General features: G+C 38.7%; 61 protein-coding genes, 1 tRNA gene and 1 pseudogene (1 of these 63 running past the window's edge). 42 read left to right on the top strand and 21 right to left on the bottom strand.

Going from position 1 to position 56,919, the window contains the following annotated elements; genetic code table 11:
- The 5 genes in view from MTF67_RS08005 to MTF67_RS08025 are tightly spaced (at most 9 nt apart) and all read left to right on the top strand, a layout consistent with a single transcriptional unit that may run on beyond the window.
- Positions 1-1,695, top strand: partial view of a heme lyase CcmF/NrfE family subunit gene (locus tag MTF67_RS08005; protein WP_008127604.1) — the 3' portion only. Its footprint begins 276 nt before the window's first position; 1,695 of the gene's 1,971 nt are visible here — the last part of the coding sequence; its start codon lies off the left edge, out of view; the stop codon is at positions 1,693-1,695.
- Positions 1,692-2,261: a DsbE family thiol:disulfide interchange protein gene (locus MTF67_RS08010; protein WP_248519233.1), complete on the top strand. Its 570-nt coding sequence runs from the start codon at positions 1,692-1,694 to the stop codon at positions 2,259-2,261. The genes MTF67_RS08005 and MTF67_RS08010 overlap by 4 nt, the downstream gene beginning before the upstream one ends.
- On the top strand, positions 2,261-2,722 hold the full coding sequence (locus MTF67_RS08015; RefSeq protein WP_008127607.1) for a cytochrome c-type biogenesis protein: 462 nt from the start codon (positions 2,261-2,263) through the stop codon (positions 2,720-2,722). The genes MTF67_RS08010 and MTF67_RS08015 overlap by 1 nt, the downstream gene beginning before the upstream one ends.
- Positions 2,723-3,973, top strand: coding sequence for a c-type cytochrome biogenesis protein CcmI (gene ccmI / locus MTF67_RS08020; RefSeq protein ID WP_010557078.1), 1,251 nt, complete (start codon positions 2,723-2,725; stop codon positions 3,971-3,973).
- Positions 3,974-3,982: 9 nt separating this feature from the next.
- Positions 3,983-4,714, top strand: a complete 732-nt coding sequence (locus MTF67_RS08025) for a VacJ family lipoprotein (RefSeq protein ID WP_008127611.1) — start codon at positions 3,983-3,985, stop codon at positions 4,712-4,714.
- A gap of 63 nt (positions 4,715-4,777) precedes the next feature.
- Here the strand turns inward: MTF67_RS08025 and MTF67_RS08030 are convergent, their stop codons facing one another.
- Positions 4,778-6,001: an HDOD domain-containing protein gene (locus MTF67_RS08030; RefSeq protein ID WP_138740465.1), complete on the bottom strand. Its 1,224-nt coding sequence runs from the start codon at positions 5,999-6,001 to the stop codon at positions 4,778-4,780.
- Between the two features lie 332 nt (positions 6,002-6,333).
- Between MTF67_RS08030 and putP the strand changes: the two genes are divergently transcribed.
- On the top strand, positions 6,334-7,812 hold the full coding sequence (gene putP / locus MTF67_RS08035; protein ID WP_010557080.1) for a sodium/proline symporter PutP: 1,479 nt from the start codon (positions 6,334-6,336) through the stop codon (positions 7,810-7,812).
- 71 nt (positions 7,813-7,883) lie between these two features.
- Here putP and MTF67_RS08040 read toward each other — a convergent pair whose 3' ends face one another.
- A complete protein-coding gene (locus tag MTF67_RS08040; protein ID WP_008127619.1) occupies positions 7,884-8,198 on the bottom strand; it encodes a YebG family protein in 315 nt (104 codons plus the stop codon).
- Positions 8,199-8,515: 317 nt separating this feature from the next.
- Between MTF67_RS08040 and MTF67_RS08045 the strand changes: the two genes are divergently transcribed.
- Positions 8,516-8,812: a ComEA family DNA-binding protein gene (locus tag MTF67_RS08045; protein ID WP_243531267.1), complete on the top strand. Its 297-nt coding sequence runs from the start codon at positions 8,516-8,518 to the stop codon at positions 8,810-8,812.
- A gap of 10 nt (positions 8,813-8,822) precedes the next feature.
- Here the strand turns inward: MTF67_RS08045 and MTF67_RS08050 are convergent, their stop codons facing one another.
- The 3 genes and pseudogenes from MTF67_RS08050 to MTF67_RS08060 all read right to left on the bottom strand — a co-directional run bounded on the left by MTF67_RS08050 (position 8,823) and on the right by MTF67_RS08060 (position 10,861).
- Positions 8,823-9,125 carry a DUF6170 family protein gene (locus tag MTF67_RS08050; RefSeq protein WP_248519234.1) on the bottom strand — a complete coding sequence of 101 codons (303 nt, stop codon included), beginning with the start codon at positions 9,123-9,125 and terminating at the stop codon, positions 8,823-8,825.
- A 5-nt stretch (positions 9,126-9,130) separates the two neighbouring features.
- Positions 9,131-9,649: a disulfide bond formation protein DsbB gene (gene dsbB / locus MTF67_RS08055; RefSeq protein ID WP_039037803.1), complete on the bottom strand. Its 519-nt coding sequence runs from the start codon at positions 9,647-9,649 to the stop codon at positions 9,131-9,133.
- A gap of 240 nt (positions 9,650-9,889) precedes the next feature.
- A pseudogene (locus MTF67_RS08060) lies at positions 9,890-10,861 on the bottom strand (integron integrase).
- A 278-nt stretch (positions 10,862-11,139) separates the two neighbouring features.
- Here MTF67_RS08060 and MTF67_RS08065 point away from each other — a divergent pair.
- From MTF67_RS08065 to MTF67_RS08130, 14 genes are all read left to right on the top strand, one after another.
- Positions 11,140-12,210: a hypothetical protein gene (locus tag MTF67_RS08065; RefSeq protein ID WP_248519235.1), complete on the top strand. Its 1,071-nt coding sequence runs from the start codon at positions 11,140-11,142 to the stop codon at positions 12,208-12,210.
- A gap of 132 nt (positions 12,211-12,342) precedes the next feature.
- Positions 12,343-12,669 carry a hypothetical protein gene (locus MTF67_RS08070; protein WP_138585493.1) on the top strand — a complete coding sequence of 109 codons (327 nt, stop codon included), beginning with the start codon at positions 12,343-12,345 and terminating at the stop codon, positions 12,667-12,669.
- A gap of 107 nt (positions 12,670-12,776) precedes the next feature.
- Positions 12,777-12,944 (top strand): hypothetical protein, encoded by a 168-nt coding sequence (locus MTF67_RS08075; protein WP_248519236.1) that lies wholly within the window; start codon positions 12,777-12,779, stop codon positions 12,942-12,944.
- A 9-nt stretch (positions 12,945-12,953) separates the two neighbouring features.
- Entirely contained in the window at positions 12,954-13,124 is a 171-nt protein-coding gene (locus MTF67_RS08080; protein WP_248519237.1) for a hypothetical protein, read from the top strand.
- An 84-nt stretch (positions 13,125-13,208) separates the two neighbouring features.
- The gene (locus tag MTF67_RS08085) at positions 13,209-13,628 is read left to right on the top strand and encodes a hypothetical protein (protein ID WP_248519238.1); all 420 of its coding nucleotides are present in this window, start codon (positions 13,209-13,211) and stop codon (positions 13,626-13,628) included.
- A 533-nt stretch (positions 13,629-14,161) separates the two neighbouring features.
- The gene (lepB, locus tag MTF67_RS08090) at positions 14,162-15,100 is read left to right on the top strand and encodes a signal peptidase I (protein ID WP_248519239.1); all 939 of its coding nucleotides are present in this window, start codon (positions 14,162-14,164) and stop codon (positions 15,098-15,100) included.
- An 81-nt stretch (positions 15,101-15,181) separates the two neighbouring features.
- Positions 15,182-15,565 carry a DUF6678 family protein gene (locus tag MTF67_RS08095; RefSeq protein ID WP_248519240.1) on the top strand — a complete coding sequence of 128 codons (384 nt, stop codon included), beginning with the start codon at positions 15,182-15,184 and terminating at the stop codon, positions 15,563-15,565.
- Positions 15,566-15,692: 127 nt separating this feature from the next.
- Positions 15,693-16,115, top strand: a complete 423-nt coding sequence (locus MTF67_RS08100; RefSeq protein WP_248519241.1) for a hypothetical protein — start codon at positions 15,693-15,695, stop codon at positions 16,113-16,115.
- 120 nt (positions 16,116-16,235) lie between these two features.
- On the top strand, positions 16,236-16,550 hold the full coding sequence (locus tag MTF67_RS08105) for a hypothetical protein (protein ID WP_248519242.1): 315 nt from the start codon (positions 16,236-16,238) through the stop codon (positions 16,548-16,550).
- 125 nt (positions 16,551-16,675) lie between these two features.
- On the top strand, positions 16,676-17,137 hold the full coding sequence (locus MTF67_RS08110) for a hypothetical protein (protein WP_248519243.1): 462 nt from the start codon (positions 16,676-16,678) through the stop codon (positions 17,135-17,137).
- Positions 17,138-17,249: 112 nt separating this feature from the next.
- A complete protein-coding gene (locus MTF67_RS08115; RefSeq protein ID WP_248519244.1) occupies positions 17,250-17,564 on the top strand; it encodes a hypothetical protein in 315 nt (104 codons plus the stop codon).
- A gap of 113 nt (positions 17,565-17,677) precedes the next feature.
- A complete protein-coding gene (locus MTF67_RS08120) occupies positions 17,678-18,166 on the top strand; it encodes a hypothetical protein (protein WP_248519245.1) in 489 nt (162 codons plus the stop codon).
- 489 nt (positions 18,167-18,655) lie between these two features.
- Complete coding sequence (gene fadR / locus MTF67_RS08125; protein WP_006793939.1) at positions 18,656-19,369, top strand: fatty acid metabolism transcriptional regulator FadR; 714 nt, start codon at positions 18,656-18,658, stop codon at positions 19,367-19,369.
- 235 nt (positions 19,370-19,604) lie between these two features.
- Positions 19,605-20,210, top strand: coding sequence for a peroxiredoxin C (locus tag MTF67_RS08130; protein ID WP_006793938.1), 606 nt, complete (start codon positions 19,605-19,607; stop codon positions 20,208-20,210).
- A gap of 61 nt (positions 20,211-20,271) precedes the next feature.
- On the opposite strand, the gene MTF67_RS08135 is transcribed toward MTF67_RS08130, so the two are convergent.
- Together MTF67_RS08135 and smpB are read right to left on the bottom strand one after the other, a co-directional pair.
- On the bottom strand, positions 20,272-22,863 hold the full coding sequence (locus MTF67_RS08135) for a TonB-dependent receptor (protein ID WP_039038522.1): 2,592 nt from the start codon (positions 22,861-22,863) through the stop codon (positions 20,272-20,274).
- A gap of 421 nt (positions 22,864-23,284) precedes the next feature.
- Positions 23,285-23,764: an SsrA-binding protein SmpB gene (gene smpB, locus MTF67_RS08140; protein WP_006793936.1), complete on the bottom strand. Its 480-nt coding sequence runs from the start codon at positions 23,762-23,764 to the stop codon at positions 23,285-23,287.
- A 145-nt stretch (positions 23,765-23,909) separates the two neighbouring features.
- Between smpB and MTF67_RS08145 the strand changes: the two genes are divergently transcribed.
- Together MTF67_RS08145 and MTF67_RS08150 are read left to right on the top strand one after the other, a co-directional pair.
- Positions 23,910-24,350, top strand: a complete 441-nt coding sequence (locus MTF67_RS08145; RefSeq protein ID WP_006793935.1) for a ubiquinone-binding protein — start codon at positions 23,910-23,912, stop codon at positions 24,348-24,350.
- Positions 24,347-24,670 carry an RnfH family protein gene (locus MTF67_RS08150; protein ID WP_008130063.1) on the top strand — a complete coding sequence of 108 codons (324 nt, stop codon included), beginning with the start codon at positions 24,347-24,349 and terminating at the stop codon, positions 24,668-24,670. The genes MTF67_RS08145 and MTF67_RS08150 overlap by 4 nt, the downstream gene beginning before the upstream one ends.
- 53 nt (positions 24,671-24,723) lie before the next feature.
- Here the strand turns inward: MTF67_RS08150 and bamE are convergent, their stop codons facing one another.
- On the bottom strand, positions 24,724-25,083 hold the full coding sequence (bamE, locus tag MTF67_RS08155; RefSeq protein ID WP_006793933.1) for an outer membrane protein assembly factor BamE: 360 nt from the start codon (positions 25,081-25,083) through the stop codon (positions 24,724-24,726).
- A gap of 107 nt (positions 25,084-25,190) precedes the next feature.
- Between bamE and MTF67_RS08160 the strand changes: the two genes are divergently transcribed.
- Positions 25,191-25,505, top strand: a complete 315-nt coding sequence (locus MTF67_RS08160; RefSeq protein WP_006793932.1) for a GIY-YIG nuclease family protein — start codon at positions 25,191-25,193, stop codon at positions 25,503-25,505.
- On the opposite strand, the gene MTF67_RS08165 is transcribed toward MTF67_RS08160, so the two are convergent.
- From MTF67_RS08165 to ilvC, 4 genes are all read right to left on the bottom strand, one after another.
- Positions 25,478-26,395 (bottom strand): M28 family peptidase, encoded by a 918-nt coding sequence (locus MTF67_RS08165; RefSeq protein WP_248519246.1) that lies wholly within the window; start codon positions 26,393-26,395, stop codon positions 25,478-25,480. The two genes, MTF67_RS08160 and MTF67_RS08165, sit on opposite strands and share 28 nt — an antisense overlap.
- Positions 26,392-27,567 (bottom strand): tetratricopeptide repeat protein, encoded by a 1,176-nt coding sequence (locus MTF67_RS08170; RefSeq protein WP_248519247.1) that lies wholly within the window; start codon positions 27,565-27,567, stop codon positions 26,392-26,394. The genes MTF67_RS08165 and MTF67_RS08170 overlap by 4 nt, the downstream gene beginning before the upstream one ends.
- 119 nt (positions 27,568-27,686) lie before the next feature.
- Positions 27,687-29,600, bottom strand: a complete 1,914-nt coding sequence (locus MTF67_RS08175; protein WP_248519248.1) for a methyl-accepting chemotaxis protein — start codon at positions 29,598-29,600, stop codon at positions 27,687-27,689.
- A 178-nt stretch (positions 29,601-29,778) separates the two neighbouring features.
- Entirely contained in the window at positions 29,779-31,251 is a 1,473-nt protein-coding gene (ilvC, locus tag MTF67_RS08180; RefSeq protein WP_248519249.1) for a ketol-acid reductoisomerase, read from the bottom strand.
- A 134-nt stretch (positions 31,252-31,385) separates the two neighbouring features.
- On the opposite strand from ilvC, the gene ilvY reads away from it, so the two are divergent.
- The 6 genes from ilvY to MTF67_RS08210 all read left to right on the top strand — a co-directional run bounded on the left by ilvY (position 31,386) and on the right by MTF67_RS08210 (position 36,812).
- On the top strand, positions 31,386-32,291 hold the full coding sequence (gene ilvY, locus MTF67_RS08185; RefSeq protein WP_008130052.1) for an HTH-type transcriptional activator IlvY: 906 nt from the start codon (positions 31,386-31,388) through the stop codon (positions 32,289-32,291).
- 112 nt (positions 32,292-32,403) lie between these two features.
- A complete protein-coding gene (locus tag MTF67_RS08190; protein WP_010557221.1) occupies positions 32,404-33,450 on the top strand; it encodes a GGDEF domain-containing protein in 1,047 nt (348 codons plus the stop codon).
- Between the two features lie 287 nt (positions 33,451-33,737).
- Complete coding sequence (locus MTF67_RS08195; protein WP_248519250.1) at positions 33,738-34,457, top strand: MipA/OmpV family protein; 720 nt, start codon at positions 33,738-33,740, stop codon at positions 34,455-34,457.
- Between the two features lie 13 nt (positions 34,458-34,470).
- Positions 34,471-34,839, top strand: a complete 369-nt coding sequence (locus tag MTF67_RS08200) for a DUF3019 domain-containing protein (RefSeq protein ID WP_033019701.1) — start codon at positions 34,471-34,473, stop codon at positions 34,837-34,839.
- 14 nt (positions 34,840-34,853) lie between these two features.
- Positions 34,854-35,546: a response regulator gene (locus MTF67_RS08205; RefSeq protein ID WP_006793922.1), complete on the top strand. Its 693-nt coding sequence runs from the start codon at positions 34,854-34,856 to the stop codon at positions 35,544-35,546.
- Between the two features lie 21 nt (positions 35,547-35,567).
- On the top strand, positions 35,568-36,812 hold the full coding sequence (locus MTF67_RS08210) for an ATP-binding protein (RefSeq protein WP_248519251.1): 1,245 nt from the start codon (positions 35,568-35,570) through the stop codon (positions 36,810-36,812).
- Between the two features lie 103 nt (positions 36,813-36,915).
- On the opposite strand, the gene MTF67_RS08215 is transcribed toward MTF67_RS08210, so the two are convergent.
- Positions 36,916-37,131: a DUF3820 family protein gene (locus MTF67_RS08215; protein WP_006793920.1), complete on the bottom strand. Its 216-nt coding sequence runs from the start codon at positions 37,129-37,131 to the stop codon at positions 36,916-36,918.
- Positions 37,132-37,460: 329 nt separating this feature from the next.
- Entirely contained in the window at positions 37,461-39,038 is a 1,578-nt protein-coding gene (locus MTF67_RS08220; RefSeq protein WP_010557217.1) for a cation:proton antiporter family protein, read from the bottom strand.
- 266 nt (positions 39,039-39,304) lie between these two features.
- On the opposite strand from MTF67_RS08220, the gene MTF67_RS08225 reads away from it, so the two are divergent.
- Both MTF67_RS08225 and MTF67_RS08230 read left to right on the top strand, forming a co-directional pair.
- A complete protein-coding gene (locus MTF67_RS08225; RefSeq protein WP_006793918.1) occupies positions 39,305-40,048 on the top strand; it encodes a sporulation protein in 744 nt (247 codons plus the stop codon).
- A 100-nt stretch (positions 40,049-40,148) separates the two neighbouring features.
- Complete coding sequence (locus MTF67_RS08230) at positions 40,149-40,601, top strand: GNAT family N-acetyltransferase (protein ID WP_248519252.1); 453 nt, start codon at positions 40,149-40,151, stop codon at positions 40,599-40,601.
- Between the two features lie 55 nt (positions 40,602-40,656).
- On the opposite strand, the gene MTF67_RS08235 is transcribed toward MTF67_RS08230, so the two are convergent.
- The 6 genes from MTF67_RS08235 to MTF67_RS08260 form a co-directional block, all read right to left on the bottom strand.
- Positions 40,657-42,009, bottom strand: coding sequence for a sodium-dependent transporter (locus MTF67_RS08235; protein WP_006793916.1), 1,353 nt, complete (start codon positions 42,007-42,009; stop codon positions 40,657-40,659).
- Positions 42,010-42,213: 204 nt separating this feature from the next.
- Positions 42,214-43,506: an ATP-binding protein gene (locus MTF67_RS08240; RefSeq protein WP_248519253.1), complete on the bottom strand. Its 1,293-nt coding sequence runs from the start codon at positions 43,504-43,506 to the stop codon at positions 42,214-42,216.
- Positions 43,507-43,525: 19 nt separating this feature from the next.
- On the bottom strand, positions 43,526-44,230 hold the full coding sequence (locus tag MTF67_RS08245) for a response regulator transcription factor (protein WP_248519254.1): 705 nt from the start codon (positions 44,228-44,230) through the stop codon (positions 43,526-43,528).
- Between the two features lie 21 nt (positions 44,231-44,251).
- Positions 44,252-44,635 carry a DUF3019 domain-containing protein gene (locus tag MTF67_RS08250; RefSeq protein WP_006793913.1) on the bottom strand — a complete coding sequence of 128 codons (384 nt, stop codon included), beginning with the start codon at positions 44,633-44,635 and terminating at the stop codon, positions 44,252-44,254.
- Positions 44,625-45,482 (bottom strand): MipA/OmpV family protein, encoded by an 858-nt coding sequence (locus tag MTF67_RS08255; protein ID WP_248519255.1) that lies wholly within the window; start codon positions 45,480-45,482, stop codon positions 44,625-44,627. Before MTF67_RS08255 ends, MTF67_RS08250 begins: the two co-directional genes overlap by 11 nt.
- A gap of 91 nt (positions 45,483-45,573) precedes the next feature.
- A complete protein-coding gene (locus MTF67_RS08260; RefSeq protein WP_248519256.1) occupies positions 45,574-46,377 on the bottom strand; it encodes a hypothetical protein in 804 nt (267 codons plus the stop codon).
- Between the two features lie 112 nt (positions 46,378-46,489).
- On the opposite strand from MTF67_RS08260, the gene MTF67_RS08265 reads away from it, so the two are divergent.
- Both MTF67_RS08265 and MTF67_RS08270 read left to right on the top strand, forming a co-directional pair.
- Positions 46,490-47,644: a serine hydrolase domain-containing protein gene (locus MTF67_RS08265; RefSeq protein ID WP_248519257.1), complete on the top strand. Its 1,155-nt coding sequence runs from the start codon at positions 46,490-46,492 to the stop codon at positions 47,642-47,644.
- Positions 47,641-48,150, top strand: a complete 510-nt coding sequence (locus MTF67_RS08270; protein ID WP_248519258.1) for a histidine phosphatase family protein — start codon at positions 47,641-47,643, stop codon at positions 48,148-48,150. The genes MTF67_RS08265 and MTF67_RS08270 overlap by 4 nt, the downstream gene beginning before the upstream one ends.
- Before the next feature lie 80 nt (positions 48,151-48,230).
- Here MTF67_RS08270 and yhbY read toward each other — a convergent pair whose 3' ends face one another.
- On the bottom strand, positions 48,231-48,527 hold the full coding sequence (yhbY, locus tag MTF67_RS08275) for a ribosome assembly RNA-binding protein YhbY (protein WP_006793908.1): 297 nt from the start codon (positions 48,525-48,527) through the stop codon (positions 48,231-48,233).
- 87 nt (positions 48,528-48,614) lie between these two features.
- Between yhbY and rlmE the strand changes: the two genes are divergently transcribed.
- From rlmE to MTF67_RS08315, 8 genes are all read left to right on the top strand, one after another.
- On the top strand, positions 48,615-49,244 hold the full coding sequence (gene rlmE, locus MTF67_RS08280; protein ID WP_006793907.1) for a 23S rRNA (uridine(2552)-2'-O)-methyltransferase RlmE: 630 nt from the start codon (positions 48,615-48,617) through the stop codon (positions 49,242-49,244).
- A 66-nt stretch (positions 49,245-49,310) separates the two neighbouring features.
- Positions 49,311-51,254 carry an ATP-dependent zinc metalloprotease FtsH gene (ftsH, locus tag MTF67_RS08285; protein ID WP_033019700.1) on the top strand — a complete coding sequence of 648 codons (1,944 nt, stop codon included), beginning with the start codon at positions 49,311-49,313 and terminating at the stop codon, positions 51,252-51,254.
- A gap of 113 nt (positions 51,255-51,367) precedes the next feature.
- The gene (gene folP / locus MTF67_RS08290) at positions 51,368-52,216 is read left to right on the top strand and encodes a dihydropteroate synthase (RefSeq protein ID WP_006793905.1); all 849 of its coding nucleotides are present in this window, start codon (positions 51,368-51,370) and stop codon (positions 52,214-52,216) included.
- Positions 52,213-53,562, top strand: a complete 1,350-nt coding sequence (glmM, locus tag MTF67_RS08295) for a phosphoglucosamine mutase (RefSeq protein WP_006793904.1) — start codon at positions 52,213-52,215, stop codon at positions 53,560-53,562. The genes folP and glmM overlap by 4 nt, the downstream gene beginning before the upstream one ends.
- 71 nt (positions 53,563-53,633) lie before the next feature.
- Positions 53,634-54,383, top strand: a complete 750-nt coding sequence (gene tpiA, locus MTF67_RS08300) for a triose-phosphate isomerase (RefSeq protein ID WP_138740190.1) — start codon at positions 53,634-53,636, stop codon at positions 54,381-54,383.
- 1 nt (position 54,384) lies between these two features.
- Positions 54,385-54,738: a preprotein translocase subunit SecG gene (gene secG / locus MTF67_RS08305; protein WP_006793902.1), complete on the top strand. Its 354-nt coding sequence runs from the start codon at positions 54,385-54,387 to the stop codon at positions 54,736-54,738.
- Between the two features lie 66 nt (positions 54,739-54,804).
- A tRNA-Leu gene (locus MTF67_RS08310) sits at positions 54,805-54,889 on the top strand.
- Between the two features lie 290 nt (positions 54,890-55,179).
- Positions 55,180-56,805: a HAMP domain-containing methyl-accepting chemotaxis protein gene (locus MTF67_RS08315; RefSeq protein ID WP_006793901.1), complete on the top strand. Its 1,626-nt coding sequence runs from the start codon at positions 55,180-55,182 to the stop codon at positions 56,803-56,805.
- Positions 56,806-56,919: the final 114 nt, after the last annotated feature.

The raw sequence follows: 56,919 nt of genomic DNA on the forward strand, positions 1-56,919 counted from the left end.
GAAGGAGCAATATTGCTTTGGTTAGTGATGCAAGCAGGTTGGACTGCTGTTGTTGCTGCTCGCTCAAAGTCATTACCTTGGGTTCTACGTGCCCGTGTTTTAGGCGTGCTTGGTTTTTTAGGTGTTGGTTTCATGATGTATACCTTACTATTATCAAGCCCATTTGAACGTTTACTTCCTTATTTTCCGGTAGAAGGGCGAGATTTGAATCCGCTTTTACAAGACCCCGGTATGATCATTCACCCGCCATTACTTTACATGGGTTATGTTGGGCTATCGGTTGCTTTTTCGTTTGCTATTGCAGCACTTTTAACAGGTAAGCTTGATAACACGTGGGCTAAATGGTCACGTCCGTGGACAATGACCGCGTGGGGCTTTTTAAGTTTAGGTATTACTATTGGCAGTTGGTGGGCTTATGCAGAGCTTGGCTGGGGTGGCTGGTGGTTTTGGGATCCAGTAGAAAACGCGTCGCTTATGCCTTGGCTTGTTGCAACCGCTTTACTTCATTCGCTAAGCGTGACAGAAAAGCGCGGCATTTTTAAATCGTGGACCGTATTACTGGCAATTGCAGCATTTTCGTTAAGCTTGCTGGGAACGTTTATTGTGCGTTCAGGTATTATTGTATCAGTTCATGCGTTTGCAACTGACCCCGACAGAGGCCTGTTTATACTCGCCTTTTTAGGAATAGTTGTTGGCGGTGGTTTAGCGCTTTATGCATTACGCGTATCGCAAGTTCATAGCGAAGGACGCTACAAGTTTGTATCGCGCGAAGTGGCATTATGGCTAAACAATATCTTTTTAGTTGTGGCGACCTTAATTGTACTATTGGGTACTTTATTGCCTATGGTGCACAAAGAAATGGGCTTAGGCAGTATTTCTATAGGTGAACCGTTCTTTAATAAAATGTTTGCAATACTACTTGTGCCATTTGCTATTTTAATGGGCATTGGTCCTTTTTTACGCTGGAAGCAAAACAAATGGGCGTTTTTACAAAATAAAATTGTTGTGGGTATTTTGGCCAGTGTGGCGATTACTTGTGTATGGTTGTTCTCAGCTTACGACGAAGTGACACCACTTACGCTATTAGCAACAACGCTGGGTGTGTGGGTTGCCGTTTCAACCTTGATTGACATTTACACTAAAGCTGCAGTGCATGGCACATTAAAAGAAGGGTTAAAACGCTTAGGTGTTAGTTATTGGGCAATGGTGCTAGGCCACATTGGTATGGCATTTGTTATTGCAGGCGTTGCGTTAACCTCTGCGTACTCTGTTGAGCGTGATGTATCGATGAAGCAGGGCGATATAGTGCAGCTTAATCAATACAACTACCGCTTTGAAGGTGTTAAAACAATTCGTGGACCTAATTATAGTGGCCATGCTGGTGTTGTTACGGTGCTAAAAAACGATGATGTAGTCACTCGTTTGTACGCTGAAAAACGTAAATACGATATTGGCATGCAATTTATGACAGAAGCCGCCATTGATGCTGGCTTTACACGTGATTTATACCTTGCTCTCGGTGAGCAATTAAGCCAAGGGGCTTGGTCTCTGCGCATATACCACAAGCCGTTTGTGCGTTGGTTATGGATTGGTGGTGTATTAATTTCACTTGCAGGGTTCATGATTTTGTTTGATAAACGTTACCGTACATCCGCAAAAACAGCTCGAAAAGCAGCAGCGGAGAGTGTGTTATGAACCGTAAATTGTTAGCCATAGCGCCTCTTTTAGTATTTGCTTTTGTATGTGTGTTTTTATACCAAGGTTTATTTGCAAACCCACGCGAAATACAAACTGGGCGAATAGGCCATGAAATGCCTGCTTTTACGCTTCCTGATTTAATGCAAGACAACAAGCAATGGACCAACGAAGCGTTAAAAGGCGAGGTATATTTACTAAATGTATGGGGCACTTGGTGCCCAACCTGTTTAGCTGAGCTGGGCTACTTAACAAAGCTGCGAGAGCAAGGCGTTAAAATTATCGGCTTGTATTATGTGCAAGGTTACGACGCCGACTTTGATGGTCCGTTTGACATGCAAGCACTACGTACTGAAGTACAAGATATGCTTAAGCGTGCGGGTAACCCTTATCAGTTTAATATTTTGGATTTACATCGAACGCTGTCGTTAGATTTGGGTGTGTCGGGCGCGCCAGAAACATTTTTAATCGATAAAAACGGCACTATTTTGCTACACCATACTGGTGATATTAATCCGCGAGTATGGCGTTCTAAATTTGCACCTATGATGCAGGAGCTAAAATAATGAAGTGGCTATTGTTTTCACTCAGCCTTTTACTGACTACGAGTGCATTAGCGCAAACTGATCGCTACGTATTTGATACCGACGAGCAAGCGGTTCGTTTTGAAGAGCTTACAAAAGAACTTCGTTGCCCTAAGTGTCAAAATCAAAACATTGCTGATTCAGACGCTATTGTTGCCAAAGACCTACGCGAAAGAGTGGTAGAGCTAGTTAAAGAAGGCAACACAAAAGATGAAGTTATTGACTACATGATTGACCGCTATGGTTACTTTGTTCATTACGACCCACCTGTGACCCCTGCAACACTAGTACTTTGGGTATTGCCGGTATTAATTGTTATTGTTGGGTTTGGTTTTATTGTAATTCGTCAGCGTAAAGCGTCTGTAAAGCAGACTTGGAGCAACCAAGATGAAGTACTTTTAAATAAGCTAATTGAACAAAATAAACGTCAGGAGCAAAGTTAAATGATTTTAATGTGGGCGTGTTTTGCTTTACTCACACTGATTGCACTGGCGTTTGTTATGCTGCCTTTTTTACAAAAAGAGCGTGTTAAAACAATTACTCACAACGCAAATGCCGAGCTTATAAGTATTTACGAACAACGTTTGGTTGATTTAAAAACCGATTTAGATAATCAACGTATAGATGATGCTAACTATTCTGAATCGATAGTTGAACTAAAACGCCGTTTGCTTAATGAGCTTTCTCCAGAAAAGTCATTAATTAGCAAAGGTAACAACCGTATTTTTGCCCTGACAGGGGGCGCATTTGTTATTGCACTAAGCGGTATTTTTTATAGTTTAACGGGTAGTCAACAGCAAATTTCAGCATGGCACGATGCCATGGATAACCTGACCGAATACGGTGAGCGCGCTGTGATGCAAAAAGGCGAGCAGCTTACTCAAAACGAGCTACAAGCATTTGCACTGGCGTTACGCACCAAGTTAAGCCGTTCAGGCGATGATGAAATGGCATGGATGTTACTTGGTCGTGTTGCCATGTCACTGAATGAATTTGATATGGCTCAGCAATCATTTGATAAAGCACTGCGCATGAACCCTGATAATAAACAGGTGTTAATAAGTTACAGCCAAATTTTGCTACTTGAAGGCAGCGAAGCGAATATGACGCGTGCAGCGGGTATGTTGTCTAAAGTGTTAAACGCAGAACCGACAAACTTAGATGCTATTTCGTTATTAGCGCTCATTGCTTACGAGCGAAAAGACTGGCCTCAAGCTAAAGCCGCCTTTGAAGTATTGCTAGCCAGTATGGAAAAAAATGATTCTCGCTATGGTTTAATATCTCAGCGTATTGCAGATATTGAACTGCAAATGCAAAGCGAAGGCTCGGTAATGCCAGTAACTAAAGCCAACAGCATTGCTGTTACCGTTAATGTTGCCAGTGAGCTTATAAATAAACTGCCTGAAAAGGGGACTTTATTTGTATTTGCAAAAGCGGCAAATGGTTCGCCAATGCCGATTGCTGCTGTAAAACTCACTTCATATTCATTCCCTGTTACAGTTGAGTTAAACGATAGCACTGCCATGGTTGAAGGTATGAACTTATCTAGCGCAGAAGATATTATTATATCGGCGCGTATTTCGCTTGATGACTCTGTTATGCCAAGTTCAGGTGAATTAGAAGGGCATTCTGGCTCATTAAAGCGTGAAAGTGTAAGTGAATACCAACTTAAAATAGATACATTAATACCTTAAGGACGAAAAATGTTAAGACAAAGTTTAGCTTTTTTAAGCTTTTTGATACTGGCCGGTTGTGCGCAAGTACCAGAAAGCAAAGTTGATGAAAGAGATCCACTGCAAAGTATTAACCGTCCGTTGTATGACTTTAATATGGATGTTTTAGACGCTTACATACTTCGCCCAGCAGCGGTTGGTTATGTTGCCGTGACTCCTGTGCCTGTGCGTCAAAGCATTGTTCACTTTACGGATAACCTAACTGCACCGGTTGATATGGTAAATGCTGGGCTACAGGGTAAACCGGGTAACGCAAGTGTAAGCCTTGCGCGCTTTTTAGTGAATTCTACCGTGGGCATTTTTGGTATTTTTGATGTAGCTAGCTCGCTTGGTTTAAATCGAGTAGATGAAGATTTTGGCCAAACAATGGGTGTGTGGGGCATTGGTGATGGTGCATACTTAATGCTACCTGCAATGGGGCCTACTACAGCAAGAAACTTAACCGGTGACGTAGTAGACAACTTTGTTCTGCCTGAAATTGCCTTAACTACGCCACAAACGGTGCTAGTATTTGCGTTAAAAGCGGTAGAAGCGCGTGCTTCATTAATGGCGCAAGAAGGACTTTTAAATGACTCACTTGACCCGTATTTATTTGTAAAAGATATTTATTTTCAGCGTCAGTTATTCGAACTTTACGATGGCAACCCGCCAATTAAAGAAGAGCCTGCCGACTTTGATGAAGACTTTTTAGAAAGTTTATAAGCCAAATCAAAATAAAAACGCCAGCTTAATGCTGGCGTTTTTTATAATATTGCTTAGCAAGTATTAGGTATTAACCATCAAGCTCATTTGCTCGTTCACCCAACTAAGTGCCTCGTGATACGCATCAGGTACTTTATCGGCAATATTAAGTGCTGTTGAAATGTCGTTTGCTTGTGACCAATCAGCCTTTTCGTAATGTTTAACAAGGTTTAAGTATTGCGCTAATAACCCCTCGTTATCTAACAAAGCTGCCTTAATATCGTTAGATAAAGGAAGCTTTTGCATCACACTTTGCATACTTTCATCTAAAATGGCATCCATTAACGACATCATACCGGTTAAAAATGCCATGCCGGTGTCTTTCATTTGGCCATGTGAAATAGCTAACAGCTCACAAAAGCGAGCGCGTGTAAGTGATAGCCTAATTAACTCTACCGGTTTATCAGCCGATACTTGTGCAGCAAATAACAAAGAGAGAAGTTTTTTGATCTCTTGAGCACCTAAAACAATAAGTGCTTGTTTTATTGTGCTTATTTCAGCTCGTCGTGTAAAGGCTGCTGAGTTTGAGTATCTGAGCAGTTTGTAAGATAGGTTTACGTCGCGCTCAAATACATCGGTGATTTTTTTTAGGTCCATCTCTACGCTTGACGTTTGGTAAAGTAATTCTGCAAGTGCCATTTCTGATGGTGGTAACGCTTTACTTTGTACCATTTCTGGTTTTGAAAAGAAAAACCCTTGAAAATAATCAAAGCCAAGCTCTAACGCTAAGCTATATGCTTCGTAGGTTTCTACTTTTTCAGCTAAAAGCTTTATATGAGGGTGCGCCTTTAGCTCTTTTATAATGGTTTTTATTGTTGCTAAATCACACGTTAAAAAGTCGATTTTAATAATATCGATAAACGGATAAAAGTGGCGCCACACCGGCTGGTGAATGTAATCATCGAGCGCGATGGTGTAGCCTTTGTCTTTGAGGTTTTTAACAATCGCAAGTAAACGTTTACCCGGTTGAATTGTTTCAAGTATTTCTACAACAATGGTGTCTTTACCTAACAGGGTAGGGTAACCCTTAAGTAAGGTTTCTAGTGTAAAGTTAATATAAGCGGGTTTGTTATCGGTTAAGTCTTCTAAACCAAAGTTAAACTGACTGCCTTCAATTAAGCGTGTAGTTGCTTCGTCACCATCTATATTGGGAAATACATTATCTACGCCATCACGAAATAAAAGCTCATAACCAATAAGCTCTTTATCACGATTTAAAATAGGTTGGCGCGCAGCATAAAAATACATAAAAAAATCCGTGTCAGTCGAGTCAGTCGCTATTGTAATAATATATTAGAAAACATACAAAATAGCATGCTGTATATTTTACTAAATAATAAAATATCATTATTAAATAAAAGCGTTTGGCTATTTTTTTGCGTGTAAAAAAGTTTTTTTAGCAATTGTTTTCAACATGATTATTTTTAAACTAAGAAAATACAACAAATAGAGATTTTTGTTACAAGCATGATATAGTCCGAAGGAATGCTTTTATCCTAATAGTGACTTTATTATAAAATTTTAAGAGTCAATATTCGGATCAAAAGCCTGCTACTTTTAATTGTTTTATGGAGGCGAATTTGGAAACAGGAATGATCATTTCATTGTCACTATATTTTGTTGTTATGTTAGGTATTGGTTTATATGCCTATAAGCAGTCAACAAGTGATGTTTCTGGTTATATGCTGGGTGGTAGAAACTTGTCGCCAAGTGTTGCAGCACTCTCAGCGGGTGCTTCAGATATGAGTGGCTGGATTTTAATGGGGTTACCTGGCGCCATGTTTGTTACTGGCTTAAGTAGCACATGGATTGCATTTGGTTTAATTGCCGGTGCATGGTTAAACTACTTTTTAGTCGCGCCGCGTTTAAGGGTTTACACTGAAAAAGCGAATGACTCTATTACCATCCCTGATTACTTTTCTAACCGATTTAACGATAAATCAAATTTACTCCGTGTTGTGTCGGCTGTTGTAATTATTGTGTTCTTTACACTATATACCTCTTCAGGTGTTGTTGCCGGTGGTAAACTATTTGAGAGCTCATTTGGCTTAAGCTACGAAATGGGGCTATACATCACAACGGGTGTTGTTGTTTTGTATACACTCTTTGGCGGCTTTTTAGCGGTTAGCTTAACTGACTTCGTGCAAGGCTGTATTATGTTTATTGCACTTATTTTAGTACCCGCTGTAGCTTACTCTTTATTAGAACAACCACTGCAGTCAACCCTAAACAGTGTTAATCCAGACATGCTAAGTTGGATAGGCGCAGGGTCTGCGCTAGGTATTATTTCAGCAATGGCGTGGGGCTTGGGTTACTTTGGTCAACCACATATCATTGTTCGCTTTATGTCGGTGCGCAGTGTTAAAGATATGCCAACAGCACGTCGTATTGGTATGTCTTGGATGATTGTTGCTGCAATTGGTGCAGTAGGTACGGGTATTTTTGGTGCAGCATACACTTATGAAAATAATATAGTTGTGGATGATCCTGAAACTATATTCTTGATCCTGTCAGAGCTGTTGTTTCATCCACTTATTGCTGGCTTTTTACTTGCAGCAATATTAGCTGCAATAATGAGTACAATTTCATCTCAGCTATTAGTAAGCTCAAGCTCACTAACTGAAGATTTTTACAAAACATTTTTACGTAAAGAAGCCAGTGACGCAGAGCTTGTACTAGTAGGGCGCATTAGTGTGTCTATTGTTGCAATACTTGCTATTTACCTCGCATACGATAGAGACAGCTCTATTTTAGACTTAGTGAGTAATGCATGGGCTGGCTTTGGTGCTGCATTTGGCCCGCTTGTATTGTTTAGCCTTTACTGGAAACGAATGAACTTTGCGGGTGCGCTTTCAGGTATGGTTGTGGGTGCAGTTACTGTTTTACTATGGATTTACGGCCCATTCACAATCAACGGTGAAAGTTTAAGTAGCGTAATGTACGAAATTGTCCCAGGCTTTATACTTGCAAGTATTGCTATTGTAGTTGTAAGTTTAGCAACCAATGAGCCTAACTCAGATATAACAACGTTATTTGATGAAGTTGAAAAAGAGCTTTAATTAATATTCGTTTTTATAAAAGCTATAAAAAAGGGAGCAACTAAGTTGCTCCCTTTTTATTTGCAAAATGTTTAGCTTGCTTGTTTAGCGTTGTTATCGTCAATAGATGCAACGTTATCTGATTTTTTATTTTTACTTGCCGCTTTAGTAGTAGGCTCTTTGGCACCTTTAAGTACCGACATAAAGTCGTCTTTACTTTTTGCTATTTCTAACGCAAGCGATTCTATTTGTTGCTCACTCAATGGCACGTCTACTTTTTCTAGCATCAGCTCAAGTGATTCTGCTATGTCTAGCATTTTGTCATAGGCATCAGCTTCTTTCTTAGTAGTAAACGTCATACGCTCGACTCCGTTTCGTTCTACAACATATTTAACAACAACAGCCATGATTTCTCCTGCAAACTTGCTTGGCACTGTGGTTTATAAAAAACCATAAGATTACTGTTTTTATATACAGTAAAGGTTTGCAAGTCAATATGCAAGCGCAGAGTTGTAATTTTTAAGTGTCTTAAATTTGACAAAAAACGGTAACTTAACTTTATTTAATATATCACTTGGTTGTACCAGCTGCATTTTAAGGATTTCGGATAAAAGTGATAATGCATTTAGGTACTTCCAAAGTGGCTAGCCTCGCGTTTGTCATTTATGGTCTTCCCTAATAATTAAAATAAATATGTTCTAAAATGGACAATAAGGACGAATAAATGAAAATATTTAAACTTTTACTTATAGCAAGTTTGCTAAGTATCCTACCCATTACTACCTCTTACGCGCAATTACCTGAAGTGAGCAAATCTATGTCTCCCATCGAAGCGGTAAGTATTAATGATGCAGATGCAAAAATGTTGGCTAAACTTCCTGGAATTGGTAAAAAGAAAGCACAAGCAATAGTAAATTACCGAGATGAAAATGGTTCATTTACAAGCCTTGAGGACTTAGCCAAAGTGAAGGGGATTGGCAAAAAAGTAATGGGTAAGTTAGAAGGAAAAGTTAAACTTTAGCAAAAGGGCGCTAAGCGCCCTTTTCATGTTGTTGTAGTGCTTCGTTTAAGTTTTTTCTGGCAAAATTTATATCGACCGGAGCGGTTAATAACGGATAAAAAAGCCCACCGAGTATTAAAAAGGGAATGATTATCCAACCTTCAAAAAGTGTAAATATTAAAAATAACGGGCTTAATAGCAATATCTTTATAATACGCAGTAATACACGGTCGGTAGGTGACAGCATTGATAAAGACCGTGCTATAACAAGCTGTCTCTCGCGTATTTTTAAATGTTGCAACTGTTTAAGTTGACTAGAAAAAAAGGTAAACATAATTATTAAACCGTTCTTTTTAGTATTAAGCGACTACCTAATACAATAAAAAATGTTAGAGCAAATAGCCCAAAAATAATTTCCATCCAAGCCGGCATACTGAGCGATAAAAACTCCCAATCTATGTTACCGCAATCGCCAGTGGCTTCAAAAAAGCTCGGTATCCATTCATGCAGCGGCATAAACGATGGAAAGTTAGGCTCAAACTCGCAGCTAAACGCAAACGGATCTGTTGTCGTTTGCATATCTATGTGCTCACGGGCAATTAAATACCCCCAAATGCTCGATACTCCCCAAGCAATGTAAGCAACTATACGCATTATTTTACTTTGTGGATTAATTGACCCAACAATACCCGCGCCAAGTAATCCTAATACCGCGGTTCGTTGATAAATACACATAATGCAAGGCGCTAACCCCATTTTATATTGAAAAAACAATGCGGTTACTTCTAGCATAAAAACAATCGCAGTGAATAAAAGCCAAGGTGTTCGTTGAGTAGATAATTGCGCAAGCCAGTTCATAAAAAGTCCGCTAATAAATAAGGCGTTAGATTATGACGCACGAAAAAGTACGCGGCAACAAAAAGAGGTATATAAAAAGTTTTATTGTTACCCTGCAAAAAATGTCCCTGCACTCTAAAAGGCTATATTGAAATACTCGGTGATATGTTTTTATGCATATTGTGGTTTTGATGGATTTACATTCTTACTACTGGAAAATATGTGTTTTGTCCATTTGTTTGCTTCATGGCGGGTTTTACGCTAGAAAATTTTGCTTAATGGGCTAACAACACCGTTTGCCCCTTGCTGTAAAACATGAGTGTAAATCTGTGTGGTTTTAACATCTGTATGACCTAACTGAGCTTGCACCGTTCTTATATCTGCTCCACCTTGTAACAAGTGTGTTGCAAAAGAATGACGAAAGGTATGAGGCGTCACAATCTTTGTAATATTGGTTTGCTTTAATGCCTTTTTAACCGCTTTTCTAACACATGTAGGATGGAAGTGATGACGCCGTATCTCGCCAGTTTCTGGATCACTACTTAATTTATAGGAAGGAAATAAATATTGCCACGCGAGTGATTTGTTAGCTGACGGATACTTACGAGCTAAAGCGTTTGGCATCCATACGCCTGCGTATTGTTCGTTTTGTAAATCTAATTGCAAATATTCTTAAACTTGCATTATTTGATTTCTAAGTAACGGGAGTAACTCAGTTGCAAGTGTAACAATACGATGCTTATTGCCTTTCCCGTTCCAAATTTGAATACATTTATAATCAAAATCAATGTCTTTTACTCGCAGTTGCACAGCTTCCATCACTCGCAGGCCGCTACCATACATCAACCCCACGATTAAGTAATATCGCTTAGATAGATGAATCATCAATTGTTTGACCTCATCGGGTGTCATTACAACAGGTAATTTGGGTTGTCGTTTACTTCGAGCAAAGTTCAAGTTTAACGAAAGTTCATTTTTGACAATATGTTTATATAAAAAAGCTAGCGCATTTAAAGCTGCACTTTGTGTTTTAGCTGACATGTTACGTTTTAATACAATATGGTCCAAAAACGCTTCGACTTCTGAATTTCCCATTGAGCTTGGGTGGCGTTTGTTGTGAAAGTGAATAAAGTTTGTGATCCAACTCAAATAAGCATTAATAGTTCTTAGTGAATACTGTCGAGTGAGCATATAGTCCGCAATGTAATTTAAATACGCAGAACGAGTTTTCATTTTCAATCCATCGAATTGACACTGTATGTATATACAGTTATAGCTCAGTCGCTCGCATAGTCAAGAAAACGACCCAGTCGCTCGTTTTATACTGAGAAGAAAACGCGCATGTATGAATTTTAATAACACTGGCAATTAGTTGGCAAGTTTGTTAAAAATAAACCAATAAGAAAACGAGCTACGCTGTAGTAGAAATTCGCGCGATTAGCTCGCTATAAACATGTTATGCGCCAATGCAAAGTTTTGGTGTACAAATTTAGTCAAGAGATATATTTAGCATGGAAGATAGAGCAAAAGTAATTAAAGAGTTGGAGCATAGACAAGATATGCAGAGAAGTAGATCTACTTCTCACAAATTGATATTTATTTTCGGTATTGTACTGTTGGTTATTGGTCAACTATTTCTATCAATATCGGAGTTTTTTGTAGAGTTTGTTAATAGCTCTCAATTTAAGGTAGGTTATGAAAGACACGAAGACCTTAATAGAAATATAAAAATTTGGGGTGGTTTTTTTGTTGTATTATCTACAGTGTTTTTTGCTTTTCTCTATATGGTTGGTTTCAATCCAAGAAAAATGCGAGAACAATCTAAGCTTTATGAAAGCAACTCCAGTAATCCGGAAATTAATAGAGATAATATAGAGATTGTAGCTTTATTAAAGTCAATCGATTCGTCTTTAGAGAAAGGAAAGTTAGAAAGTACACTATCTGAAAGTGAGCGAAAAGAAATTGTAAGCAGCATTTCAGCGACCGTTGAATCACACTTAAATGAATCTTTGTTAAGTAAAATCGAACAGAAATATGGCAAGACCATCCATTCGAGTGTATTGTCAGATTTATCGATTTCGAGCTTAAATAAAACAGTCTCAAGGCTATCTAGTTATGCAAATGACTTAAAAAGCAAAGCCGCTGTTAATTTAAGCTATGGTATTGGTGCTACGGTTGTAGCAATAGGCACATTGATTTACGTTTTGTTTAATGCTGCGGCACCTGAGAATGCCTCGACAATTCAAGAAACCTTTTATTATACATCTCGTTTATTTCTTGTCTTATTAGTTCAAGGCATATCAATATTCTTCTTAAATTTATATAAATCCACCACTAATAATATACTTTATTTAAGTAACGAAATAACAAACCATGAGTCTAAAAGAGATGCCTTGGCTATTTCTCTTAGTTCGGGTAACTTTGAGTCAGCTTCCTCAATGCTTGTGTCGCTATCTAATACTGAGCGAAACTTCACCTTAAAAAAAGGTGAAACATCAATATATGATAAAGGTTCAGCACCTATACAAAATACCGTATCTGAAAGTTTAATCACAGATTTATTAAAACAAAATAGTAAGTAGAGTAATGGCGCATAACAAGTCGTTTAAAAGGACAAAAAACAGTTGGCTTTTGCTCCTTCGTCGCTAATTTTAGCCAACAATTTTATTGCCTCTTAACGAGGCGTTATGTGTTTCAGGAGTATGGTGTTTTCAATGGATAATGGTGACGTAAAAATGGTAGAAGCTAAAATAGAGTTAGAACGTATTTCTGAGCTTCAAAAATATAAAGAAGAATTTGATAAGCTTGGTTCAAATGATTGGGGGCTTAAAGATTTTCTTTCTATTATTGCGCCATTTGGCTTGCTTCTACTTGCAAATAGTTTCTTTACAATCGAGAGTGAGTTATTTCAAATAATGTGCGTTATTTTCATTGCCTCATCTTTTGTTCAAGGCATGGTTACCGCTGAAAGTAAAAAGACAAACCGCAGAATTGATTTACTGCTTAAAATCATCAAACAAGAACAGAGTAAAAACACATAACAAGCTAATTAATAAGGACAAAAAACAGTTGGCTGTTTTCGTTCCTCAACATTTTAGCCAACAATTTTTTGCCCATTATTAGGGCGTTAGCTGTACTAGGAGTTTCGATGAAAATATGGATATTGTTTTTTCTTTCTAGCATTTCTTTTTTTGGGTATGGCAATAATGCAAACACAGAAGGCGAAAGCGTAAACCCTGTGTTAAAGGCAATGGAATGTTTGAGGAATATTCCTGAAAGTGAAATAGCAAACCCTGAACATACTATTTCTAAATAGCTATCATTAATGACTAGTGTTATTGAGAACATAACTCTCGAACTTGGTACAAATATTAATGAACAAAAAGAATTTAGAGAGCTGTATAAAGTAGCTTTTAAATACTGCCCAAAAGAAATAAATGAACTTAAGGCGGGGTATAAAAGTACAGCTAACAAGTCGTTAAAGCAGGACAAATAACAGTTGGCTTTTGCTCCTGCGTCGCTTATTTTAGCCAACATATTATTTGCCTCTTAACGAGGCGTTAGCTTACTAAGGATAGTTTTGAGTATTTACGTTGAACCTGTAGAAGTTTTAAAAAATAAAATTGAAGCCAATGCCGCTAATTCTGTTTTAGAAGTTTGGACTGTATTTAAAAGTTTCTTTATCAATTTTAATGAAAATAAACCTCAATCTGTAACTAATCTTGGAATTATGTCTGAGATAACTTTAAGTACCTCTCCGATATTTTATTTTTCATTACATTATTTAGTAGATGACGGTGAGTGTAGTTACAGTGAATGGGTTTATTGTGAATTCAATTTACAAAATGTTAATACATCTATTTTAAATGAAGCTTGTATTGAATTATGGGATTGGGATTATCAAGTGCCCGATATGTTTCAACAGTTTGAAAGCTGGTTAGTATTTCAAACAGTCCAAGACAAAGCATTATCGCTAAACGTTTATGGGGCAGAATCGTAAGCTAACAAGCTAACAAGCTAATAAACAAGGACAAAAAACAGTTTGCTGTTTTCGTCCCTCAACATTTTAGCAAACAATTTTTTGCCTGTTATTAGGGCGTTATATTTCTCTATGCATTTGAGTAAATCGGACAAACTATTCGCAGAATTAATAATTTGGCCTTACGTTGGTATGTTGGTAGGCATTGCTTCAATTATGTTTGCTGGTATGCACGGATTGGAACTTTACCTTCCTTATACTCTCGGCTTGGGAGCATTGGTTGGTTGTACTAGAGCAATCGGGATTGGTTTTGGTCTCGTAAAATTCGAGTCTAAAGAAGTTAGTAATATTAGAGGTTATTCTTACAGAGCTGCTTTGTTTTTTATGTACGGTTTAGCTATTTATAGTGTTGTTTGGCCAAGGTATATTTATTAGAAATATAACAAGCCAATTATGGCAAGGACGCAAAACGCATGGCTTGCGCTCCTTCGTCGCTAAGTATAGCCATGCTTTTGTGCGCCCCATATTGGAGCGTTAGGCGAATAGGAGATAAATTGGAAGATTCATGGAAGCCCAAAGCTTGGCTAAGTATTTTTTACGGTTTGGTAATACAGCCTTTCACATTTTTGTATGTTAACAAAGCCAAGTTGTTTTGGTTTTACTTAATTTTGATTATATTTGTTACATTAATCGATACCAAGCTGCAGGCTATTGATGATACCGAGTCGTGGCATCATAATATTTATTTTACTTGGTTGTTTTTAATCATTTGTCCTATTCATGCTTATCTTATTTGTCGGGGGTACGACAAAGGTCAGCGCAAGAAGTGGTACGCTGGTTGGTTGCCTACGTTAGTATGTTTTGTCATGTTTTTTGCGTTCTTATCTTTAGTCAGAGCTTTTATTTATGAGCCATTTTCTATCCCGGCAAGGTCAATGAGTCCCACTTTAAATCCTGGTGATCAAGTTATAGTGAGTAAAAGTGGATTTGGAAACTATAGATATTTTGGGTTACAAATAGTCAAAAAAGCACCATCTAAAACATTTAAAAGAGGTGATGTGGTTGTGTTCCAATATCCACAGAATCCTCAAATTGATTTTGTCAAAAGGGTTATAGGACTGCCTGGGGATACTGTTATATACCGTGACAAAAGTATCTTTATTAAACCTTCTTGCATGGATGAATCGGCAAATTGTCCTGGATTTACAGAGGTAGCGAAAGAATACAAATTCACTGACTCGGGAGCTGGTTCGGAGCATGAGTATTATAAAGAGTCGCTAGATAATGATTCATACGTTATTAAATTGAACAGTAATCAGAAAGATTTATCCGAACGTTACTTTTATCAAGTTGGTACTCAAACAGATGAATGGTTAGTGCCAGATAAGCACTATTTCGTATTAGGTGACAATAGAGATAATAGTCTAGATAGTCGTTACTGGGGATTTGTGCCTGAGAGCAATATCATTGGTAAAATAGCGTATGTTTGGTAATTCGCCTAACAAACGCAGGCACTGGGACAAGTTTTTCGCTGCGCTCCAAACAAGCCCGTGCTGCGGGCGTTAGGTATACACATGAGTCTTCTGCCAATGGCTGATGCAGTGTCCGATGAAAAGGACGTGAAAGTAGCTAAAAGGATCATTGCTGAAAAGCAATTAGTTGGTGCTGCCAATAACACAAAATGGAATGAACTCATCTCAGAAATGCGAGAACTCCCTAATCCACCTTGCTACCGAACTAAGGTAGTTAATGGCTACATATCGGGCTGGGATAGCGAATGGTATTATCACTTACCATTTCCATTACTTAACGTTGAGTGGATTGATATAGAACTAACTGAAACTGTATTAACTTTGGTGCGCAAAATTGGCTTTGAGTTCGAAACAACCGAGTCAACAATCAGAGTTTGGGGTTACTTTCCAAAGTGTTACGAAAGTTTCGGTGAAGAGTATACCTAACAAGCAATTAAAGCGGGACTTTTTACAGTTTGCTCGGTTCCGCTGCGCTACACAATTTTAGCAAACTATTAAAAAGCCCCTTAATGTGGGCGTTATATGCCTTGGTTAACTTGAGAGGGACCTATCAATGTCGATGACTATGTACGTAATCTTATCTCTTAGTGATGTTCCAAATACGAACTCACTAAACGAATTATCAGAACAGTTAAACACTCCTGTTCAATATTTAGAAAATGTAGATTTAAAAAAGCATACTGGGTTTCTCTCTGTCAAACTGAAAGGCGAAGACTCTGGGGTGGAAACATATATGTCGCCTTTATCAGAGTTCTCAGATTACTTTCCTGCATTCGATTCCTCAGCTTTTATAGAGCCAGTAGTGGTAACATTTCGATGGGGCGGTGACATGAATGAAATGGTTGTGGCTTTAAATTCTGCTTATCTTCTCGGATATCAAAAAAACTCCGCTACATTCGAACCGCAAAGTGGTGTGTTTTTATCAAATGAACAAGTAAAAGAAGGTGCAGAGGCTATGTCTGCAAACGGCATATAACAAGGCAAATTAAAAAGTGCGGACAAAAAATAGTTGGCTTTGTTCGTACCTCACAAATTATAGCCAACTATTTTTAGCCGTTTATTTGCGGCGTTATAAATACTTCAAGGATTAGAGTAAATGGAAATCTCTGCAAAAAATATTTCTAAAAAATCACTGTTTAAACTTTTATTTCAAAGTATTGGTTACGGCTTAATGGCTTTCTGTGTTCTTATGGGGATATTTTCACTTTTTGGCTTTGAAACAGTCGCTTTTAATGAACAGTATTATACTGGCATATCAGGGTTGTTAGTTTCATTACCGCTTGGTTTGTTTATGGGGTTATTATTCACTTGCTTTATGTGGTTAATTGGCATCTTAGGTTTATGGATTAATTCATATTTCAAGGGTGTAACCATAGTGTTTAAAGGTGTTTCCGAGCAAGTTGGCGAATAGTATTTATAACAAGCCAATTAAGTGCGGGACTGCTAAAGCTTGGCTCGGTTCCGCTACGCTACGCTACACAGTTTAGCCAAGCATTATCAGCCCCTTATTGGGGCGTTAGGTTACAAGGAGAGTCTGTGAAAAAAGTTCTTATTTCTGTTTTATTGGCGGTAACAATTGCTGGCTGTAAAACCACACCATCTACACCAATTATTTTATACAAAGAGCCAGCGATATCTGACAACACAGCTACATTTGTCGGCGAAGATAGTGAGGCGGTTATTTTTGGAAAAGGTCACGAGAAAATCCATATATGTAAAGTTAATGGAGAATCTATTCCGCTTACAGATGTTAATCGAAAAATAATCGTAGAAGCTGGCCAGCACACATTGAATGTTTGTTATCGCGAAGGTGGAAATTCAGCAGAAGCTTCATTTATAACAACCATTCAAGCAGGAGCTCAATATAAAGTTGAACTTGGTGAGCATTCTTGGACTAAAGTTAATTTTTCCATAGCAAAACAGCAAACAAACAGTAAGTTGGTAGAGCTTGTAACAGTCCCTAAAATAGCTGGTGACATAACCATTTTGGTGTTTTAGTAACCTAACAAAGCAATCAAGTGCGGACTAAAAAAGCTTGGCTTGGTTCGTACCTCACTAATTTTAGCCAAGCTCTGTTAGCCGCTTATTGCGGCGTTGTAAGGCTATAAGTATGACTAAGCACTTCAAGGTTTTATTAATCGTGGCCTTAATCGTTATTTCTGGTATGTATGGTTGGTATTTGTTTGCTACAGCAGTAAATGATCATGCTGATAAAGTCTCAACAGCTTTAATACAAGACACTCTTACTTCTAACATAGCGCGCGATGTTAAAAATCTTAGAGAAATTAAGAAGCTTATTTCTGAGAACAAAGCAAATGAGGCTTCATCGTTTATTGATAAGTTAATTGAAGATAACATATATTTGTTAGAGCAGTGTCTTACAGAGAAGTGCAACGAATACAAATCAAAGGTATCAGTTGAGTAAGCCTTATAACAAGTCGTTTAAGCGGGAAAATTTACAGTTGGCTTTTCTCACTTCGTTCGTTATTTTAGCCAACTAATAAATTTCCCCTTAACGGGGCGTTACAAGGAGGAAGTTTGCGAGTCATCTACATCGCGATATTTATTATTAGCTGCTTTGTAGAAGCGCAAGAATCAACTCCGTTAACTTCATGCCTGTCCTATGAGGTGAGTCGTATCGACAAAGATACGGGTGAGTTTGTATTAGAGAACGTGTTTGCCCCCTCTCTATTTGAAAACTTGAATAAAAACTTTCCAGATAAAGACATTGAATGGTCAGCTTGGACAACCAGCGTTAACGAATATAGAGGAACTGATGGCAAAGATAAAACAAGGCTCAAAGGCTGCTTCGACGTTGGCAAAATACACGATGACGTTGAATTAATCTCTTCGATTATGAAAATATCAATGACGAGATTTCAAGCCGCAATGAAGTTTTATTCAAAGCCTGACTCCGAACATGTACCGATTACCAAAATTGACTCAATGCTAGAAGGTTACAAGAAAATACTTAAGAACCCCAAAGTTAAACAAGAAATTAGAGATAAACTGGAACATAACAAGTGATTGAAAAGGATAAAACTAGCCTGTCATTTTTAGTTGCAAACGACGCAATAAAACTGCCAAACTGTTTTACCTATTAATCAGGCGTTATGTTCGTAATCGTCATCTGATAATTAAATAGGTAAATTTTTATGCTAGTGTATTTACATATTTTAAAAGTGAGGGGGTCAGATCTTGACTTCAGACATTTAAAATCTTCAATGTCTACAATTGGCTGTTAGTTCAGCCACTAAATTAATTCTCGTTACTTGCAACATTTCCCCTATGTTTAGCCTAATTGTAATATGGTATTTTCAATGAATTTGTTTATGAAAAGCGATTTTTGTTCCTTTTAAATGGCCAGTCGCTCTTGCCGTTCAGTAACTTTACCTTGATGTGTATGTTCAATTTAACAATATATCTTACTTTACTTGTTAGTTGAGTTTCGTCTGGTACAATCAGTCAGTTATTCGCGTAAGCGAAACGTTGTAGATTAATTCGAGTGGGAATTGGATGAGAATTTTTAAAGCGAAAAGCCCAGCAGGATTTGCTGAAGAATACATAGTTGAGTCTATTTGGAATGGCGATTTCCCTCCAGGTTCAATTCTACCAGCTGAGAGAGAGCTCTCTGAGTTAATTGGCGTAACAAGAACCACATTACGCGAAGTGTTACAGCGTTTAGCGCGAGACGGCTGGCTAACTATTCAGCACGGCAAACCAACAAAGGTTAATAACTTTTGGGAAACGTCGGGCTTAAACATATTAGAAACGTTAGCACGTTTAGATGAAGATAAAATGCCTGAGCTGACAGATCAGCTATTGTCTGCACGAACAAATATAAGTGCTATTTATACCCGTGCTGCGATTAAGCTTAACCCTGAACGTGTCATTGAAATTTTATCATTAAGTCACGAACTTGAAGATACAGCACAAGCATTTGCTGATTATGACTATAAAGTGCATCACGAATTGGCCGTTGCAGGTAATAACCGAATTTATGTTTTAATTTTAAACGGTTTTAGAGGGTTCTATTCTAAAATCGGTTGTCATTACTTTTCAGATCCGGGTACCCGCGAGCTTGCCCGCCAGTTTTATAAAGATTTAACTGTATTAGCGCAAAATAATGAGCACGATGGTGCAATTTCGATGATGCGTAAATATGGTCATCAAACGGGTGAAATTTGGCAAAAAATTCGTGGCGATATGCCGTCGGATATAATGGACTAAACATTTTAAAAAAAACCTGCATTTGCAGGTTTTTTTGTATTTGCGGTGTTTTAATTTTCTGTTCGGTATTTTCGATTGCCCGCATCGGTAAATACGATTATCTTTTTTAAAACTTTATATCTAATATACAAAACAATTATGTGTAGGTGCTATTGGTTTTTAACTTTTAGCGCCCATATATGTACCAGCATTGCGAAAGCAATTGAAAACAAACTCAAAATATTTGGAGAATAAAATGGGTGTATTAGTAGGCCGCCAGGCACCAGACTTTACCGCTGCAGCAGTTTTAGGTAATGGTGAAATTGTAGATAGCTACAATCTACACGAAACAATTAAAGGTAAAAAAGCTGTAATCTTCTTTTACCCATTAGATTTCACGTTTGTATGTCCTTCTGAACTTATTGCATTTGATAAGCGTTTTGAAGAGTTTAAAAAGCGTGGCGTTGAAGTAATTGGTGTTTCTATCGATTCTCAGTTTTCTCATAATGCATGGCGTAACACGCCTGTAGCTGACGGCGGTATTGGTAAAGTACAATACGCACTAGTTGCAGACGTTAAACACGAAATTTGTAAAGCATACGACGTTGAACATCCTGAAGCGGGTGTTGCATTTCGTGGTTCGTTCTTAATCGACGAAGAAGGTAACGTACGTCATCAAGTAGTTAACGATTTACCACTAGGTCGTAACATTGACGAAATGATCCGTATGGTTGATGCACTAGCGTTCCACAGTGAGAACGGTGAAGTTTGTCCTGCTGGTTGGACTGAAGGTAAAAAAGGTATGGATGCAAGCCCTGAAGGTGTTGCTAAGTTCCTTTCTGAAAACGAAGGCGAGCTATAATTTAGCCCTTTTGTTTAAATAAAAAAACCGCCAGTTGGCGGTTTTTTTGTTTGTGTAGCGTTTAGAAAGAAAAGCTTACTTTAGTATAGATATAACGGCCGCGTGGGTTATGAACACCCGAGGCGTAGCCGTATAAATCAGAATCACCGTCACCAATTGCAAATGGTGGCTCTTCATCAAATAAGTTATTAATACCTAACGATACTTTAGCAGAGTCAGAAACACGGTAAGACGTTTGTAAGTCAACCAGTGTTTGCGAGTCAACCATACGTGATGTATTAGTATCGAAATCTAAGTTACCATCGAAGTCGATATCTGGTGTATCTTCAAACTCACCAACATAACTAATGTTTAAGTTAGTGTTAAACGCGCCCATTTCCCAGTTAGTTGAGAAGATAAAGCGGTGCTCTGGGTACCCATATTCACCGGTATAATCGCGGCCATCTTTTTCAAATTTATCTTGGTATGCCCATTCTAAATTGAATTTTAATAAGCCTAAATCGTCAAGCGAGTGATTGTAGTTTGTTGAAATATCAACGCCCGACACTTCTTGCGATGATACGTTTTCAAAGGTGCTAAATATTTTTTGAATAGTACCTAACGCATCGCCACCATTTGGTGATAAACGAACACATACGGTGCTGTTTTGGTTATTACATTCAGAGGCGTAAATAGGGCCAAATTCTTGCTCGTCAATTTTGTTATCTTGTGTGATGCTCCACACGTCCACGCTCAGACCAAATTCGGCTGTTGGTGCCCAAATAAAGCCAACGTTCCAAGATTCAGATTCTTCTGGTTGTAGGTCGGGGTTACCTGCAAACTCAATGTTGTAATCAAGTGCGCTACAGTCTTTCCCTGTTGCTTGACAGCGATACGTGTCTACAAAAAACTGACTTTCTTGAGATGGACCTAAACCAACTTGTGCAAGAGAAGGGGCTCTAAAGCCTTGCGCCCATGAACCACGAACCGTAATTTCATCGGTTGGTGCCCAGCGAAGTGCAACCTTTGGATTGGTAGTGGTGCCAAAGTCGCTGTAGTCATCGTAACGACCAGCCAGTTGTAGCTCTAGGGTTTCTGCAAGTGGAATTGAAAACTCAACATACGCGGCGTACTGGTCTCTGTTTGCTGATGCAGATACAGATTCAGTACCAAATATTAAACCACGTTGGAATTGATCATCTGGGATATCGCTGACGTCCTCTTCACGGTATTCGATACCTGCGGCCATCATCACAACATCGTCGCCAAAGCTAAATGCTTCACCAGTAATGTTTGCGTCAAATGAAGTCATATGCGATTCGCCACGACGAACCAGGCTGGTGGTAATTCTGTCTACAACTGCCGGATCGTTGTATGTACCGCCGAATGGGTTGTAATTACCTGCATCAATTTCTTGTTGTAAAAAATCTGTACGAACCCAACCTTGCGAGCGGTCGCCGGTTTGCATTGATTTACTGCGACCTTTTTGTACTGCTGTTTCCCAGCTCCAGTCGTTAATTTCGCCTTTTAAGCCAGCTACAATTCGCATTGTGTCTGATTCAATATCCCATTGGCGGGCACCCGCGTCTACAGTTCGGTAGCGGCCAATTTCGATGTCTTGCCCAAATGGGTTATTAGGATGATTTGCTGGTACCGTTAAGCCTGCATCTTCGTCAAGTGGGGTTGGTGCACCCGCTGCAACCGACGTATTGTGCTGAACGGCCATTTCTAAAAAGCCCGTAATGCCATTGTCAAAACGATATTCAAATTGCGATATTGCACCAATACGCTCAGCGGCTGGGGCTATGTAGCCAAACGGGCCATAATCAAATAAACAGCTTCCGCTTGCAGTTGCGTTTTCTGCTGGGCAATCTGGGTCAATTGTTTTTACACCATCAACGTAAAAGTAGCCAGGGAAGCCACGAGATGAACGGAAATCTTCACCGCCATAAGGTGATTGGTTTGCGGTACCCAAGCGGCCCATTTCATCTGATGAAAGCGATGTGTTTTTAAAGTAATCAATGATTACTGACGCACTGCTTTTTTCGCTAGTGGTACCCCAAACAACACTTGCTGTCGTTTCTTCATAGTTAGGGCCGTCAGTGCCGCCGTACCCTAAGTTTACTTCTACGCCATCTATATCTTTTTTCAAAATAACGTTAACAACACCGGCTACAGCATCAGAGCCATAAATTGCAGATGCTCCGTCTTTTAAAATATCGATTCGTTCAATAGCCGATACTGGAATGCTGTTTATATCGACAAATGAATTAGTTATTCCTTCTGCAAACGCACTAATTGAGACTCTGCGCCCGTTAATCAGTACAAGTGTTGCGTCGGCACCTAAGCCTCGCAAGCTTACAGCGGCAGCTCCATTTGCCGTCGAATCTTGGTTGTTACCACGTGTAGAAAAAGTACCACTGCCTGCAACAGGCATTCTTTCGAGTAGTTGTTGAAGGTTATCGTAACCCATGTTTTCAATATCGGCTTTACTGATTGATTGCACCGGTGATGGGCCTTCAATGTCAGAGCGTTTAATACGCGAGCCTGTAACTTCAATGCGTTCTACTTTTTTTGCTTCTTCAGCGGCGTAAGTTGTTGTTGTAAAGCCCGCTGATAATGAAAGTGTTGCGCCAATAATAATACTTGGCGTAAATGCAATTGATTGCTTCATCCTTAAATCCTTGTTGATATGTAATAAGTTTAGTTGCTCAATACCAATCCTTTTAAATTGTTAAATAAATCCCATATTTAAGCGGATTGATATAACAAGCGACGACATTAATATCATGTAACTTAAGTGTTAGCAATTAGACTGAAATGTGATTTTAGTATGGGTTTTAGTGTGATTTTGGATGATTTTAAAGCAGATGTTATGCGCTGAAGCAGGTTTAAATAGGCGCATATGCTTTATTTTAGAAATAAAAAATACAACCTCATTGAGAGTAATAATTAAATTAATTGATTCACAATAAAATTGTAATAAATTATTTATAGGTATATTTAGGCTGAATAATGGTCTTGTTGTGCATTAATAAAACAAATGGTGCTAGGTTTTTTTATAAAAAAAAGCCTAACTGAGTTAGGCGTTTTATTTAAACTTTGTGCTTCATTAAGCGCTCTTTTTCGCGCGACCAGTCTTTATTTTTACCGTCTTCGCGTTTGTCATGCATTTTTTTACCTTTTGCTAAATGAAACTCAAGTTTCACCCAACATTTTTTCCAATACATGGCTGTAGCCACTAATGAATAGCCGTCACGTTCAGTTGCTCCCACTAAGCGGTCAAGTTCTCGTCTGCTTAGTAAAAGTTTTCGGTAACGCATAGGGTCGCAAATAACGTGAGTAGAGGCACTATTTAATGGTTGAATTTGACTACCAAGTAAAAATGCTTCGCCGTTTTTAAGGTGTATATAAGTTTCAGAGATATTTACTTTACCAGCTCGGATACTTTTTACTTCCCAGCCTTGTAGTTCGACACCTGCTTCAAACTTATCGTGTAAAAAATACTCATGTCGCGCTTTTTTGTTTAGCGCGATGGTATTGCTTGTCGATTTTGATGAATTTTTCTTAGCCATAGTGCCCTATAATATACGTAATGTGAGATGTTTTACATCGATTTTTAGTAATGATTTTAAAAAATTAGATCTAATTTATGCGTCATGAAAGTTTGGGGAAACGAACAAAGCTTGCTAAAATTCGCCCACACATTTGGGAGTGAGTATGCCACAAATAGAAAAAAGTGCGCTGGTTATGTACAGCACTAAAGAAATGTTTGATCTAGTTAATGATGTAGAAGCTTATTCTCAGTTTTTACCAAATTGTTCTGATTCAAAAATTGTTTCGCAGCAGCATAATAACATGACCGCGAGTATAGAAATATCTAAGGCGGGTATAAAAAAGTGGTTTACCACCGAAAACACCTTTATAGACGAACAAACCGTGTTATTAAAACTGGTTGATGGTCCATTTAAAACGCTTAAAGGGCGTTGGCATTTTCAAGCATTAGATGCCCATGCATGCAAAGTTTATTTAGAGCTTGAATTTGAATTTTCGAGCAAAATTATTGAGCTCGCGTTTGGTAAAATTTTTAATGATGTTGCAAAAAATATGGTAAGTGCCTTTACTTCGCGAGCTAAAGAAGTATACGGAGCGCGAATATGATTAACATTGAAGTTGTGTTTGCTTTACCTACTACTGCAACCTGTTTATCGATTGAGGTGCAGCCGGGCTGCACGGCCGAACAAGCGGTTATTCAGTCGGGTATTATTGAAAAGTGCCCTGAAATAGACGCAAATGCACTTACATTAGGTGTATGGAATAGAACGGTTAAGGCAAACTACGAATTAAAAGATGGGGATCGTATTGAAATATACCGTCCATTAATTGCAGACCCTAAAGATGCACGAAGAAAACGCGCTGAAAAGGCAAAAGAAGAAGGCCGAGCCAATAAAATAACGGGCGGTCGCCCACTCGAGCGATAATTTAGGTATAAAAAAAGGTAAGCAAAGCTTACCTTTTTACTTTAGCGACAATATTATTGTTCTAAAGGGGTGTTAAAATTTTCTGGCTGATCGTAGTCACCTGAAAGCGAAACAAGTTTTTCATTTTCAAAGTTAATCACTAGCTCTTTATGTTGCTCGTTTTCACGGCCTTTATTGAAGCTGTAAACATAACGCCATGTGTTGTTATCAAAAGCATCTGTGGCAATAGGACGGCCTAATACATAAATAACTTGGTCTCGAGTCATGTTTACACGAAGCTTTTCAACATCCGATTGCTCTAAAAAGTTACCTTGAGGGATGTTTATTCTGTATACCCAGCTAGAGCAACCTGCTGCAGAGCTAAGTGTTAAAGCGACGATAAGCCAAAGAGAAAAAGTTTTTAACGACTGCATTGTTTGTTGTGATCCTTATTTTTTATAATCTGCATGATACCGATTAGTCACTGAAGGTAAAACCCTTTTAAGCAATTGTTTTGAGTTAAGGGTATTAAGGTAATATTTTGACCACCAATAATGAAAAAAGTTTACAAACCCTAGAGCCAAAAACACATACTTCAGGCACTTTATGGCACTTGTACATAGTGCAAACACGGTTTGGGCACTGGTATACCGGCATTACTACTAATGTAGATAAGCGCTTTGCAACGCATCAAGCTGGTAAAGGGGCGAAAAATTTAAAAGGTAAAGGGCCTCTTATACTTATTCATCAGCAGGAAGTTGGGAGTAAAAGCGAAGCGAGTAAGCTTGAGTGTAAAATAAAAAAGTTACCAAGAGCAAAAAAAGAGGCTTATGTTTCAGCGTTTAAATCATCATAATGATGGTGCGCTAACTGTTTAATAAAGCCCTCTATTGCGAGTACGGTACTTACATACTTAGGTATATCAATGTGCTGTACGGTGTCTTTAGTTGTGTGGTGGTGAGGGTCGTGACCCATTCCAAAGTAAACATACGGTATGTTGTTTTGCGCAAATGAATAATGATCGCTTGCCTTATGCCAATCAATATTTTGTGATTTAATTAGCCGATTCATTTGTTTTGACGAATAGACAGGTTTGATTGTTATTTTAGTGTTATTTAAGGCGGTGAATACGGGCTTAAGTTTTTGTTTTAATGAGTAGGATGTTAATGCATACACGCGGGATTTATGTTTTTTCACCCCAAGCATATCTAAATTTATATTCATTAAAACGTTATTTGAGTTAAGCGTTTGTGCAAAGTGTTTACTGCCATGTAAGCCATTTTCTTCTGCGTCAGTTAATGCAAATACCAATTCGTAAGGGAACTCTGTATTTTGTAACGAAGACGCCAAGTAAAGCAGGGCAGCAACGCCTGTTGCATTATCGTTTGCCCCAAAATAATATTTTCCACCTCGCTTACCAAGGTGATCGTAATGGGCTGTAATAATTATTTTTTGACGTTGTGTTGATTTGGTGGGCACTGCAATAATATTAATGCCTTGTGTATGCTCAAAAATGCCTGACTTATAAGTAAACGTTTGCTCACTTACATTTAGGTTAAACTTAGAAAGCCTACTATGTAGGTATGCTCGCGTGTTTGCTGCACCTTCTGTTGCTGTTTTTCGGCCCATGAGCGGATTGCTTGCTAAATGGTTTAAATCATCAATAAGCTGAGTGTGAAGGGCATTCCCATAACTATTAGCGCACACACATATTAAAATTAAGCATAAAAAGTATTTAATGGTCATAACTTTGCTGTTAATGAATGTAATACGTTTAATTTACTCTCATAACGTTTTTTGTCATGTAAAAAGTCAGCTTTTTTGCCTGCCTGTTCAAGATGATATATCGCTTTTTGGGTGTTTCCCCATTTAAAGTACACTCTAGCTTGGCCAAAGTGGCTTTCGTGTAATGAAGGTGCAAGGCTATAGGCTTTTTTATAATGTGCTAATGCAAGTGCAAAATTAGATTGCTCAAACTCTGTATTACCAAGGGATACATGGTAATAAGGGTTGTTTTGACGCTTGATGTGTAATTTTTTTAAGATGTCAGTGCCTAACTTCGACCGGCCTGTTAGCTGATACAAAACAGCCAAGTTACCTTGTGCAGTATTGTTGTTTTGATTAAGCAATATTGCGTGGGTGTAGGCTTTTTCAGCTTCAGTTAAGTAGTTTAATTGTCTAAACAATACGCCTAAATTCCCCCACCCAGCACTGAAATTAGGGTCGGCTTTAACTGCGTGGCTAAAGTAGTTATAAGCTAAGTCGTACTGCTTATTAACAAGTGCAATAGCCCCTTTATTGTTATAAAACATGGCTGTGATAGTGTTTTTGCTAATAGGTGTTGTTTTAAAGCGAGCCTGGCGGCTATTAGGGTCAAAGTCTATTATTAAGCGTTTTTTGCCTTGGTAAATAAATACCGACTGGTTAGAAGGTTCAATGGCTGTATCAATACTTAAGTTAATGTGGCCTGTCAGTAAGTTAAATCCATTGTTAAGAGCCCAATATTCTGGGATATGAACTTTATTAAACCGCGCTTTTATACCTAAATAGTCAGCAAGGCTATACGCTAAAATAGAGAGCGATAAGCAATTTGCATTTAAGTTTTTAAAGGTTTGTGATGCGGTGAGGGTTGCCCCCGATTGATATGAAAGCGAATCATCACCATTTTTAAGTAAAAAGCTCAATATATTGTGTGCTAGCGTTTGGGTAGATTGCTTACTTTTTAAATGGCTTTTGAGCTGCTGCTTGAGGCTGTCGCTAAGAGTAAATATTTCTTCTGGTGATTCTAGAGTATGTGACTCAAACGAATTTATTTGGAGCAGTTTAACTGGTGGTGCGACAAGCGGTGTTGAACTGCATGCGCTCAGCGTAAACAGCCCTACAAATATGATCAAAAACTTAAATTGATTGGTTTGCATAACCACCTCCAAACTAATTGTAGTCGCAATTTTGTTTAGAGGAGGTGTTTAATACCAATTCGCGTTGATATCAACCCATTGGGATCATTGATTAAGCGAATTGGTATAGTTCAGAGGTTTTAACGGTGCTTTTCAAAGGTTGCCACTAAGGCATCTAATGTTTGAGCGCTGCTTGCTAGGTCACGAATAGCTTGCTCAGTATTCATCTGCTCACTCATGGCGTTGTCGCTAATTTCGCTAATTTGTTCAATGTTACGCCCTACATCGGCGACTACATTACTTTGCTGTTCGGTAGCCGTTGCAATTAGAGTTGCCATGTCATTTATTTGATTAGATGTTTCGCTAATCACATCAAGCAACTCAACGGAGTTTTGCATTGCCCCAACACTTTGCTGTGCTTTATCTTTTGACTGGCTAATATCTTTTACTACGTCATCTGATATTTGGGTCAGCTCTTCAATCATTGATTGAATTTCGTTGGTTGATTGTGAAGTGCGGTTTGCCAGCGCTCTTACCTCATCGGCAACAACAGCAAACCCTCTACCATGCTCACCAGCACGTGCAGACTCGATTGCCGCATTTAACGCCAATAGGTTTGTTTGTTCTGAAATACTGCGAATCGCATCAATAATACTGGCAATATCAACCGTCTTTTTAGAGAGTAGTGACACTTGCTCTGTTATGCCGTCAATGTCGCTTGCAAGCGCAGAGATAGTTGCTTGGCTTTGCATTACCTGATTGTGGCTTTGCATTGTGTTTTCGCGACTGCTATCGGTAAGCTTGGCGGCGTTAGCTGCGCTTTGAGCAATCTCTTGCACAGTTGCACCCATTTGGTTAATGGCTGCGGCTACAGAAATAGTTTGTTCTTTTTGGCTGTCTATAGCCTGAGAATTACGTTTAGCTTGTTCAAACACATGGTCAGAACTGCGCTTTATATCGTGGCTTTCTGTGGCAACTTGGCCAATGGCTACTTCAATTTTACTAATAAACTGGTTAAAGCCCGCGCTTAAGTTATTAAGCTCTGCTTGGCTTGATTCGGGTAACCTGTATGCTAAGTTTGCGTCGCCAGAGCCTAAACGAGAGAATAATTCGCCCATTTTAAATAACGGCGAAGACAACGAACGCGCTAATAAGTAACTAATTAGGCTAGCAATTAAGGCAATGATTAAAGTAAATGTAAATATTTGCCACTGAAGTGTGCTTACACTTGCAAATACTTCACTTTTTGGTACTTGAGCCACAATAAATAAGTCGGTGTTTTCTATTGGGGTTGCTGCTACAAGGGTGGCTTGGCCATCGAGGTCGATTTCTTTTAACCTAAATCCGTTTGAGCTTAATATTTCATTACTGATATTCGCTCCATACACCGAATCAACATTTGCTTTTGCTACTTTATTTGAATCTTTGTGCAATTGAATAAGGCCGCTTTTATCAGCAATAAATACAAACCCTGTTTGCTCAATTTTAAATTGTTGCAGTAGCTTTTGCATGTCAGTAATACTTTTTGCAAGTCCTGCTAAACCTTTACCATTTACTTGTTGGTGGTTAATGAACATTTTTACGTCGTTCACTGACTCTTGGTAAATACTGATAGAGTATGGTTTTCTTGATTCTTTGAAAGCAAAAAACCACCCATCGGCTTCATCGTTTTTTAGTACGCGTAAAAAGCCCTCTTGATTCCAGTATTGTGCGGTGTTTCGGTTAGCCCACGATGCAGTCGCTAAGTCGTATTGTTCTACCAAGCGGTTAAGCTCTTTTAAAAGCAATGCATCGTTATTATTGGTTTCTGCCCATTGTAAAATAAATTCGTTTGATGAGAGTTGCTCTGCGGCACCAATTAGCATGTTTATTTCACCACCAATGTGGTTACTAATTGTTTGCAGCTTACCTGGTAGCTCTGACTCAATCATGCGTTGTTCTATTATATCTTCAGAACTGTATAACGATGTAATGCCAATCAGTGCTGCAACAAAAATAGCGATGCCACTGCCAAGAGCTGTGATTTTTTGAGTAATGGAAAGGTTTTGTATCATTTTATAATAATTTTTTACAACGAAGTAGAATATGATGTTAGCACACAATTTATTTAGAGTTAAATAATGCGAATGAACAAAAAAATAGCCTCTTTTTAACTAAACTATAAGGCATAAAAAAGCCCACACGCAAAGCATGTGAGCTTGGTTTCTAACAAGCGAAACTTAAAGGATAACGTTAAACAATTTTTTTCATTGCTGACATGTAGTCACGTAATTTAGCGCCTACTATTTCAACCGGGTGCTCACGCAGCGCTGTATTAATTTCAATTAACGCTTTGTTATCTACTTGGTTACTTTGCTCACCTAAGCCTTTACCAATTACATCGGTGTCGATATTTTTCATAAAGTCAGCAAGTAATGGTAAGCAAGCATGGTTATATAAGTAACACCCATATTCAGCAGTGTCTGAAATAGTACGATTCATTTCAAATAACTTTTTACGTGCAATGGTATTAGCAATCAGTGGTGTTTCGTGAAGCGACTCGTAGTATGCAGACTCTTCAATAATGCCAGCCGCTGTCATAGTTTCGAATGCAAGTTCAACACCTGCTTTAACCATAGCGACCATCAAAATACCGTTGTCGAAGAATTCTTGTTCTGAAATTTCTACATCACCAGCGGGTGTTTTTTCAAAATTAGTTTCAGCTGTTTCTGCGCGCCATTTAAGAAGGTTAGCATCATCGTTTGCCCAATCTTCCATCATTACACGTGAAAATGTACCGTCGATGATGTCGTCTTGGTGCTTATTATAAAGTGGACGCATAATAACTTTTAGCTCTTCACTAAGTTCAAATGCTTTCACTTTTGCTGGGTTAGATAAACGGTCAAGCATGTTTGTTACGCCGCCGTATTTAAGAGCTTCTGTGATCACTTCCCAACCAAATTGAATTAGTTTAGATGCGTAACCTGCATCAATTCCTTTTTCAATCATTTTGTCAAAACATAAAATAGAACCCGTTTGTAACATGCCGCATAAAATAGTTTGCTCACCCATAAGGTCTGATTTAACTTCAGCAATGAATGACGATTTAAGCACACCTGCGCGGTCACCACCTGTGCCAGCAGCGTAGGCTTTAGCTTGTGCTAGGCCATGACCTTGTGGGTCGTTTTCTGGGTGAACGGCAATAAGTGTTGGTACACCAAAGCCACGTTTGTACTCTTCACGTACTTCAGAACCTGGGCATTTAGGTGCAACCATGATTACAGTGATATCTTCGCGAACCTGCATGCCTTCTTCAACAATATTAAAGCCATGTGAGTAAGCAAGTGTAGAACCTTGCTTCATTAACGGCATGATGGCGTTAACGACTGATGTGTGTTGTTTATCTGGCGTTAAATTAAGTACTACGTCAGCTGTTGGAATTAGCTCTTGGTAAGTACCTACAGTAAAGCCGTTTTCAGATGCGTTTAAAAATGATTGGCGGCGCTCAGCAATAGCTGAATCGCGTAACGTATAAGACACGTCTAAACCTGAATCGCGTAGGTTAAGGCCTTGGTTTAAACCTTGTGCGCCACAGCCTACAATAACTAGTTTTTTACCTTTAAGTGCGTTAACACCGTCTGTAAATTCGCTTGCGTCCATAAATTCACATTGCGCTAATTGCGCTAATTGTTCGCGTAAAGGTAAGGTATTAAAGTAATTCGCCATTGTTAGTGTCCTATAAATATGTTTGTTAGATGCGCTGTATTTTGCGCTTGTAAACACCATATTTAAAAATGTTACTTGCGTAAAATGATATATTTGAATTAAAGTATTTCAAAATATGAAATACTGGTGTTGCTATGGATCATAAGCATTTAAAATATTTTTTAGCGTTGGCTAAAACACTGCACTTTGCTAGAGCAAGTGAGCTTTGCCATGTGAGTGCGCCTACATTAAGTCGTAATATTAAACACCTAGAAGAAGAGGTGGGCGTTGCGCTATTTATGCGCGATAACCGCAGTGTAAAATTAACAAAAGAGGGAGAGTCTTTTATTGATTACGCCACTGCTACCCTTGCTAACTGGCAACGATTTAAAGCTAATGTGAAAGAGCCACAGCAACATATTTATGGAAAAGTCAGTATTTATTGCTCTGTTACCGCGTCTTATAGTTTTTTGCATCAAATTTTAGAGCAACTCAGAGCGCAGCATCAGTATATAGAAATAACCTTAAATACGGGCGACCCTGCACTAGCTATAAACCGTGTGCTCGATGGTCATGAATCAATGGCAATAGCAGCTAAACCTGGAAAATTACCCGCGCAAATTGCTTTTGTAGATATAGGCCATTCACCATTAGTGCTTATTGGTCCAAAAGTTCAATGTACGATTACTGAAAAATTAACATCAAACAATACAGAGCTTGATTGGTCTGAATTAGAGTTTATTGTGCCTGAACAAGGCTTTTCTAGGCAGCGCCTAGAAATGTGGTGGCGAAAAAACAATATTCACGGAAAAATTTATGCACAAGTGGCGGGGCATGAGGCAATGGTCTCTATGGTTAGCCTAGGATTTGGTGTAGCAATGGTTCCTAAAATAGTATTAGATAACAGCCCACTAAAAGATAAAGTACAGATACTCACACCAAAAATGCAAGCCCCTGAAGGCTTTGACATTGGCTTAGCAGTTTTAAGGAAAGAGCTCAACGACCCCGCTATTAGTGCTTTGTGGAATATTGCACAAACTTTAGACGCAAAAGCGATTTAGATTTTTTTACCGTTAAATAAGTTCATAAAATAGTATTATTATGGCTTGCGTAAAGGTTTACTATTACTTAACATTGAATGCTAATAATAAAAATGACGCTTGAGAGTTCTTTATGAATAATGCTGTATCACTTTCTCATTCCGCTCAGTATTTAAAAAAAGCAGTACCCATGATGGTGAAGTACCGTATGCCGGTAACACCTATTAATTATGCTATTTGGTATTGCTATTTTCAGGGTAATAAACCGTCTTTAAACATTGAATTAGATCAAGTTATTTCAGAGCACCAAACATGCACTCAAAGTAAAGCAAAAGAAATATTTGATAAGCATCTTAGTGATGAAGATTTAGCTCTTTTTCAGGAAATGTCGGATAAATTTCATAATACGGTTGAAAATATCCAGCAAGATATAAGTATCACACTTGGTCATTCTAAAAGTTTCAGTACTTCACTGATTGACTCGCAGAACGAAATAAACAGCCTGATAGATACCAACTCTTTTAACGATATTCTTGGTTGTGTTGAGCGTTTGACTGATGAGTCTATTGCAATGCAAGACTCTGCTCGCGAATTTCAAACAAAGCTATCGGTTGCATATAATGAAATTAAAGACTTAAAAGAAGCGCTTAATCTTTCTAAAGAAGCTGCCGACACAGACCCATTAACAGGTTTTTATAACAGAGGTAAATTTGACTCTGATATTAATGACTTTTGCCGTGAGTACTCAGAGCAAACGACAGAAAGCTCCCTTGCTGCACTGATTATGTTTGATATTGATCACTTTAAACGATTTAACGATGACTTTGGCCACCAAAAAGGCGATGAAGTTATTAAACTGGTGGCAAAAAAAGTAAAAGAAAATTTAACTGACAAAGCAAAAGTGTATCGCTATGGCGGAGAAGAGTTTTGTATTACTGCTTATTTTGACACCATAAATGATTTAGTTGCTTTTGCTGAGTGTATAAGGCAAGAAATTGCGAAATTAGCTATTCGTAAAAAACAAGATGTAAACAACAAACGTGCAATATCAGCCAGCTTTGGTTTAGCTATGCTACGACCGTTTACAAAAAGCTCAGTGCTGGTTGAGCGTGCCGATAGAGCACTTTATATTGCTAAGACACATGGACGCAACCGAGTAGAAATAGCCCCTGATATCTAATTTTTATAAGGGGTTTAAACTTTTACTTTGTGTATAAAAAGTGTGAATGATTGTAATCAGCTACAGATAGTTTTAGGTAACCTTGTTACTATCCGTAAATGAATAATTTTATGCTCTGATTTACGCTGATGCGGTTTAATTTCTCTCTATTTACCATTCTTTGTTTAAATTTTTTGCTCACTTGTTTTACATTAAGTGCCAAGCCAAATACGTATTCGGATCAAGAGTTCTCAGAGCAGCATGTTCAATCTCATCAGCTAATTTTTAGTATTAACGCAGGGGTCGGTGTGATCACTAATCCTTTGCGTGGTGGTGATAATGTTCCTTTAGTCGTTATTCCTCAAATAGCGTTTTATGCTGAAGATTGGTTTTTTGATAATGGCCGTTTAGGCTATTCTTTACTTCAAACTTCTAAACACCAGTTTAACGTTGTTAGCGAGCTTAATACTGAGTCTCGTTTTTTTATAGATTGGCATCCAAGTAATGTGCTTACGCTGCAAAGCAGCAGTGCAGATAGCCCTTTTTATTTGCAGGCTGCAGAGGCCTCATCAGTAAAAAATGTTAATTTAAATGACCTACATAAACGCCACCTAGCCTTAGACACAGGGGTTGCTTATCATTATGTGAGTGATCACCATGTGTTTTCTGTTCAACTACTGCATGATGTGACAAATGTTTATAACGGTGTTCGCGGTGCATTACAGTGGCAATACCATACCCAACTTGGGCCCGTAAATATTAAACCATCGTTTGGTTTAAATTATAAATCTGCGGAACTAAATACCTATTATTATGGCCTTAAAGACGGCGAAACTTTATTGGGCCATGTTGAGGTTGCCAGCAGTTGGCAACCTTATGCAAAAATTGATGGGCGATTACCCTTAAGAGATGAATATTCTGTTCGTTTCCATTTAGCTTATTATGACTACTCGGCTATTAATGATAGTCCGCTTTTAGAGCGTGACTATTCAATGACTGCATTTATAGGATTCGAACGCACTTTTTAATATGAAACATCTAATGGTCATTTTATTTTTAGCGCCACTACTTATCCCCCTCAGTAATGCGCAAGCTGCGTCGTTTACTGTGTCACCCAAAGTATGTGTCATTTCTCAGGTACAGGACTTTTGCGATCTTGATTTAAAGTTTGAATGGCAGGGCGATGTGGTGGGGGATGTTTGCATATATGAACAGAGTAAAAAGATACATTGCTGGCAACAGCAGCGCGCAGGAGAGTTTAATTATAAAGCGCGTGTTCAGGTCGAAACCATATACTCCTTAATCAATTCGGAATCTGGCGTGTTAATAGCTAAAGCACAGGTTGAAGTACAAAGTACTCATGTACAAAAAAGTAGGCGTCGGCTTCGTTCACCATGGAGCTTTTTTTAATTTAGGAGCAATCAATGCCAAAAATTCTACTTGTTGAAGATGATCTTGGTTTACAGCAACTCACAAAAGATTACCTTGAACATAATGGATTAGAAGTCGCAGTTTTAGAACGTGGTGATGAGGTGTTTGGTTATTTAGAAAATAATCACGCCGATTTAATGATCTTAGATGTTATGTTGCCGGGCAAAGATGGATTTAGCGTGTGTCGTCAAGTGCGTGATAAGTTTTCTTTACCAATTTTAATGTTAACCGCTAAAAGCGAAGATTTTGACCAAGTATTGGGTTTAGAACTTGGCGCAGATGATTATGTTATTAAACCAGCTGAGCCACGTGTGTTACTCGCAAGAGTCAATGCGCTATTACGCCGTGGTCAAACAGTGACAAAAACGAGTGAAGAATTACAGTTTGGTGATTTAATCATTGATAAGACCAGCCGTATAGTGCAATTATCTGACAAAGAGATAGTGTTAACGTCGCATGAGTTTGAGTTACTTTGGTTATTAGCCTCAAACGCTGGCCAAGTGCTTAGTAGAGAGCATGTACATCAACATATGATTGGTCGCCAATATGACGGGCTCGATCGCACCGTTGATGTTCGAGTGTCGCGTATCCGTAAAAAGCTGGGTGATAATAGCGACAAGCCATTTCGTATAAAAACAGTATGGGGTCAAGGCTACTTATTTGTTTCCGATGCGTGGGATCTTTAAATACAAGGTTAATAGGCATTAATGGGAAAGCTGTTTGCAAGTTTATATATTTATATTGTGGTTTCATTGTTTGTTGTTAGCGGTGTTATAGAGCAATTATGGCCATATGATGAATCGCAACAGCACGTTTTTCTTGATGACGAATTTGGGCAGTCGCTTTGGCTGCTTTCACAAACACCCAATGGATTAGCAAAATTAAAGGAGCACTACAAAAGCCTTGTTATTAGTCGTGCTGATTTAGCACTACCTCAAGAACAACTGGCTCAGTTAAATAGTCAGCACTATCTATATTTATATGACAAACAACAGCGAGTTGTTTGGTATATTACCCTCAATGACAATGAGCTTTTGCAGGTAGGGCCAATAGGATTAGATACCCCCGTAACGACCTCTGTATGGCCATACGTATTATTGCTCACTATTGTGGGGATTCCTGTAGGCTTATGGAGCTTTCTTCTTTGGCGTGACTTCTCTAAATTGCGTAATGCATGTAAAGCCGTTGAAGGTGCTCAAGACTTTCAACTCTCTGATACTTCCAAGTCGTTTTTTTTACCAATTACTGAAACACTCAGTTTAATGCAACAACGCATCAGTTTTTTATTAAACGCTCAACAAGAGCTGACTTCGTCGGTTTCTCATGAATTTAGAACCCCCTTAGCTCGCTTAAAGTTTGCAACAGTAATGCTAGATGAACGTTTATCAGATGAAAAAAGTGAAGTTTATATTGCTAATATGAACAGCGATATTAATGAGCTTGAAAGTTTAGTTTCTGAGATGCTTGATTACGCAAAACTAGACTCTCAACAACCTAGCCTACAACCATACCCAACTGATTTGGTTGAGTTAATAAAAGTTAGCGTTGAAAAGCTTAATTTTGATAAGAAAATTAGTTTGGATGAAGCATTACCAAGTAGCCTGATTTACCAATGTGATCCGCATTTTATGGCGCGCGCTTTTCAAAATTTAATTGGCAATGCAATTAAATACGCTAATAGCCAAGTTAAAATATCGCTTGTTACTCAGCATAACGAGGTACAGTTTGTAATTGAAGATGATGGCAGGGGCGTTGCTGAAATAGAGCGAGAAAACGTATTTAAGCCCTTTACGCGGCTTGATAAAAGTAGAGGCAAAAAAACAGGTGGATTTGGCCTTGGGTTAGCGATTGTTGCTAAAATTATTGCTTGGCATCAGGGAAGTTATCGTGTTGAACATTCGTCTTTAGGTGGAGCAAAATTCATTATTAGCTTACCCATAGAGCAAAACTAAAAAATAAAAAAAGCGCCAAAAGGCGCTTTTTTTGTGGTTAAAACCAAAATCAACAAGTAGCAATTAAATAGACCGCCAATTTATAAAATAGTTTCGTAAAATTTTATTTTTTTTCTAGCAATGGCATAAGCATTTGCTCTAAGCCATTTAGCTTAACCTCGTACATCATAGCTAACTGACTGCCTAGTTTTGAATCTGGAAAACCTTGCTGTTTAAACCAAACTAAGTAAGGTTCGGGAAGTAATAATAATGGACGACCTGAATATTTTCCAAATGGCATTTTAGTGTTTATGGCAATTTTTAATTGTTCTGGATCCATAGGTTTGCTTTTTGGTGTATCAATGGGGTTAGTGTAAGGTATTTTAGAGTAATAAAATAGGCTGTGACGGGCAAGAAACAGCCTATTGAGTGAGGGAGTAGGCCCTCTGATTTAAGAATTTTTGTTGGTGTAAAAAGCCCGACACAACTTTTGTTAGCTGGAGTCTAACTAGGTTGTATTTAACATGGGTTATATTTAACCAACGAAGACAGTTTACCTGTTTTTTGCAGACGTGGTGCATGCACTTGTAAAGGAATGTAAATACAATTGCTTTTTATTTATTTACTAATGAAAAAGAATTGTTTTTGTGCCTTTACACATATTAAATACTATTTTTCACCAAACAATTCTTGTTTTACATGTTCAGCAAAACCACTACCGGCTTCTAAGTAAAAGTTATACGTTGAGTGCACCCCCATACTTTCAAGCTCTTTTTGTTGATCTGGGTAGTTTGCAATTGCAGTAACTTGCCCTGTGTAACCTGACGCTTGAAGCTGCTCTAATGCAAAAATGTTCTGCATGTGTTTTGGCATTGCTAACATGACCATTTCAACGTGAGAGTGGTTTACACGTTGCCAAAAATCAGGGTCGGTAGCGTCTGCAATCAGTACTTTACGGCCTCTACTTATATGTTTATCGACAACTTCGGGTTTTATATCAATACCCGCTACTAAATTGGGGTGAGTCATATTGATAGTTTCATAAGCACCGGTGCCAATACGACCCATGCCAAAAATAACAATTTTTGTATCATTAAGGTTTACTGGTAATTCTTCGGCTAGGCGTGTTTTGCTTTCAAACTTTACTAACCAACTTTCTACTTTTACATATAATTCATTAGAGCGTTTGTTAAGGGGTGAGGCGATAACAAAGGTAATAGATACCGCAATAGCCATAACGGCTAACCATTCAGGGGTAATAATACCTGTTGAAGCTGCAACAGCGCATACAATCAAGCCAAATTCACTGTAGTTAGATAAGGTAAATGCGGTAAGTAGCGAGGTACGTGCACGTAATTTAAACGCATTCGTGAACACATAATAAAGAATAACTTTAACAGGGAGTACAAAAATAAGCACAATGGCAATGATAAGCGAATCAACTGTTAATTCAGCATTTAAACCAATGCTTAAGAAAAAACCGACAAGTAAAATATCTTTTAAGTTGAGTAAGGATTTTGATAGCTCGCCCGCTTTTTTATGTGGAGCAAACATCATGCCTATGATCAGCGCACCTAAATCACCTTTAAGGCCTGCAAATTCAAATGCGTTATAACCAGCAACAAGCGCAAAAAAGAAACCAAATAAAGGAAGTAGTTCACCATGCTTAGAACGGTTGAGCATAAAATACATAATAGGGCGTATTAAAGGCAAGGCAATAACAATAGCCAGCGCCCAAATGTTGGGTACTTTTCCTGTACTAATAGCTAAAAATATAACCGCAAAAATATCTTGCATTACAAGTATACCAATAGCGATTTTACCGTGTAGGCTGGCCATTTCACCGCGCTCTTCTAATACTTTTACCGCAAATACAGTGCTTGAAAAGCTAAGAGCAAAGCCGACCAACAAGGCACTTTGCCAACTTAAGTCAACAAAAAGGGGCAGGGCAAACACACCTAATAACAACATGAAACCGCTAAAAATAGCGCTACTAAATATAATATGAAGGGAGGCAGGTGCCCACACTTGGGGTTTTATTAAGCTTTTTACTTTAAGTTTTAAGCCAATACTGAACAGCAATAAAGTAACGCCCAATGCGGCGATTGTATCAAGTAATTCTGTGCTTTTATAACCAGCTAGATTAAGCGCAAAGCCCGCCAGCAAAAAGCCAATAAGAGGGGGGAGTTTTAATTGATAAATGGCAAAACCACACACAAATGCGGTAGCAAAGTAGATTAGTTCCATAATACTTAAAATTACATCATTTGGTACTGCAGTGTAGCTAAAAACAGCGATTAATGAAAATTAAATTACCACTTGAGCTTTGTTTATTTAGTCGCTTTTAACACCTTGCTTGGATGATAAATGCACAAATTATGCGTATTTAACCCTTAAAAGCATTTAAATCCTACTTTTAAACTGACAACGGCTTTTAATTATGGTTAAGATGAGGAAACGAAGACGTTTAAGTTAGGGCATATTTAAGAGCGGCTCAGCTTAAGGAGAATTATATGTTTAAAAAAATTTTAGCATCAGTTGGTATTGGTGCAGCAAAAGTTGACACTATTTTAGAGACTGAACATCTGCAACCAGGACAACTTTTTAACGCTAATATTGTCATTACAGCAGGTGACGTTAGCCAAGAAATTGCAGGCTTAGATTTATTACTAATGACCCGTGTTAAAGTGGCTGGTGATGAAGGTGATTATTTTACTAATCATGTAATTGATCAATGGCGAATTACCGATATAGGTAAGTTGGAACCCGGTGACGTAAAAAGCATACCTTTTGAAGCGCGTTTGCATTCAGAAACACCGATCACTGAAATTAACGCGGGTTACAACCAGTCCCATGTTTGGTTAGAAACTGGACTAGATATTGATTTAGCACTAGATCCAACAGACAAAGACCATCTTCATATTTACCCAAATGAAGCAGTGAAAACGTGTATGCAGGCAATGGATAAATTAGGTTTTAGTTTATCTAAAGCCGATGTTGAAAAAGGTTTTTTACGTGCCTCTACGTTTGCTTCTGTTTCAGGGTGTTACCAAGAACTTGAATATAAACCTAACAGCAGAAGTTTATTTGGAATTCAAGAAATCGAGTTGTCATTTGTACCAGAAGCCCACAAAACTCACGTTTTAATTGAGCTTGACCGTGCATTTAGAGGCGATGGGTATATTGATGTAACCATTGAGCATGACCATGTAAACTTGTCTCAGTTATGTGATCAGTTAGAGCGTTTATTCGCTTAATACTTTTTATACTGTATAGCGATGAATGTAATTTTATTTTCATTTCGTACTATAGCGATACTAAACCCAGCTTCTGCTGGGTTTTTGCTTAAGGATTACCATGCATTTTAACTGTGAACCATTTGATAAACTGACCCCTCATACCTTGTTTTTAATTATGAAAGGGCGCATAGACGTATTTGTTGTAGAGCAAAATTGCCCTTACCCTGAGCTGGATGATGTTGATAATTCTGAAACTACTCAGCATATTTATACGTTAGATAATATGCAGTTAATGAGCTACGCCCGTTGTTATGAAAAAAACGGACAGTACAGCGCAATTGGGCGTGTTTTAGTGAGTGAGCATCACAGAGGAAAGGGGATCGCTAGTAAATTGGTTGAACAGGCAATAGCGTGTTGTATAACGCATTGGCCTGAACGGGACATAGTTATCGGTGCGCAAACCTATTTACTGGACTTTTATGAGTCATTTGGTTTTAAGTGTACAGGGGATGCATATTTAGAGGACGGTATACCGCATCAAGATATGGTACTAAAAATTAACAACGGCTAGTTAAATTTATACTCATATAAAAGCCCACAAGTGTGGGCTTTTATATGAGTTGTTGTTAGCTTAATAACGAGTGGACAAACACTGCACCTATTGCGATAGGGCACACAAACTTAGTATACCAAGGCCATATTTTCCAAAATAGCGTAGTTTGTACCTCGGGATTGCCCTGTTGAATGGCTTGTAGTAATGAATTTCTGTACCAAATCCAGCCTACAAAAATACAGCACATTAAGCCAAGTAATGGTTGCGCAACCTTAGTGGTAAGTGTGATCACTAAACCAAATAATGCGCCTAGGTTACACACAATCGTAATGCTAACAACTGCTATCAAGGCGCCAATGACCCACGTTGCTTGAATGCGCTTCAAGGCAAAGCGTTCTACAGCATAGGAAACAGGTGCTTCAAGCATTGATATTGACGAAGTGAGCGCAGCTATACTCATTAGGGCAAAAAATGCAAAGCCAACAAATAAACCTACACTGCCCATACCTTCAAATAAAGCGGGTAATACCTGAAATACTAAAGTATCTTCTGAGAGTAATTTTCCGCTGGCAGAAAATATCTCAACACCTTGTGCTTGAGCTACATACATAGCAGGGATAATAAGTAAGCCAGCAACAAAGGCAATGAACACATCAATTAACGTAACGTATGCACCAAGAGACACGAGGTTTTCTTTTTTACTAATATACGAGCCGTATATAATCATAACGCTTGTGCCAAGCGATAATGAGAAAAACGCTTGACCTAAGGCGCTCACAATTAACTGAGTGTCAAAAATAGACGAAAAGTCAGGTAACAAGTAGGCTTTTAACCCTTCCATTGCACCTTCTTGAGTCAGTACATAAGCAATTAATAAAAATAAAATGCCCAATAAAGCGGGCATCAAGCGCTTTGACCATTTTTCGATACCGTTTTCAACACCACGACTAATGATAGCTATTGTTAAAACAATAAAAACAAGGGTAAAAATAACGTTGCGAGTAAGTGATTGCTCGCTTAGCCAAGTTGATGCTGCGTCGGCTCCGGCCAAGGCGGCGATAGGTTGGGCTGTTGCGCTGAGCATCCAACCTGCAACAATAGCATAAAAACTAAGTATAAAGCCGGCGCATAAAATACCCCCAAAGCCGACAATAAATGCAAAGTGTTTTTGCCAAGGTTTGTTGGATACTTTAGTTAAAGAAACGACGGCGTTAGCTTGTCCGTGTCGACCTATCATGAGTTCGGCCATTAGCGCAGGATAAGCTAAAAAGAAAGCCAGCACTAAATAGGCAACTAAAAATGCGGCACCACCATTACTGGCTGTTTGTGTGGGAAAGCCCCATATGTTGCCCAAACCTACGGCAGAACCGGCGGCGGCCATAATAAATCCAAAGCGAGAACTAAACTCGCCTCTAACTGCGCTCATATTATTATACTTCTCTGTTTTTTAACTGCGCTGACAATCTACTGGAAATGTAAAAAAATAAAAAGTGCTTATTTGCTGATCCCACATAATTTAGTTTTCCAGTGGTGTGATTAATGCGCTGTTTTTAGTAAATGTTAGGAGTAGATTAAAATTAATGGGTTGATTTTGTTTTAAAAATGTTAATTACACCGCGTAATTTATACTTTACGATTTATAATGCTGGGTAATACTTAGGGTAAAGCAGGCTCCGCCTAAGTGCTTACTTTTGCTGACAGAAATAGTACCGTTATGCCAGTCAGCGACCTTTTCAACAATAGCCAAGCCAAGGCCATAGCTTTTATCTGCGCGGTTTCTATGATCTTCCTCTCTAAAAAATGGGCTTAATACATTTTTAAAGTTTTCTTGGGCAATCCCTGGGCCATCGTCTTCAACGGTTATGATAAGTTGGCGTTCGTGAACCTTGGCGCTCAAGTAGATATATTGTTCGGCAAAATCGCAGGCATTGGTCAGCAGGTTTGTAATTGCACGTGCTAACCAATGAAGGTCGGCCACAATAATGTCAGTTGAGCTATTAAGATCAACACTTAGCATTTGTGATTCTAACTTAGGGGCAAGCTGAACTAAAATGTCTTCAAGGTAATGCTTTATATTTGTTGAAGAATACGTCAATTTGTTTGCGTTTTGTTCAAGTGTTGCAAACGCTAAATAACTTTTAAGCATGGATTCCATATGATCTAAATCGTTTTCCATACGCTCTAAATAGGTTTTTATTTTTTTTTCATCATGGGTATCTAAGGCGGCATCTAAGCCAAAGCGAAGACAGGCAATAGGGGTGCGTATATCGTGCGATAAACTTGATGCCATTAATTTATTTTCAGCGACAAGTTTTTCAATTTGGCTCGCCATACTGTTAAACGTTAACTCTACATCTCTTATATAAGTGAAATGCGAGGCGTTAATTCTGGCTTGTGTATTGCCTGATGCAAACTGTTTAGCAGCCTCATTGAGTACACTTAGTCGCTTAGCGAGTGGCGCAATAATGAATCCCATTAAAATGCATAAGCCAGCATAAAAAAGCAAAGTTAAAAATATATCATTTCGTTTATCGGTGTCTGCGCTTTTTTTAAGTCGCATAGAAATATGAAAGAGGTTTAGCGCTTGGTTGCTATACAGCATATAAAAACCTTGCTGATCTTCTAAAATCAATCCGCCAACAGCATGCATTTGAAGTAATAATGAAGGAGGTAAAGCAAGTGATTCATTAGGTTTATAATCGATTGATAGATCAAACTCTTCACCTAGCTGCTTAACATATGCGCCACGTTCAGAGGTGGGAATATTTGCCAGTTGTTTACTAAATCCCATCATCATTTTACTTTGCACACTAAATTCGTCTTGTGGGGTATGTGCTTGCTGGCTAAAGGCGTCTATAAGCCAACCTAAAACCACAATAGATACCAGTGCGCTGCCAAGTAGTGATATGTAAAACTTTTTCATTTAAGCATACAGCTGTAAGTTACCATGCAGTAGAGACGAGCAAGTAACCACGCCCCCAAATTGTCTTAATTTTTTCAGGGTTTTGTGGGTCGTCGCTAAACTTTTTTCTTAGTGCAGAAATAAGCACATCGACACTTCTATCAAGTCCGTCGTATTCACGTCCTTTAGTGGCTTTAAAAACCGCGTCACGTGATACAACTTGGCCCGCATTACTTGCCAAATAATGCAAAAGTAAATATTCAGCACTGGAAATATTAATGTCTTGGCCGTTAAATTTCACGTTTCTCGATTCGGTATTAATATTAAGCGAACCGACCGAAATTGTGCTTTCTACTTTTTCCAATTTATTGGGCTCACTGCTTTGACGAAGTGCTGCTTTTATACGAGCGAGCAAAGCGCGCGGGCGTACTGGTTTCATTATATAATCGCTCGCACCTACCTCTAAACCTATAACTTCATCCATTTCTTCATCACGTGCTGTAAGCATAATAATAGGCGCATTATAAAAGCTACGAAGTTCTCTACATACACTTATGCCATCTTGACCAGGTAACATAATATCAAGTAGGACAATGTTTGGGTTCAAGGTTTTTACCTGACTGACAACTTCATCACCTCGGTGACAAACATGGGTAGTGTAGCCTTGTTCAGTTAGGTATTCGGCTACCCACTGAGCCAATGATGCATCATCTTCTACTAATAAAATAGTGCCGTAATTATCCATAAATTATCCTTAATGCAGTGGCTAAAATAATCGCCAGCGACGCTTTTTTTGTCTGTTTTGATATACCCACTGAAGTTTTACTTCTGCAGTGCCAATTATTTTTGATGTATTACTATCAAATAGTTCAAATGCGATACTTTGCTTAGAATCAAACGCGTAATTTAATGTGCCTTGTTGCTGTTTGAGCCAACATTGCATAATGTATTTAGATGTTGCATCGCGTAGGCAATAATTACCAATAATGGGTTGGTGCCACGTAATAACAACGTCGGCATAACAATCGCGCCCTTCACGAAGAGCTACACACGTATCAGGAACCGCGGTTAAAGTATTTTGTGTATCGCTAGATTGCGCAAGCGCTGATACAGGAAAAATTATTAGCAAACAAAACCATCTAAAAAACATAACGTAGGCCTACCTTGGCTTTATGCTGATACCCTTGAGAAATAATTGGGCTGTCGTCGATTTCTGCTGAAAACCATGTGGAAAGAAAGCCAGCTAGAAAAACCCAATCTTGGCTTATTGGGTATTCAGCATGAAATTCAAATATTAGGCTGGTACTTGCATGTGCATCATAAAAAGGTCGGTTTTCGGCTACTTCTTCTTGGTCAATGCCAAAATAATAATTTGTAAAATCAGCTGAATAAGCACTTACGCCAACACCGGATCTAAATTCCCAGTTTCGCCACGGTAAAATTTGGCTAAAGAAGGTGTTAACAACCCAGCTGTTATGGGCGCCAGAAACATCATAAAGGTATTCAAATGAAATTTGAGAGTTTTCGAATCGGCGTGTAAGCCTTAGACCAACACCAAAATCATAGCGACGAGACTTTATGCCATCAAGCTCTGCAATTACACCACTGTTATAAAAGCCAAGGCCTTTCTCGTCAAAGCCTGCTTGGGTGTTCGTGCCCAGTATATCCAAGCCCCAATCATACTTATCAATGATACTGTAGCCGATAATAAGACCACCACTGAGTTGGTTATGGTCAAAGTCGAGATAAAATCGGTCGTATGATACAGCAAGGCTTAAATCGAGCTCTAAATCGGTGTCGTAGGCATTAGTGCCGACTAGGTAGGTATCTTCTACAAAATAACTTGCCCCTGCGCTCCAGTCCCATGCAAAGCCTTGAGTTGGCTCAAGGGTGTTGTCTGCATAATAACGATTACTTGCTTGGGCTGAGGTCGCTATAAGGCCCAAACTGAACAAGACAATACTAAAAAGAGTACGGTTAAGTAAGGTATATTTCATCCACGTTGAGCCTGATTATTTGTTGTTATAGTGCGTAGTATATTGTTAAGGTGTACCCTTAATCTGTAAAAAAATGTAGCAAATGTTACTTTTACTGAACTTTAATTTTATCTATTAATATACTGCTTAAGTAAAATTGCATCATAGGTGTTAGAGCACTGACTTCTGTGCGGCTACACGGACCACTTAACTTACTTAGGCTAGATAATTTAGACAGCATTTGATACTCAGGGATTTTCACCTCTTTACCCACTCTAGCTAAACGTGCTTCTTCTGTGTTTTGCTGGTGGATAAATGCAACAACCTCTAATTCGTTTGTAATTCTTTGTTCTTCACTTAAGCTGTAAATTAGCGGCTCTCGGTGAAAGCTGGCGCTGTCTATTGACGACGTTGCAAACCACACCACATCGCCAGACGCTTTGTGTGTTAAACGCATATTAACTTCTGCAAAAATAGATGCACATTGCTGCGTTGGGTATTGCTTTGCAATATTTTCAAACAAGACAAATTGCTTTTCAGGTGTGGCAATTGAATACTGTGTGTTTTCTTTAAATGTTAAGTCGAGCTTTTGAATAGTCAGCGTGTAATCACTGTTATTTTTACTCGTAACTTTAAGCTGTTTATCGTTAAGAGCTTGGCTTATTTGCGATAGTAGAGTGTCGGTTACACTTGCTTTATCGGTAATTATTTTTACAGTTTGATTTTGTAAAACTTTGTGTGCAGGCAATTGCACCGACTTCACTTTCGGTGAAGCATGCTCTGTTTGGTATTTAAGCTGATATGTTTGCGTTGTTAATGCTGGCTTTAACGGCATAGCCAAAGGTTCTGCTGGTTGTTTGGTAATGGCACAACCTGATGAAAATAAAACAAAAAGTAATACAACTAAAAAACGCATAAATACTTAACACCCACAAAAAGTACAATAATTTTTGTATTGTACGTTAGTCCAAAGAAAAGTTCATGATATTATGCATACAGAGGCAGTTAAAAAGATAAAGTATTAAAAAATGAAGCGCTTACCACTTTTAAAGTATTGCTTAACTGCAGTGTGTTTTGTGTATGCAACCGTTAGTTTTGCAGCGCAGCAAGACCCAAATTGGGATAGTTTTGTAAAAAAGTATGGCCGTTACGCAGAAAAAAAACTCACGAGTAAAGGCATTCCAGGAGCTGCACTTTCGATAGTTAATTTAGGCAATAGTGATTACATCCATGCGGTCGGACGAACAAAAGCCCGAAATGGTCAAAAGGTTAATGTTCACACTCGTTTTAGACTGGCGTCGGTGTCTAAAACATTTGCAGGCTCTCTGGCTGCAAAATTATCTAGTGATGGGCTCATAAAATTAGATAACTCCGTCAGTAATTACTTACCTGATTTTATAGGCACAGAATACGAAAAAAACTTAAAAGTTTATCACTTACTTAGCCATTCTAGCGGCTTGGTGCCAAACGCATATGACAATTTAATTGAGTCGCGAATGGATTATCCCGATATAGTACAAAAGTTAGTGACGGTTAAACCTATTTGCGAGCCTGGTAAATGCTACGGTTATCAAAACGTCATGTTTAGTTTAATTGATGATGTTATTTTAAAAAGTACAAATAAAGATTATTCACAATGGCTAAATGAAGGCATTTTTCAGCCACTTGATATGGTTGATGCTAGCTTGGGTTATGAAGCCATGGTGGTTGATAGTAATTACGCTTTACCGCACGTACGTGGGAAAAAACGTTGGTACACTGCAAAGCTTAAAAAAAATTACTACAAAGTTGGACCAGCAGCTGGTGTTAATGCCAGTGCAAGCGATATGGCTATCTGGTTAAAGGCGCAATTAGGTCACTACCCTGAAGTGTTGTCACTCGATGCTTTGTCTAAACAAACTCGGCCCTATACACGCACTAAAAAAGAAATGTACCGCAGGGTGTGGAAAAAACAGTTACACGAAGCTTATTACGGCTTAGGCTGGCGAGTATACAATTACGATAATGAAACCTTGTATTATCATAGTGGTTGGGTGCAAGGATACCGAAGTGATTTGGTGGTATTCCCCCATTTAAATATTGGCTTTAGCTTAGTGTTAAACGCCGAGACAGGGTTAATTAATGAGTTAACAACCGAGTTTATTAATCGTTTATTAACGTACAAACGTGAGCAGACAATATGAAAGTAAAATACGGTGTTTTTATCTTGTTATGTGCAGTTTTATTTAATAGCCAATATGTATTTTCGGCTCCAGAAAAAATATACCTTTTTCGCCATAGTGAAAAACTAGCAGGTAAAAACCCAGCGTTAACTCAGCAAGGCTATAAACGGGCAGAGCAGCTAGTCACATTATTTAAGCAATTCGATAAAGTGCATGTATTTAGTAGTAACTATAAACGTACTTTACAAACAGCAGGTCCACTTGCTGCGCATTTTGATTCTGAAATAAAGATTTACAATGCTGGAGATTTGGCTGATTTAAAAAAACAGATAGTGTCTTTGGATGGCGTAGTTGCAGTGATTGGTCATAGCAATACAACTCCAGAACTTGCAACGTTGCTTTCAAATGAAAAAATAGAACCAATGAGTGAAATGCAGTATTCACGCTATTTTTTGTTAAGCAAAAAAAAGCATCATGCAGAAATTAAATATTTACTCAAAGACTTAGAAATGAATTTTTCTTTTTAGAATTCAGGGCTAAATAAATGATAAAAAACCAGCTGATAGCTGGTTTTTTATTAAGCGCAATAAATTACTCAGGAAGTAAATTAGTTACGCGGCAGTTGAATTTTTTTCTCAGGGCTTTGGCGATAAAGCACAATAGTGTGGCCAATTGTTTGAAGCTTTGTCGCACCTGTTTCACGAACGATAGCTTCAAAAATAAGCGCTTTGGTTTCACGATCGTCAGTTGGTACTTTAACTTTGATTAATTCGTGAATTTCTAGTGCACTTTGAATTTCCATCACTACGCCTTCGGTTAAACCGTTAGAACCTAGTAAAACTACAGGCTTAAGGCTATGTGCCTCGCCTTTTAAAAACTGCTTTTGTTTATTTGATAATGTCATGTTTATACAAATTTTGCTGAATATGGCTTGAATTAAGGGTATTCTAACGCCATCTAGAGAATATTACTAATTAGTTGCGTGTAATTTATGACAAATAAAAAACAGTCAGCCAGTTCACAGCGATGGTTGAAAGAACATTTTGATGATAAATATGTTCAGGAAGCGCAAAAAAAAGGCTGGCGTTCAAGAGCGGTTTTTAAATTAGATGAAGTACAAAATAGAGACAAGTTACTTCGCCCTGGTATGACTGTGGTGGATTTAGGGGCTGCCCCGGGTAGTTGGTCACAGTATTTAGCCGAGAAGGTAGGTGACAAGGGGCAAGTTGTTGCTTGTGATATTTTACCTATGGACTCTTTAGCGGGTGTTGATTTTTTACAAGGTGACTTTCGTGAAGAAGCCGTGTTAGATGCTTTATTAAAACGCATTGATGGAAAAAATGTTGATGTGGTACTCTCTGACATGGCACCGAACATGAGTGGTAATAACTCAGTGGACCAAGCTGGAAGTATGTATTTAGTTGAGCTTGCGCTAGATATGTGTAATCAAGTTCTAAAGAAAAATGGTGCATTTATTGTTAAGGTTTTCCAAGGCGAAGGCTTTGATCAATACTTGCAGGAAGTACGTAATAGTTTTAAAGCAGTGAAAATACGCAAACCTGATGCCTCACGTGCCCGTTCTCGGGAAGTATATATAGTAGCGACTGGATACAAACTGTAGTACAGTTGCTTGGCGTTTAGTTGAATTTAAATTAATTGGATACAAGAGGTTAACCCCTTGAGCGATATGGCGAAAAATTTAATACTATGGCTGGTCATTGCAGTTGTGCTTATGTCAGTCTTTCAGAGCTTTAATGGTGGCGAGCAAATCGACCGTCAAACAAGTTACAGTCAGTTTGTAAAAGATGCCCGAAATGGCTCAATACAAGAAGTGGCAATCGAGAGCACCAGTGGAACAATCACAGGTACTAAAAATAATGGTGAGCGCTTTCAAACCATTATGCCAATCTACGACAAAGACATTTTAAATGACTTACTTAAAAGTGATGTAAACGTGAAAGGTGTAAAGCCTGAAGAACAATCATTTTTAGCAAGCATATTTATTTCTTGGTTCCCGATGATACTGCTTATTGGTGTATGGATTTTCTTCATGCGTCAAATGCAAGGCGGTGGCGGCAAAGGCGCTATGTCATTCGGCAAGAGCAAAGCACGTCTAATGAGCGAAGATCAAATCAAAACTACGTTCGCCGATGTTGCTGGTTGTGATGAAGCAAAAGAAGACGTTACCGAATTGGTGGACTTCCTGCGCGACCCGTCTAAATTCCAAAAATTAGGTGGTAGTATACCTAAGGGTGTACTTATGGTTGGACCGCCAGGTACAGGTAAAACGTTGCTTGCTAAGGCTGTTGCCGGCGAAGCAAAAGTACCCTTTTTCACAATTTCGGGTTCTGACTTTGTTGAAATGTTTGTTGGTGTAGGCGCATCGCGCGTGCGTGACATGTTTGAACAAGCCAAAAAAGCAGCGCCTTGTATTATCTTCATCGATGAAATTGATGCAGTAGGTCGTAAACGTGGCGCAGGTATGGGCGGCGGTAACGATGAGCGCGAACAAACATTAAACCAAATGCTGGTAGAAATGGATGGTTTTGGTGGTAACGAAGGCATAATCGTTATTGCTGCGACTAACCGCCCAGACGTATTAGACCCTGCATTACTTCGCCCTGGTCGTTTTGACCGTCAAGTAGAAGTTGGTTTACCTGATATACGCGGTCGTGAACAGATTATTAAAGTGCACATGCGTAAAGTACCATTAGGTGACAACGTTGATGCAGCTGTTATTGCTCGTGGTACACCCGGTTTTTCGGGTGCTGATTTAGCTAACTTAGTCAACGAAGCCGCACTTTACGCCGCACGTGGTAACAAACGTGTTGTAAATATGGCTGAGTTTGATGCTGCTAAAGACAAAATCATGATGGGCGCAGAGCGCAAGACCATGGTGATGAGCGAGCAAGAGAAAGAAATGACGGCATACCACGAAGCCGGCCATGCAATTGTTGGTCGCATGGTGCCAGAGCATGACCCTGTTTATAAGGTATCTATCATTCCACGTGGCCGTGCGCTAGGTGTGACTATGTATTTACCAGAACAAGATCGTGTTAGCCATTCTAAAGAGCTATTAGAATCAATGATTTCTAGCCTTTATGGTGGTCGAATCGCTGAAGCACTTATTTACGGTGCCGATAAAGTGACTACCGGTGCGAGTAACGATATTGAACGTGCAACAGACATAGCACGCAAAATGGTTACACATTGGGGTTTAAGCGAAAAATTAGGACCACTACTTTACGCCGAAGATCAAAACGAAATGTACATGGGTGGTGGCGGTAGTCGTGCATCTAACATGTCGGATGATACAGCTAAAGTAATTGATGCAGAGGTTCGTTTATTTTCAGATAGAAACTACGAGCGTGCCGAAAAAATATTGAAAGAGAATATTGATATTCTTCATTCAATGAAAGACGCGTTAATGAAATATGAAACGATTGACGCTAAGCAAATTGACGACTTAATGGCGCGCCAGCCAGTGCGAGAGCCACGCGATGCTCATGACCGTCATGAGCCTAAAGCACCACAAACAGATTCTGTAAAGGAATCTGTTAGTGATGAAAGTCAATCAACAACAGAATCATCTAAAAAAGATGAAACAAATGTTGATGACAAAGCTGAATAATCGTTAAAATACTCAAAAAGCCCCGTACTTCGGGGCTTTTTTGTATCGGTTTCAATTTCGCTCTAATTTTTAGTTAGATTTGTTTGAATTTTGAAAAGCAAACAAGGCTCATTATGAACAACATTATTAATTTACCAAATGGTCGAGAACTAAATTTAATTGAGCCTGTGATTATGGGTATATTAAATGTAACCCCAGATTCATTTTCAGATGGTGGTAAATTTATAGACCCCAGCATCGCTGTGCAGCGCGCATTACAGCTATTAACTGATGGCGCAAAAATAATAGATATTGGTGGTGAGTCTACTCGACCTGGTGCTCAGGCAGTTAGCCTTGATGATGAGCTTGAACGAGTGGTGCCAATAATAAAAGCAATACGTGCTCAGAGTGATTGTGTTATTTCTGTCGATACGAGTAAAGCTGAAGTGATGAGGCAGGCTATTTTAGCTGGTGCAGATATGGTAAATGATGTTTGCGCATTACAAGAGCCTGACGCACTGAATGTTGTTTCACAATTTGAAAATATCGCAATTTGCTTAATGCACATGCAGGGTCAGCCCCGAAGTATGCAAATATCTCCAGAATACAGTGATTTAATGGGCGATATTAATGAATTTTTTAAACGTCGCGTTAGTGCCTGTGAGGCGATGGGAATAAAAACTCAGCAGCTTATTCTTGACCCAGGCTTTGGATTTGGAAAAACATTAAGCCATAACTACGAAATTTTGACCAAGTTTAATGATTTTAATAAATTAGGCTTGCCATTATTAGCGGGGCTTTCTCGCAAGTCGATGATTGGTAACCTGTTAAACAGAGACACAAGCGAACGAATGGCCGGCAGTTTAGCTGGCGCACTTATTGCCGCACAAAATGGTGCAAAAATAATACGCGTTCACGACGTAAAAGAAACTGCAGATGTACTTGGTGTTTACCAAGCGTGTATAAAAGGAATAATAGAATGAAACAAAGAAAGTATTTTGGCACAGATGGCGTACGTGGTTTAGTGGGAACAGCGCCAATCAACCCTGAGTTTGCAATGAAGCTGGGTTGGGCTGCAGGACGTGTGCTATCAAAAGGTGGAACAAAAAAAGTTATTATTGGTAAAGACACACGTATTTCTGGTTACATGCTTGAAACAGCCCTTGAAGCAGGTTTAATAGCCGCCGGTATTGATGTTGTTCTGCTTGGACCAATGCCTACGCCGGCTGTTGCTTATTTAGCACAAACATTTAGGGCTGAAGCCGGTATTGTAATAAGCGCATCACATAATCCATATTACGACAACGGTATCAAATTTTTTAATGGTCAAGGTTTAAAACTTGATGATGCTGTAGAGCTTGAAATAGAGGCAATGCTTGATGAGCAAATGACCTGTGTGGCTTCAGATAAGTTAGGTAAAGCAACACGCTTGGCAAGCGCAGACGGACGTTATATTGAGTTTTGTAAGAGTCAATTTCCACAAGGGTTGTCTTTAGAGGGATTAAAAGTGGTTGTAGATTGCGCTAACGGCGCAACATATCATATTGCCCCATCAGTCATGCGAGAGCTCGGCGCCGACGTAATTACGCATGCATGTGAGCCAAATGGTGTAAATATAAACCATGAATGCGGTGCAACTCATGTAGACACGTTAAAACGCAAAGTACTTGAACATAAAGCCGATGTAGGTATAGCTTATGATGGTGACGGCGACCGTGTAATGATGGTTGACCATAATGGCCGTGTATTTGATGGTGACGACTTAGTTTATATAATTGCTTGTCAGGCAGCGAACGATCATATTTTAGGTGGCGGTGTTGTTGGTACTGTTATGTCAAATATGGGCCTTGAAAATGCACTTAAAGCAAAAGGCATTGAGTTTGCTAGAAGCAAAGTTGGCGATCGCTATGTAATGGAATTACTTCAGCAAAAAGGGTGGAAAATTGGTGGAGAGAGTTCAGGCCATGTACTCAATCTAGACTTAATTTCAACGGGTGATGGTATTATATCAAGCTTGCAAGTGCTGGCTGCTATGGTTGCACAAAATAGAACGCTTCAAGATTTAGGCGCCGGGTTTACAAAATACCCAATGAAAATGATTAACGTGCGTTATACACCGGGTACCGATCCTACAACGGCGCCAAAAGTCCTTGCGGCGGTCGAAGAAGTGGAACAAAACTTAGGTAATAAGGGCCGTGTTTTACTCCGTAAATCAGGCACTGAACCTGTCGTTCGTGTTATGGTTGAAGCAGAACAAGAAAAAATAGTATTAGACAGTGCACGTAAGATTGCAGAGATTGTCGAATCTATGAGCAAACAACCTGATTGATAACAATAACCTCTTGTAACTTTGGGCGAGAAAAGTTAATATCTCGCCCGCTTTCTAATGTGGAGTGGAAAATGGCAATACGTAAGGCAATGGTCGCTGGCAATTGGAAAATGAATGGCTCAATAGAGCTAGTCAAAGATATGTCGGATGCTATAAATAGTATTAAATCACCAGAAATAGATGTTATTTTATTTCCTCCATTCCCACTTGTTTCAGCAATGATTGCAAGCGGTGTCACAACAGGTGCTCAAACTGTATCTGAAAACACGCCTGGCGCTTTTACCGGTGAAGTTGATGCACAACTACTGAAAGACCTTGGCGTAAATTATGCGCTAGTTGGCCATTCAGAGCGTCGTAGTATTTACAACGAAAGCAGCGATGTTATTGCTGATAAATTTGCTAGAGCTCAATCAGCTGGTTTAGTACCCGTTCTTTGTGTTGGCGAGAGTGAAACAGAGCAAGAAAGTGGACAAACAGAATATGTAGTTGCTGCTCAAATAGATGCGGTAATTAAAAAATTAGGTGTAGCAGCGCTGAAAGATTCTGTGATAGCATACGAGCCCGTTTGGGCCATAGGCACAGGTAAGACTGCATCGCCAGAACAGGCACAAGCTGTTCACAAATTTATCCGTGACAAAATTGCGTCTTTAGACAGTGATTTAGCACAAGGGCTTACCATCTTATATGGTGGAAGCGTTAACGAAAAAAATAGCGAATTATTATTTGCACAACCAGATATTGATGGTGGCCTTATTGGGGGCGCCAGTCTAAAAGCAGCATCTTTTGTTGCTATCTGTAACAGTGCAAAAGGGACCGTATAAGATGTACGAAATTTTATTAGTAGTTTATTTAGTTGTAGCTTTAGCTTTAGTTGGTATGGTTTTAATCCAACAAGGTAAAGGTGCTGATATGGGGTCATCATTTGGTGCAGGCGCTTCTGGAACTGTGTTTGGTTCTTCAGGTGCTGGTAACTTTATGACAAAGACAACAACAAGCTTAGCTACAGTCTTTTTTGTGTTGAGTATTGTTCTAGGTAATTTAACAGCCGGTCAGATTAAACAGACTGATGAATGGGAAAACCTAGAAGCAGCACCTGCTATAGAAACAGTAGTGCCGGTTGAAGAAGATGTTCCAGTTACTTCTAATAAAGAAAGTAACTCAGACGTACCAAACTAATACAGTTTACTGTTCAGCTATTTGTTAACCTCAAACAGATAAAACAAGCGAACAAAAATTTAAAATGCGGATGTGGTGGAATTGGTAGACACGCTACCTTGAGGGGGTAGTGCTTTAGGGCGTGGGGGTTCAAGTCCCCCCATCCGCACCAAATTTAAAACCAGTAGCAATTATGTTACTGGTTTTTTTATACCTAAAATTTGCTTTGGTTGTTTTTTGCACTTAAAACGTTTGGTTATAACAATAATTTAGATTCTTTGGTGATATTTTTAACAGGAAACACATCGTGTACCCAATAAAGTCAATTTACTTGTGTTAATTTCAGTTTTTAGCTTAATTAATGATTAAAATGAAAAAAAAACTAGAAATTTTACAAATTTAACTCACACTTATCAGTATTGAGCCGATAATATATTTAGATAACTCAAAAAGGTAAATAGTATGGCTTCAGGCTTCTCTTTTCAAAACCTAAGCATAACTAAAAAAATACATGCAATAACATGTATTGCAGTTGTTGCTTTTATAATTATGGTATTAATTAATTTTCTTGCCATAGATGATAATAGAGCTTCTTTAGATGAAATGGGCAACTCTTCATATAAGGTTGTAAAGTTAACATCAGCGAACGTAGGGCTTTTAGAAAAACTAGATGAGCTTTACACCCAAGCAGTTACATTTGGCGAACAAGACTTAATAACTAAAGCTGATGATACTTACAAAACAATTGAATCAAACATAAATTTAATCAAGCAAATGAGTAATGGCTACATTAGCAATGATGTAGTGAAAGAATTAGCCGACTACGAGAAGATATCAGCTACAATTGCTAATGGTATGGTAAATGGCACGGCCGATTTTAGTAAAATTCAGCAACAAGCCCAGTTAAAAACAAGTCTTTATGGTTCTGTTTTAGAGAGCTTTAAGGCAGCCCAACAAAAGGCAGATAACCGTTTTTTTGAATTAGTTGAAAGCACTAATACGCGCTCAGATAATGCCCTTACTTTAATGCTTGTTGTATCTATTGTATCTTTATTATTGCTTTTATTTATGGCGATTTGGATTGCGAAAAACATTGGCTCATCAGCAAGCGATGCTGCAAATAATTTAAGCTTGTTAGCAAATGGAAAAGGCTCTTTAAGTACTCAATTAACCGTGAATTCTAAAGATGAAATTGGCCAAGTTTCTATTAACTTTAATGCTTTTATTGCGCTGTTAAAAGAAACGGTACTTGAAGTAATTGCTGTATGTGAGCCATTGATGGAAAACTCTACCCGTTTAGTACAGGGTATGGAGCAGGCTGAACGCGCAACAACAAAACAAACAACAGATGCTGAAATTGTTAAGCAATCAATGGAAGAGATGAAGCAAAGTGTTGGTGATATTTCTCAATCTGCAGCAAATGCATCACATGCGGCTGAAACAGCAGAAAAAGAAGTAGAGCAAAGCCGTACCCAGGTACAAATGTCTGTCAATGCATCTCGTACGCTAAGTGATGAAATTAACCAAGCAGCAACAACAATTAATAAACTTGCGGACGATACAAAAAACGTATCACAAATATTGAATGTAATTACTTCAATTGCCGATCAAACCAACTTACTTGCGCTTAATGCGGCTATTGAGGCTGCGCGTGCTGGTGAACATGGCCGTGGGTTTGCGGTAGTAGCTGATGAAGTACGAGAACTTGCTTCACGAACCGCCCATTCAACGAATGAAATACGCGAATTGTTAGGTGCTTTGACGACCGCTGCAAATGATTCGGTTACTGCGATGACTTCAGCTCGAGATATGGCAACAGATAATGCAACAGCGGCTGAAAAAACAGGAATATCAATTGAGAAGATTGCTGAGCAAATGCTAGAAATAAATGGCATGAACTCACAAATAGCAGCAGCAACAGAAGAGCAAACATCGGTTGCAGCCATGGTTGTAGAAAATGTATCTAATATGCATGTTTCTTTTGAAGATACCATGGACTCATTACTGGCTGTAAGAGATGTAGCTAAAAACCTACATTACTTATCAGATAACTTATTAGACGCTACAGCCAAATTCAGAATTGAATAATTAACCTGAACAGCTAAAGCCTCCTTTTGGAGGCTTTGTTGTTTTGAAGGCTAGCTAGGTATGTCTCACCAGCCTGCAACAATAGAACAACTTAGAACGCAAGATTGGACACGA

Source organism: Pseudoalteromonas sp. 2CM32C, from assembly GCF_023161925.1.
GTDB classification, from domain to species: domain Bacteria; phylum Pseudomonadota; class Gammaproteobacteria; order Enterobacterales; family Alteromonadaceae; genus Pseudoalteromonas; species Pseudoalteromonas marina.

Excerpts from the sequence above, each read along its gene's own strand:
- MTF67_RS08010 (WP_248519233.1), top strand. The coding sequence starts at position 1,692 with ATGAACCGTAAATTGTTAGCCATAGCGCCTCTTTTAGTATTTGCTTTT.
- MTF67_RS08015 (WP_008127607.1), top strand. The coding sequence starts at position 2,261 with ATGAAGTGGCTATTGTTTTCACTCAGCCTTTTACTGACTACGAGTGCA.
- ccmI (WP_010557078.1), top strand. The coding sequence starts at position 2,723 with ATGATTTTAATGTGGGCGTGTTTTGCTTTACTCACACTGATTGCACTG.
- MTF67_RS08025 (WP_008127611.1), top strand. The coding sequence starts at position 3,983 with ATGTTAAGACAAAGTTTAGCTTTTTTAAGCTTTTTGATACTGGCCGGT.
- MTF67_RS08030 (WP_138740465.1), bottom strand. The coding sequence starts at position 6,001 with ATGTATTTTTATGCTGCGCGCCAACCTATTTTAAATCGTGATAAAGAG.
- MTF67_RS08040 (WP_008127619.1), bottom strand. The coding sequence starts at position 8,198 with ATGGCTGTTGTTGTTAAATATGTTGTAGAACGAAACGGAGTCGAGCGT.
- MTF67_RS08045 (WP_243531267.1), top strand. The coding sequence starts at position 8,516 with ATGAAAATATTTAAACTTTTACTTATAGCAAGTTTGCTAAGTATCCTA.
- MTF67_RS08050 (WP_248519234.1), bottom strand. The coding sequence starts at position 9,125 with ATGTTTACCTTTTTTTCTAGTCAACTTAAACAGTTGCAACATTTAAAA.
- dsbB (WP_039037803.1), bottom strand. The coding sequence starts at position 9,649 with ATGAACTGGCTTGCGCAATTATCTACTCAACGAACACCTTGGCTTTTA.
- MTF67_RS08065 (WP_248519235.1), top strand. The coding sequence starts at position 11,140 with ATGGAAGATAGAGCAAAAGTAATTAAAGAGTTGGAGCATAGACAAGAT.
- MTF67_RS08070 (WP_138585493.1), top strand. The coding sequence starts at position 12,343 with ATGGATAATGGTGACGTAAAAATGGTAGAAGCTAAAATAGAGTTAGAA.
- MTF67_RS08075 (WP_248519236.1), top strand. The coding sequence starts at position 12,777 with ATGAAAATATGGATATTGTTTTTTCTTTCTAGCATTTCTTTTTTTGGG.
- MTF67_RS08080 (WP_248519237.1), top strand. The coding sequence starts at position 12,954 with ATGACTAGTGTTATTGAGAACATAACTCTCGAACTTGGTACAAATATT.
- MTF67_RS08095 (WP_248519240.1), top strand. The coding sequence starts at position 15,182 with ATGAGTCTTCTGCCAATGGCTGATGCAGTGTCCGATGAAAAGGACGTG.
- MTF67_RS08100 (WP_248519241.1), top strand. The coding sequence starts at position 15,693 with ATGTCGATGACTATGTACGTAATCTTATCTCTTAGTGATGTTCCAAAT.
- MTF67_RS08105 (WP_248519242.1), top strand. The coding sequence starts at position 16,236 with ATGGAAATCTCTGCAAAAAATATTTCTAAAAAATCACTGTTTAAACTT.
- MTF67_RS08115 (WP_248519244.1), top strand. The coding sequence starts at position 17,250 with ATGACTAAGCACTTCAAGGTTTTATTAATCGTGGCCTTAATCGTTATT.
- fadR (WP_006793939.1), top strand. The coding sequence starts at position 18,656 with ATGAGAATTTTTAAAGCGAAAAGCCCAGCAGGATTTGCTGAAGAATAC.
- MTF67_RS08130 (WP_006793938.1), top strand. The coding sequence starts at position 19,605 with ATGGGTGTATTAGTAGGCCGCCAGGCACCAGACTTTACCGCTGCAGCA.
- MTF67_RS08135 (WP_039038522.1), bottom strand. The coding sequence starts at position 22,863 with ATGAAGCAATCAATTGCATTTACGCCAAGTATTATTATTGGCGCAACA.
- smpB (WP_006793936.1), bottom strand. The coding sequence starts at position 23,764 with ATGGCTAAGAAAAATTCATCAAAATCGACAAGCAATACCATCGCGCTA.
- MTF67_RS08145 (WP_006793935.1), top strand. The coding sequence starts at position 23,910 with ATGCCACAAATAGAAAAAAGTGCGCTGGTTATGTACAGCACTAAAGAA.
- MTF67_RS08150 (WP_008130063.1), top strand. The coding sequence starts at position 24,347 with ATGATTAACATTGAAGTTGTGTTTGCTTTACCTACTACTGCAACCTGT.
- bamE (WP_006793933.1), bottom strand. The coding sequence starts at position 25,083 with ATGCAGTCGTTAAAAACTTTTTCTCTTTGGCTTATCGTCGCTTTAACA.
- MTF67_RS08165 (WP_248519246.1), bottom strand. The coding sequence starts at position 26,395 with ATGACCATTAAATACTTTTTATGCTTAATTTTAATATGTGTGTGCGCT.
- MTF67_RS08170 (WP_248519247.1), bottom strand. The coding sequence starts at position 27,567 with ATGCAAACCAATCAATTTAAGTTTTTGATCATATTTGTAGGGCTGTTT.
- MTF67_RS08175 (WP_248519248.1), bottom strand. The coding sequence starts at position 29,600 with ATGATACAAAACCTTTCCATTACTCAAAAAATCACAGCTCTTGGCAGT.
- ilvC (WP_248519249.1), bottom strand. The coding sequence starts at position 31,251 with ATGGCGAATTACTTTAATACCTTACCTTTACGCGAACAATTAGCGCAA.
- ilvY (WP_008130052.1), top strand. The coding sequence starts at position 31,386 with ATGGATCATAAGCATTTAAAATATTTTTTAGCGTTGGCTAAAACACTG.
- MTF67_RS08190 (WP_010557221.1), top strand. The coding sequence starts at position 32,404 with ATGAATAATGCTGTATCACTTTCTCATTCCGCTCAGTATTTAAAAAAA.
- MTF67_RS08200 (WP_033019701.1), top strand. The coding sequence starts at position 34,471 with ATGGTCATTTTATTTTTAGCGCCACTACTTATCCCCCTCAGTAATGCG.
- MTF67_RS08205 (WP_006793922.1), top strand. The coding sequence starts at position 34,854 with ATGCCAAAAATTCTACTTGTTGAAGATGATCTTGGTTTACAGCAACTC.
- MTF67_RS08210 (WP_248519251.1), top strand. The coding sequence starts at position 35,568 with ATGGGAAAGCTGTTTGCAAGTTTATATATTTATATTGTGGTTTCATTG.
- MTF67_RS08215 (WP_006793920.1), bottom strand. The coding sequence starts at position 37,131 with ATGGATCCAGAACAATTAAAAATTGCCATAAACACTAAAATGCCATTT.
- MTF67_RS08220 (WP_010557217.1), bottom strand. The coding sequence starts at position 39,038 with ATGGAACTAATCTACTTTGCTACCGCATTTGTGTGTGGTTTTGCCATT.
- MTF67_RS08225 (WP_006793918.1), top strand. The coding sequence starts at position 39,305 with ATGTTTAAAAAAATTTTAGCATCAGTTGGTATTGGTGCAGCAAAAGTT.
- MTF67_RS08230 (WP_248519252.1), top strand. The coding sequence starts at position 40,149 with ATGCATTTTAACTGTGAACCATTTGATAAACTGACCCCTCATACCTTG.
- MTF67_RS08235 (WP_006793916.1), bottom strand. The coding sequence starts at position 42,009 with ATGAGCGCAGTTAGAGGCGAGTTTAGTTCTCGCTTTGGATTTATTATG.
- MTF67_RS08240 (WP_248519253.1), bottom strand. The coding sequence starts at position 43,506 with ATGAAAAAGTTTTACATATCACTACTTGGCAGCGCACTGGTATCTATT.
- MTF67_RS08245 (WP_248519254.1), bottom strand. The coding sequence starts at position 44,230 with ATGGATAATTACGGCACTATTTTATTAGTAGAAGATGATGCATCATTG.
- MTF67_RS08250 (WP_006793913.1), bottom strand. The coding sequence starts at position 44,635 with ATGTTTTTTAGATGGTTTTGTTTGCTAATAATTTTTCCTGTATCAGCG.
- MTF67_RS08255 (WP_248519255.1), bottom strand. The coding sequence starts at position 45,482 with ATGAAATATACCTTACTTAACCGTACTCTTTTTAGTATTGTCTTGTTC.
- MTF67_RS08260 (WP_248519256.1), bottom strand. The coding sequence starts at position 46,377 with ATGCGTTTTTTAGTTGTATTACTTTTTGTTTTATTTTCATCAGGTTGT.
- MTF67_RS08265 (WP_248519257.1), top strand. The coding sequence starts at position 46,490 with ATGAAGCGCTTACCACTTTTAAAGTATTGCTTAACTGCAGTGTGTTTT.
- MTF67_RS08270 (WP_248519258.1), top strand. The coding sequence starts at position 47,641 with ATGAAAGTAAAATACGGTGTTTTTATCTTGTTATGTGCAGTTTTATTT.
- yhbY (WP_006793908.1), bottom strand. The coding sequence starts at position 48,527 with ATGACATTATCAAATAAACAAAAGCAGTTTTTAAAAGGCGAGGCACAT.
- rlmE (WP_006793907.1), top strand. The coding sequence starts at position 48,615 with ATGACAAATAAAAAACAGTCAGCCAGTTCACAGCGATGGTTGAAAGAA.
- ftsH (WP_033019700.1), top strand. The coding sequence starts at position 49,311 with ATGGCGAAAAATTTAATACTATGGCTGGTCATTGCAGTTGTGCTTATG.
- folP (WP_006793905.1), top strand. The coding sequence starts at position 51,368 with ATGAACAACATTATTAATTTACCAAATGGTCGAGAACTAAATTTAATT.
- glmM (WP_006793904.1), top strand. The coding sequence starts at position 52,213 with ATGAAACAAAGAAAGTATTTTGGCACAGATGGCGTACGTGGTTTAGTG.
- tpiA (WP_138740190.1), top strand. The coding sequence starts at position 53,634 with ATGGCAATACGTAAGGCAATGGTCGCTGGCAATTGGAAAATGAATGGC.
- secG (WP_006793902.1), top strand. The coding sequence starts at position 54,385 with ATGTACGAAATTTTATTAGTAGTTTATTTAGTTGTAGCTTTAGCTTTA.
- MTF67_RS08315 (WP_006793901.1), top strand. The coding sequence starts at position 55,180 with ATGGCTTCAGGCTTCTCTTTTCAAAACCTAAGCATAACTAAAAAAATA.